The organism is Sporosarcina aquimarina (genome assembly GCF_033253705.1).
Taxonomy (GTDB): domain Bacteria; phylum Bacillota; class Bacilli; order Bacillales_A; family Planococcaceae; genus Sporosarcina; species Sporosarcina aquimarina.
Window position 1 is genome coordinate 1 of sequence record NZ_JAUBDH010000014.1, and the last position, 57671, is coordinate 57671.

The 57671-nt window shown below is 43.6% G+C and carries 59 protein-coding genes and 1 other annotated feature (1 of these 60 running past the window's edge); of the genes, 14 read left to right on the forward strand and 45 right to left on the reverse strand.

What is annotated here, in order from left to right:
- Nucleotides 1-142: 142 nt before the first annotated feature.
- The 7 genes from QT716_RS15510 to QT716_RS15540 form a co-directional block, all read right to left on the reverse strand.
- On the reverse strand, nucleotides 143-454 hold the full coding sequence (locus QT716_RS15510; protein WP_317937063.1) for a hypothetical protein: 312 nt from the start codon (nucleotides 452-454) through the stop codon (nucleotides 143-145).
- Between the two features lie 69 nt (nucleotides 455-523).
- Nucleotides 524-778, reverse strand: coding sequence for a stage VI sporulation protein F (locus QT716_RS15515; protein WP_317937064.1), 255 nt, complete (start codon nucleotides 776-778; stop codon nucleotides 524-526).
- A 21-nt stretch (nucleotides 779-799) separates the two neighbouring features.
- Nucleotides 800-940 carry a YjcZ family sporulation protein gene (locus QT716_RS15520; protein ID WP_317937065.1) on the reverse strand — a complete coding sequence of 47 codons (141 nt, stop codon included), beginning with the start codon at nucleotides 938-940 and terminating at the stop codon, nucleotides 800-802.
- 86 nt (nucleotides 941-1026) lie between these two features.
- On the reverse strand, nucleotides 1027-1389 hold the full coding sequence (spoVAE, locus tag QT716_RS15525) for a stage V sporulation protein AE (RefSeq protein WP_317937066.1): 363 nt from the start codon (nucleotides 1387-1389) through the stop codon (nucleotides 1027-1029).
- A gap of 10 nt (nucleotides 1390-1399) precedes the next feature.
- Nucleotides 1400-2407, reverse strand: a complete 1008-nt coding sequence (locus QT716_RS15530) for a stage V sporulation protein AD (protein ID WP_317937067.1) — start codon at nucleotides 2405-2407, stop codon at nucleotides 1400-1402.
- Nucleotides 2401-2856 carry a stage V sporulation protein AC gene (gene spoVAC / locus QT716_RS15535; protein WP_317937068.1) on the reverse strand — a complete coding sequence of 152 codons (456 nt, stop codon included), beginning with the start codon at nucleotides 2854-2856 and terminating at the stop codon, nucleotides 2401-2403. Before spoVAC ends, QT716_RS15530 begins: the two co-directional genes overlap by 7 nt.
- On the reverse strand, nucleotides 2856-3224 hold the full coding sequence (locus QT716_RS15540; RefSeq protein WP_317937069.1) for a hypothetical protein: 369 nt from the start codon (nucleotides 3222-3224) through the stop codon (nucleotides 2856-2858). Before QT716_RS15540 ends, spoVAC begins: the two co-directional genes overlap by 1 nt.
- 158 nt (nucleotides 3225-3382) lie before the next feature.
- Here QT716_RS15540 and QT716_RS15545 point away from each other — a divergent pair, with 158 nt between their 5' ends.
- Nucleotides 3383-3922 (forward strand): CotY/CotZ family spore coat protein, encoded by a 540-nt coding sequence (locus QT716_RS15545; protein ID WP_317937070.1) that lies wholly within the window; start codon nucleotides 3383-3385, stop codon nucleotides 3920-3922.
- 109 nt (nucleotides 3923-4031) lie between these two features.
- On the opposite strand, the gene QT716_RS15550 is transcribed toward QT716_RS15545, so the two are convergent.
- A complete protein-coding gene (locus QT716_RS15550; protein ID WP_317937071.1) occupies nucleotides 4032-4493 on the reverse strand; it encodes a hypothetical protein in 462 nt (153 codons plus the stop codon).
- A gap of 48 nt (nucleotides 4494-4541) precedes the next feature.
- Nucleotides 4542-5915 carry a magnesium transporter gene (mgtE, locus tag QT716_RS15555; RefSeq protein WP_398293830.1) on the reverse strand — a complete coding sequence of 458 codons (1374 nt, stop codon included), beginning with the start codon at nucleotides 5913-5915 and terminating at the stop codon, nucleotides 4542-4544.
- Nucleotides 5916-6010: 95 nt separating this feature from the next.
- On the opposite strand from mgtE, the gene prpE reads away from it, so the two are divergent.
- Nucleotides 6011-6754, forward strand: coding sequence for a bis(5'-nucleosyl)-tetraphosphatase PrpE (prpE, locus tag QT716_RS15560; RefSeq protein WP_317937073.1), 744 nt, complete (start codon nucleotides 6011-6013; stop codon nucleotides 6752-6754).
- Here prpE and QT716_RS15565 read toward each other — a convergent pair.
- The 4 genes from QT716_RS15565 to QT716_RS15580 are packed head-to-tail and all read right to left on the reverse strand — an operon-like array spanning nucleotide 6718 to nucleotide 9557.
- Entirely contained in the window at nucleotides 6718-7671 is a 954-nt protein-coding gene (locus tag QT716_RS15565; protein WP_317937074.1) for an RluA family pseudouridine synthase, read from the reverse strand. The genes prpE and QT716_RS15565 overlap by 37 nt on opposite strands.
- Nucleotides 7658-8467: an NAD kinase gene (locus tag QT716_RS15570; protein ID WP_317937075.1), complete on the reverse strand. Its 810-nt coding sequence runs from the start codon at nucleotides 8465-8467 to the stop codon at nucleotides 7658-7660. The genes QT716_RS15565 and QT716_RS15570 overlap by 14 nt, the downstream gene beginning before the upstream one ends.
- Nucleotides 8464-9138: a GTP pyrophosphokinase gene (locus QT716_RS15575; protein WP_317937076.1), complete on the reverse strand. Its 675-nt coding sequence runs from the start codon at nucleotides 9136-9138 to the stop codon at nucleotides 8464-8466. The genes QT716_RS15570 and QT716_RS15575 overlap by 4 nt, the downstream gene beginning before the upstream one ends.
- A 29-nt stretch (nucleotides 9139-9167) precedes the next feature.
- Nucleotides 9168-9557 (reverse strand): UPF0738 family protein, encoded by a 390-nt coding sequence (locus tag QT716_RS15580; RefSeq protein WP_317937077.1) that lies wholly within the window; start codon nucleotides 9555-9557, stop codon nucleotides 9168-9170.
- A 155-nt stretch (nucleotides 9558-9712) separates the two neighbouring features.
- On the opposite strand from QT716_RS15580, the gene QT716_RS15585 reads away from it, so the two are divergent.
- From QT716_RS15585 to QT716_RS15595, 3 genes are all read left to right on the forward strand, one after another.
- Nucleotides 9713-10420 (forward strand): lytic transglycosylase domain-containing protein, encoded by a 708-nt coding sequence (locus tag QT716_RS15585; RefSeq protein ID WP_317937078.1) that lies wholly within the window; start codon nucleotides 9713-9715, stop codon nucleotides 10418-10420.
- 267 nt (nucleotides 10421-10687) lie between these two features.
- Nucleotides 10688-11080 (forward strand): globin domain-containing protein, encoded by a 393-nt coding sequence (locus tag QT716_RS15590; RefSeq protein ID WP_317937079.1) that lies wholly within the window; start codon nucleotides 10688-10690, stop codon nucleotides 11078-11080.
- On the forward strand, nucleotides 11077-11883 hold the full coding sequence (locus QT716_RS15595; protein WP_317937080.1) for a DsbA family protein: 807 nt from the start codon (nucleotides 11077-11079) through the stop codon (nucleotides 11881-11883). The genes QT716_RS15590 and QT716_RS15595 overlap by 4 nt, the downstream gene beginning before the upstream one ends.
- Nucleotides 11884-12704: 821 nt before the next feature.
- Here QT716_RS15595 and pepF read toward each other — a convergent pair.
- The 4 genes from pepF to spxA form a co-directional block, all read right to left on the reverse strand.
- Nucleotides 12705-14513, reverse strand: coding sequence for an oligoendopeptidase F (gene pepF / locus QT716_RS15600; protein WP_317937081.1), 1809 nt, complete (start codon nucleotides 14511-14513; stop codon nucleotides 12705-12707).
- 53 nt (nucleotides 14514-14566) lie between these two features.
- Nucleotides 14567-15733, reverse strand: coding sequence for a competence protein CoiA (locus tag QT716_RS15605; RefSeq protein WP_317937082.1), 1167 nt, complete (start codon nucleotides 15731-15733; stop codon nucleotides 14567-14569).
- Nucleotides 15734-15814: 81 nt separating this feature from the next.
- A complete protein-coding gene (mecA, locus tag QT716_RS15610) occupies nucleotides 15815-16477 on the reverse strand; it encodes an adaptor protein MecA (RefSeq protein ID WP_317937083.1) in 663 nt (220 codons plus the stop codon).
- Nucleotides 16478-16754: 277 nt separating this feature from the next.
- The gene (spxA, locus tag QT716_RS15615) at nucleotides 16755-17153 is read right to left on the reverse strand and encodes a transcriptional regulator SpxA (RefSeq protein WP_025786060.1); all 399 of its coding nucleotides are present in this window, start codon (nucleotides 17151-17153) and stop codon (nucleotides 16755-16757) included.
- 440 nt (nucleotides 17154-17593) lie between these two features.
- Nucleotides 17594-17811, forward strand: a binding site (T-box leader).
- A gap of 54 nt (nucleotides 17812-17865) precedes the next feature.
- Between spxA and trpS the strand changes: the two genes are divergently transcribed.
- Nucleotides 17866-18852 (forward strand): tryptophan--tRNA ligase, encoded by a 987-nt coding sequence (trpS, locus tag QT716_RS15620; protein WP_317937084.1) that lies wholly within the window; start codon nucleotides 17866-17868, stop codon nucleotides 18850-18852.
- Here trpS and QT716_RS15625 read toward each other — a convergent pair.
- From QT716_RS15625 to QT716_RS15635, 3 genes are all read right to left on the reverse strand, one after another.
- A complete protein-coding gene (locus tag QT716_RS15625) occupies nucleotides 18809-19027 on the reverse strand; it encodes a hypothetical protein (protein WP_317937085.1) in 219 nt (72 codons plus the stop codon). The genes trpS and QT716_RS15625 overlap by 44 nt on opposite strands.
- A gap of 118 nt (nucleotides 19028-19145) precedes the next feature.
- A complete protein-coding gene (gene fabF, locus QT716_RS15630) occupies nucleotides 19146-20384 on the reverse strand; it encodes a beta-ketoacyl-ACP synthase II (RefSeq protein ID WP_317937086.1) in 1239 nt (412 codons plus the stop codon).
- A gap of 67 nt (nucleotides 20385-20451) precedes the next feature.
- Nucleotides 20452-21384 carry a beta-ketoacyl-ACP synthase III gene (locus tag QT716_RS15635; protein ID WP_317937087.1) on the reverse strand — a complete coding sequence of 311 codons (933 nt, stop codon included), beginning with the start codon at nucleotides 21382-21384 and terminating at the stop codon, nucleotides 20452-20454.
- Between the two features lie 188 nt (nucleotides 21385-21572).
- On the opposite strand from QT716_RS15635, the gene QT716_RS15640 reads away from it, so the two are divergent.
- Nucleotides 21573-21758: a DUF2929 family protein gene (locus tag QT716_RS15640; RefSeq protein ID WP_317937088.1), complete on the forward strand. Its 186-nt coding sequence runs from the start codon at nucleotides 21573-21575 to the stop codon at nucleotides 21756-21758.
- 166 nt (nucleotides 21759-21924) lie between these two features.
- Here QT716_RS15640 and QT716_RS15645 read toward each other — a convergent pair whose 3' ends face one another.
- Complete coding sequence (locus QT716_RS15645) at nucleotides 21925-22095, reverse strand: hypothetical protein (RefSeq protein ID WP_317937089.1); 171 nt, start codon at nucleotides 22093-22095, stop codon at nucleotides 21925-21927.
- Between the two features lie 42 nt (nucleotides 22096-22137).
- On the opposite strand from QT716_RS15645, the gene QT716_RS15650 reads away from it, so the two are divergent.
- Together QT716_RS15650 and QT716_RS15655 are read left to right on the forward strand one after the other, a co-directional pair.
- A complete protein-coding gene (locus QT716_RS15650) occupies nucleotides 22138-22305 on the forward strand; it encodes a hypothetical protein (RefSeq protein ID WP_317937090.1) in 168 nt (55 codons plus the stop codon).
- Between the two features lie 5 nt (nucleotides 22306-22310).
- Nucleotides 22311-22508, forward strand: a complete 198-nt coding sequence (locus QT716_RS15655) for a hypothetical protein (RefSeq protein ID WP_317937091.1) — start codon at nucleotides 22311-22313, stop codon at nucleotides 22506-22508.
- Between the two features lies 1 nt (nucleotide 22509).
- Here the strand turns inward: QT716_RS15655 and QT716_RS15660 are convergent, their stop codons facing one another.
- The 3 genes from QT716_RS15660 to QT716_RS15670 form a co-directional block, all read right to left on the reverse strand.
- Nucleotides 22510-24654 (reverse strand): ATP-dependent Clp protease ATP-binding subunit, encoded by a 2145-nt coding sequence (locus tag QT716_RS15660; protein WP_317937092.1) that lies wholly within the window; start codon nucleotides 24652-24654, stop codon nucleotides 22510-22512.
- Between the two features lie 204 nt (nucleotides 24655-24858).
- Nucleotides 24859-25167: a metal-sulfur cluster assembly factor gene (locus QT716_RS15665; RefSeq protein ID WP_317937093.1), complete on the reverse strand. Its 309-nt coding sequence runs from the start codon at nucleotides 25165-25167 to the stop codon at nucleotides 24859-24861.
- A gap of 52 nt (nucleotides 25168-25219) precedes the next feature.
- A complete protein-coding gene (locus QT716_RS15670) occupies nucleotides 25220-25990 on the reverse strand; it encodes a prolyl oligopeptidase family serine peptidase (protein WP_317937094.1) in 771 nt (256 codons plus the stop codon).
- Between the two features lie 137 nt (nucleotides 25991-26127).
- On the opposite strand from QT716_RS15670, the gene QT716_RS15675 reads away from it, so the two are divergent.
- Both QT716_RS15675 and QT716_RS15680 read left to right on the forward strand, forming a co-directional pair.
- Entirely contained in the window at nucleotides 26128-26943 is an 816-nt protein-coding gene (locus QT716_RS15675) for a Cof-type HAD-IIB family hydrolase (protein WP_317937096.1), read from the forward strand.
- Nucleotides 26944-26961: 18 nt separating this feature from the next.
- Entirely contained in the window at nucleotides 26962-27810 is an 849-nt protein-coding gene (locus QT716_RS15680) for a DegV family protein (protein ID WP_317937098.1), read from the forward strand.
- 30 nt (nucleotides 27811-27840) lie between these two features.
- On the opposite strand, the gene QT716_RS15685 is transcribed toward QT716_RS15680, so the two are convergent.
- The 7 genes from QT716_RS15685 to QT716_RS15715 form a co-directional block, all read right to left on the reverse strand.
- On the reverse strand, nucleotides 27841-29292 hold the full coding sequence (locus tag QT716_RS15685; RefSeq protein ID WP_317937099.1) for an alpha-amylase family glycosyl hydrolase: 1452 nt from the start codon (nucleotides 29290-29292) through the stop codon (nucleotides 27841-27843).
- A 657-nt stretch (nucleotides 29293-29949) separates the two neighbouring features.
- Nucleotides 29950-30324: a YisL family protein gene (locus tag QT716_RS15690; RefSeq protein WP_317937100.1), complete on the reverse strand. Its 375-nt coding sequence runs from the start codon at nucleotides 30322-30324 to the stop codon at nucleotides 29950-29952.
- Nucleotides 30325-30401: 77 nt separating this feature from the next.
- On the reverse strand, nucleotides 30402-31301 hold the full coding sequence (locus tag QT716_RS15695) for a fumarylacetoacetate hydrolase family protein (protein ID WP_317937101.1): 900 nt from the start codon (nucleotides 31299-31301) through the stop codon (nucleotides 30402-30404).
- Nucleotides 31302-31343: 42 nt separating this feature from the next.
- Complete coding sequence (locus QT716_RS15700) at nucleotides 31344-32540, reverse strand: DUF418 domain-containing protein (protein ID WP_317937102.1); 1197 nt, start codon at nucleotides 32538-32540, stop codon at nucleotides 31344-31346.
- Entirely contained in the window at nucleotides 32537-36244 is a 3708-nt protein-coding gene (gene addA, locus QT716_RS15705) for a helicase-exonuclease AddAB subunit AddA (RefSeq protein ID WP_317937104.1), read from the reverse strand. The genes QT716_RS15700 and addA overlap by 4 nt, the downstream gene beginning before the upstream one ends.
- Entirely contained in the window at nucleotides 36219-39719 is a 3501-nt protein-coding gene (addB, locus tag QT716_RS15710; RefSeq protein WP_317937106.1) for a helicase-exonuclease AddAB subunit AddB, read from the reverse strand. Before addB ends, addA begins: the two co-directional genes overlap by 26 nt.
- A gap of 481 nt (nucleotides 39720-40200) precedes the next feature.
- Nucleotides 40201-40830 (reverse strand): TVP38/TMEM64 family protein, encoded by a 630-nt coding sequence (locus QT716_RS15715; RefSeq protein WP_317937108.1) that lies wholly within the window; start codon nucleotides 40828-40830, stop codon nucleotides 40201-40203.
- A gap of 120 nt (nucleotides 40831-40950) precedes the next feature.
- Between QT716_RS15715 and QT716_RS15720 the strand changes: the two genes are divergently transcribed.
- Nucleotides 40951-41673 (forward strand): AzlC family ABC transporter permease, encoded by a 723-nt coding sequence (locus tag QT716_RS15720; RefSeq protein ID WP_317937110.1) that lies wholly within the window; start codon nucleotides 40951-40953, stop codon nucleotides 41671-41673.
- Nucleotides 41673-41981 carry an AzlD domain-containing protein gene (locus QT716_RS15725; RefSeq protein WP_317937112.1) on the forward strand — a complete coding sequence of 103 codons (309 nt, stop codon included), beginning with the start codon at nucleotides 41673-41675 and terminating at the stop codon, nucleotides 41979-41981. The genes QT716_RS15720 and QT716_RS15725 overlap by 1 nt, the downstream gene beginning before the upstream one ends.
- A 107-nt stretch (nucleotides 41982-42088) precedes the next feature.
- Here QT716_RS15725 and QT716_RS15730 read toward each other — a convergent pair whose 3' ends face one another.
- The 11 genes from QT716_RS15730 to secA all read right to left on the reverse strand — a co-directional run bounded on the left by QT716_RS15730 (nucleotide 42089) and on the right by secA (nucleotide 54309).
- Complete coding sequence (locus tag QT716_RS15730; RefSeq protein WP_317937114.1) at nucleotides 42089-42349, reverse strand: CsbA family protein; 261 nt, start codon at nucleotides 42347-42349, stop codon at nucleotides 42089-42091.
- A 24-nt stretch (nucleotides 42350-42373) separates the two neighbouring features.
- The gene (locus tag QT716_RS15735) at nucleotides 42374-43537 is read right to left on the reverse strand and encodes a PDZ domain-containing protein (RefSeq protein WP_317937115.1); all 1164 of its coding nucleotides are present in this window, start codon (nucleotides 43535-43537) and stop codon (nucleotides 42374-42376) included.
- Nucleotides 43538-43650: 113 nt separating this feature from the next.
- Nucleotides 43651-45099 (reverse strand): S41 family peptidase, encoded by a 1449-nt coding sequence (locus QT716_RS15740; RefSeq protein ID WP_317937116.1) that lies wholly within the window; start codon nucleotides 45097-45099, stop codon nucleotides 43651-43653.
- Nucleotides 45100-45393: 294 nt separating this feature from the next.
- Nucleotides 45394-45966: a TlpA family protein disulfide reductase gene (locus QT716_RS15745; protein ID WP_317937117.1), complete on the reverse strand. Its 573-nt coding sequence runs from the start codon at nucleotides 45964-45966 to the stop codon at nucleotides 45394-45396.
- Nucleotides 45963-46613, reverse strand: coding sequence for a hypothetical protein (locus tag QT716_RS15750; protein ID WP_317937118.1), 651 nt, complete (start codon nucleotides 46611-46613; stop codon nucleotides 45963-45965). Before QT716_RS15750 ends, QT716_RS15745 begins: the two co-directional genes overlap by 4 nt.
- A 185-nt stretch (nucleotides 46614-46798) precedes the next feature.
- Nucleotides 46799-48175 carry a murein hydrolase activator EnvC family protein gene (locus QT716_RS15755; RefSeq protein WP_317937119.1) on the reverse strand — a complete coding sequence of 459 codons (1377 nt, stop codon included), beginning with the start codon at nucleotides 48173-48175 and terminating at the stop codon, nucleotides 46799-46801.
- A gap of 35 nt (nucleotides 48176-48210) precedes the next feature.
- The gene (gene ftsX, locus QT716_RS15760; protein WP_317937120.1) at nucleotides 48211-49095 is read right to left on the reverse strand and encodes a permease-like cell division protein FtsX; all 885 of its coding nucleotides are present in this window, start codon (nucleotides 49093-49095) and stop codon (nucleotides 48211-48213) included.
- Nucleotides 49085-49771 (reverse strand): cell division ATP-binding protein FtsE, encoded by a 687-nt coding sequence (gene ftsE, locus QT716_RS15765; RefSeq protein ID WP_317937121.1) that lies wholly within the window; start codon nucleotides 49769-49771, stop codon nucleotides 49085-49087. Before ftsE ends, ftsX begins: the two co-directional genes overlap by 11 nt.
- Nucleotides 49772-50050: 279 nt before the next feature.
- Nucleotides 50051-50377, reverse strand: a complete 327-nt coding sequence (gene cccB, locus QT716_RS15770) for a cytochrome c551 (RefSeq protein WP_317937139.1) — start codon at nucleotides 50375-50377, stop codon at nucleotides 50051-50053.
- A 283-nt stretch (nucleotides 50378-50660) separates the two neighbouring features.
- A protein-coding gene (gene prfB, locus QT716_RS15775; RefSeq protein WP_317937140.1) for a peptide chain release factor 2 occupies nucleotides 50661-51762 on the reverse strand; the annotation gives its coding sequence in 2 pieces (ribosomal slippage) (nucleotides 50661-51689 and nucleotides 51691-51762; 1101 coding nt in all).
- Between the two features lie 39 nt (nucleotides 51763-51801).
- Entirely contained in the window at nucleotides 51802-54309 is a 2508-nt protein-coding gene (gene secA / locus QT716_RS15780) for a preprotein translocase subunit SecA (RefSeq protein ID WP_317937122.1), read from the reverse strand.
- Between the two features lie 134 nt (nucleotides 54310-54443).
- Between secA and QT716_RS15785 the strand changes: the two genes are divergently transcribed.
- A complete protein-coding gene (locus QT716_RS15785; RefSeq protein ID WP_317937123.1) occupies nucleotides 54444-54620 on the forward strand; it encodes a hypothetical protein in 177 nt (58 codons plus the stop codon).
- A gap of 382 nt (nucleotides 54621-55002) precedes the next feature.
- Here the strand turns inward: QT716_RS15785 and hpf are convergent, their stop codons facing one another.
- The 3 genes from hpf to QT716_RS15800 form a co-directional block, all read right to left on the reverse strand.
- Nucleotides 55003-55572: a ribosome hibernation-promoting factor, HPF/YfiA family gene (hpf, locus tag QT716_RS15790; protein ID WP_317937124.1), complete on the reverse strand. Its 570-nt coding sequence runs from the start codon at nucleotides 55570-55572 to the stop codon at nucleotides 55003-55005.
- 115 nt (nucleotides 55573-55687) lie between these two features.
- A complete protein-coding gene (locus tag QT716_RS15795; protein ID WP_317937125.1) occupies nucleotides 55688-56050 on the reverse strand; it encodes a PilZ domain-containing protein in 363 nt (120 codons plus the stop codon).
- A gap of 238 nt (nucleotides 56051-56288) precedes the next feature.
- On the reverse strand, nucleotides 56289-57671 hold the 3' portion of the coding sequence (locus QT716_RS15800; RefSeq protein WP_317937126.1) for a methyl-accepting chemotaxis protein. Its footprint extends 90 nt past the window's final position; the window shows 1383 of its 1473 coding nt (coding positions 91-1473); its start codon lies beyond the right edge, outside the window; it ends in the stop codon at nucleotides 56289-56291.

The window sequence follows — 57671 nt, forward strand, 5'->3', positions numbered from 1 at the left end:
AATACACGGCTATGAACAGTTAACCAGACTGAAAATAGGAATTCATGACAAGAAAAAGCGAATCCTCACTGAATTTCAAGTGAGGATTCGCTTTTTTACTTCATATGAGCTAGTTTTGTCCCAACCTCTTTTAAATTCTATTTTATACATATTCGTTAACGGCAATACCTTTTCCAACAACCACTGCGACTTCTTTTGAAAGATTTACAGGATTCGGTTGGATGAACCCGTTTTTAGCGGGTGATAAGGATTTACGTTTAGCAAATGGTTTACCAAATTCCCGTTCAGCATTCCGTTCACGCTCACGCCGGAGGAGTTTCTGCCATTGCTCATGTTCTAATTGAAGTTTCACAGGTTGTGTCCGGTCAATATACGTGAAGGATGGCGAAGCATTCTCCATGCGATTAGCATACATTTGTGATTGGATTGGCTGAATCGGCAGCTGATATCCCATTTCCTGCACCTGCTTTCTCGTTATCTCAGTAATCTACAATACCCGCTCTGTAAATTTTAAAACGTATTTTTACTGTCTTCCTATCATTTTTTGAATATCCGTGATATTCACAGGTTTTCCACTCGAAATAAGCGAGTTAACCAGTTCGTCTTCTAAATGCTGAGGTACTTGCTTGTTTGCTAGTGTCCCTACATTTTGGATAATTCGCCTGACTTGCCGCTCATTTTTAAAGTCTGCATGTTGTATCGCATTAGCTAACGCGAATACTTCTTCCATAGGCACACCCGTTTTTGATTCTATTTTCTTGAAGAAGGAGTCATTCATACTCCCGTTTCCCCCTCTCATTTAGCAGAACGTACTTCCGACAATAATAAGCAAGATGAACAAAACGACGAGCAATACGAAAGTAGAGCCGCCTCCTTGGTTGCACCCACGATCGTAGGCACCCTCATATTGTGGCCCTCCGTAGCAATAGTTACCAAACATAAGAAAATCCCCCCTCTCTTCTCTGTATCCTATGCAAAGACAGAGAGAAGCGGGCAGGACATTTGAAACTATTTTTAGGACTTTGTCTAAATCGTCCCTTTAGATTTAAAAATCAGTGATGCAATGAACCCAAATACAATGGCTGCACTAATGCCGGAGCTTGTCACTTCAAACATACCTGTAAGCACACCGACGACACCGTGTTTTTCAGCTTCTGCGAGTGCTCCATGGGTTAATGCATTACCGAATGATGTAATCGGAATGGTAGCCCCAGTTCCTGCAAAGTCAATCAGCGGTTCATAAAGACCGAATCCATCCAATATCGAACCGACCACAACTAGCGTACAAAGCGTATGCGCAGGTGTTAACTTTCCTACATCCATCATTAACTGACCCACGACGCAAATGAGTCCGCCTACAATAAAACTCGTTATATAAATAGATAGCAAAACAAACCACTCATTTCATCTGGATTTCAACAGCATGTGCAATACACGGAATCGTATCACCCTGTTGGTAAGAAAGTGGAGACATCAAAGAACCTGTCGCAATCAATAGCACTCGTTTCAATTGCCCCGCCAACATCTTGTCATACACTTCAGACAGGTAAGCCGATGCAGAACATCCTGATCCGCTTGCTCCTGCGAGAAATTCTGGATGTTTCCCATAAAATTCAGCACCCGCATCCCTTAGCGTGTTGCCAGTGTTGTATTCCCACTGGTCAAGAAGCGTCCTGAACAGTTCAAAACCTATTTTACCTAAATCACCAGTCATGACTAAATCATAATCCTCCAGTGTGGTTCCATGTCCTTCAAGATGCCGTTTAAATGTATCCGCAGCAGCTGGCGCCATTGCTGCTCCCATATTAAGCGGATCAGTCAATCCCATGTCTTGAACAATACCGATTGTGCCGCATGTGATGACTGGGGCTCCTTCTATATAAGGGATAACTGTCGCAACTCCTGCCGCACTTGCGGTCCATTGGGCCGTTGCAGCTTTTTGGCTCCCATATTGTAATGGATATCGAAATTGACGTTCAATCGCATTGTGCTGACTTGAAGACCCTGCAAGCGAAAGTTTGGACATTCCTGCCTCTGTCAAGAGGGCAGCTGTCAGTAATGATGAAATCGACGTTGCACATGCTGAAAATAATCCCACAAAAGGAATGCCAATGGTGGATGCACAAAAATTAGAAGGCGTCATTTCATTGACCAAATCCCCCATCAATACAAAATCTGCATCAGATGGCGTCTTATCTACTTTACTAAGTGCAATCATGCATGCATCTTCCATCATTTTTGCATGACCTTGTTCATTTGTTTTCAGTCCGCAACGTTCATCGTCATACCCTTTGTCAGCATACTTACCAAATGGACTCTTCTTCATTTCAAGAGGTCCCATCGTTACGCCAGTCGATGCAATGACGGGTTTAGAGTTAAATGTGAGCAATCCACGTTTTTCTACCATGAAACCACCCCTAATCCGACAAGAATTGCTTTAATGAGTGCGACAACAAACGCAGAGAATACTCCAAACAAAATAACAGATCCAGCTAATTTAAACATGTTTCCTCCTACACCCAACACATATCCTTCTGATTTGTGTTCAATTGCAGACGAGATAACTGCGTTTCCAAATCCAGTAATCGGCACTGCGCTCCCCGCTCCGCCAAATTGTGCAATCTTTTTATAGTACCCAAATCCAGTGAGCAGCATCGCCAAGAAAATCATCGTCGCTACTGTCGGATTACTTGCAGTTCGTTCTGTAAAGTCAAAAAAGGTAATGTAAAAGAGCGCAACAAACTGACCTACTAAACAAATTGCCCCCCCTGTAAGGAAAGCGGTAAGACAATTTTTAACGTATGGAGGCTTAGGAGTTATTTGCTGTTCTAGTTGTTGATACTTTTTTTCATTCATTAGGTCTCTTCCTTTACTAAAGCACTTAATTTCTTCATCTTTTTCGTGAAGTTCTTTTTGTTTTCTTGTTCAATCAGTTTATTTGTCTCGAGTAAAACTTTACTATCCGCAGAAACGGTAACTTTTAAATCGGGATACTGCTTTTCCAGCTCTTTTGCTACTTCTTTTGCGATTTTCCTTTTGTGGAACCGTTCAAACGTATTAACACGCAAGCCTGCTATCAGCCGATCTTCATGGATGAGGACTACAGCATTTTTAATACGAGAGTCTTCTTTAATCAGTGCTTCCACCTTTTCGCCTTTTGTATCCGACGTATCTAACGTTTTGTACCCAACCGAAGTTGAGCAGCCTGTTAATAGACCCGTCATCAAAATCAGGAGTATAAATTTACGAATGATCCTCTCCTCCTTTTTTTAACCAGTATGCCTTAAACAATTACTATTTATGCAATGTTGTACAGACGCCCTGTCAGATAGGTACACAACGCCATAAGGTATAGAGAACAAACGAGAGGAGGAAATGATCAATGAGTTGTGGATGTGGAAAGAATGAAAATACGGGGGATAAGGTGTCTCCAACACATGGACACTGTGTATGTGAGGCAGTCCGCTTCATCAAGCGCCTTCAAGATACTCACCAAGATGATGATTGTTTTGACTGCGATACAGACTGTTTCATGAGACCGTTAGGCAGTTTAGTAAGCCCCGCAAGTGAGCGTTTCAATACACGGGTGTTTTCTTTACTAACGGAGGATGGTGACTTCTTTAAGGCGATGTATCGTCCGAAGAGTCATACACATCATCATGGCATCAATTGTTTCTCTGTATTCTTCAGAGTACAAAACATCTTTGACAATTGCTGTGCAACCTTGATGGTACTCGAGCCACTAGATAAGGATGGCAAGCCGGTCGATATTATTGACTGCGGTAAAGTATGTTTAGATAAGCTTTGTAAAGTGGAACGCTTCCGAGCTACAAAGTCTTGTATCACAGTAGATTTAAACTGCTTCTGTGCAATCCAGTGCATCACAGACACGTTTGTCACACAGTGTAATACAACAACGTAAGCATCGATCCCGCGATTGCTATGTTAGAAAGACTGCCCTTTGCGGCAGTCTCTTTTTATTTCAAAGTAAAAAATGCTCCAGCTCGTTAAAGAGCTGAAGCATTTCCTTATTAAGTGAATGGAGACCCTTTCCAAAACACTTCTTCAATTTCCTGGAGGTCAAGCATTCGAACTTCGTTCATATCCTTACTTTCATTCGTCACTTCAATCGCCACTTGTGACCCTGACAACGACTCAATTCCACCTGTCAATAACTGTCCGTTCACTAAAAATTGCAATGGCCGGTACGCAGTTCGCGGAAACGGCTCCGCTAAGTAACGTAGTTTTTTGGTTACTGACGATTCCAACCTTGCATCTGGTAGTTGTTCGCTAAGTGGAACACTCGTTTCTTGGACATTCCAATTCCTGCTAACTTCCTCTTTAACTGGCTCTTCATCAGTTGCTTCCACTAACTCCGGATCGTTTCCGACCCAATAAATGGACGTGCTCTCTTCTTTAGAAACCTCAAAAATCGTTACCATTTCCGGACCATCGATGAATAGTAAAGGGGCTCGGAGTGAAATAGACGCCACATCCTTTTTACTGCATTATATGCAGCCCATGCCCAGGCGTGACACACTTCAAAGTAAATTAATGAATGTCGTTGCTAAACCTAAGTAAATCAAAATACTGATTAAGTCATTTAATGTTGTGATGAACGGTCCGGACGCAACTGCTGGGTCAATTTTCATCTTGTGCATGAACAATGGAATGAATGATCCCGAAATTGTTGCTGCGAAAATCGATACAAAAATCGCTGCCCCCACGAGCATTCCAATAATGAGTTCATGCTTCCAGAAAAAGATTAGACCAATAACAAAAACACCGCATATTAATCCTGTTATTAGACCAGTACCTGCTTCTCTTATTAATAACTTAAGCTTACTTTCCTCTTCTATATCCCGTGTAGCAATACCACGGACCGCAACGGCCAGTGCCTGCGTTCCACTATTACCTGCCGTTCCTGCGATAAGTGGAATAAATGCTGCAAGTAAGGCTACTTGTGAAATTGTATCTGTAAACATATCGATCAGATTTGCTGTGATCATCCCAAGAATCAGCAGGATGATCAACCAAGGCACCCGCTTTTTCGCCGCGGAGAAGGAGTTTTTATCAAACGTATCCATGTTGGATACACCAGCTAATTTAGAGTAGTCATCTGAAGCCTCTTCTTCTAGTACGTCGAGGACGTCATCGACTGTAACAATACCGAGTATGTGCTGTTGGAAATCGACAACAGGGACTGCCAGTAAATTATAATCCTGTGTTGTACGTGCTACATCTTCCTGATCGTCAGACACTAACACACTGACAACCCGTTCGTTCATAATCGATTCAATGAGGACATCCTCTTCAGAGGTGATCAAGTCACGTAAAGAAACAACACCTGTTAAAACATTGTCATCATCCACTACAAAGACGTAATAGATGGTTTCTGCACTAGGTGCTTGAATGCGTAAAATGTTCATGGCAGAACGAACTGTCGAATTTTGAGGAACTGTGACATACTCTGTTGTCATAATCGATCCGGCTGTATATTCTTCATAATGCAGAAGTTCTTTAATTTGCGCTGCCGCATCTTTGTCCATGAGTGTCAAATAGCTGACGCTTTGGGACTTATCGAGTTCTTTCAGGACATCGACCGCGTTATCCACAAACATGAAAGAAATCATCTCTGCGGCGTACGTCGCCTCCATCTCCTGAAGGAACTCTTCGTATTCTTCTTCTTCAATTTCACTTGTTTCAAAAATCTCAGCCATTTCTTTCGGAGATAAGAAATAGTACATCGTCCTTCTAAGTTCAGGACCCGCTTTTTCGTAAAAGATTGCTCTGTCATAAGGGTGAAGCAGTAAATACTCATCCCGGAACGCTTTTATATCTTGTCGTTCCAGATCTTCTCTCAGTTTTTCTTCGTCGAAATCGACTTCTTCTCTGCGCTCTTCTGTTGTATCCACAGCTACACCTTCCTTTCTTTTCGCCAACTACCATACCTCCTGTATACTGACTAAGTACTTTGCAAATACTAATTGCTAAAAGGAGTGTTTATTGTTTGTTTGATATTATTGGAGACATTCATGGCTGTTTCGATGAATTGCTTGAACTGCTAGACTCTCTTGGGTATTCCCTGAAGTCAGGAATTCCAACCCACCCATCCGGCAGACAGCTCGCATTCGTCGGAGATGGAATGGACCGAGGCCCTTCTTCACTTAAAGTAATGAACTTATTATTCGCCATGCAGGATAACAAGCAGCTTATTTATTCCCCGGGAAATCATTGTAACAAATTATACAGATATGCAAAGGGAAATAATGTCCAGGAAACGCATGGTTTAGAAACGACAATAGAAGAGCTCAATCAACTGACTAAACTAGAACGTTCATCATTACTTAAACGTTATATCCGCTTTTACGAAGCTTTGCCCTTATTTCACAAGCTGGATGACGGTAAGCTCATCATTGCACACGCAGGACTTCCTGAGAAATTTATTGAAGCGCCGCCATCCCGATCTGTCCGTACGTTTGTACTATACGGTGATATCACCGGGGGAACCATGCCGGACGGACGTCCCGTTCGCCGCGATTGGGCGAAGACGTACCTAGGAAATCCTTGGATTGTGTATGGGCATACACCCATCCATGAACCGCGATTTGTGAATCACACTGTGAATATTGATACGGGTTGTGTTTTTGGTGGCACGTTAACCGCTTTACGCTGGCCCGAATTGGAAGTGTTATCCGTACCTTCCCATCAGCCGCTTCAACCTGAAAAATTCACTGAATTCCCTGCTTCTTGAAGTCTTCGGCTTGCTGTCAATAACGCTTGTAAATCATCGGCAAGGTCGCTTTTAAAAGTGAGATGTTCGTGTGAAACAGGATGTTGAAATTCAATTGAAGTGCAATGGAGCGCCTGTCGTCTTATCAATTCACAGGGTCCGCCATATAAGTCGTCTCCGAGCAGCGGATGCCCGATATGTGCCATATGCACACGGATTTGATGGGTTCTGCCTGTATATAATTGTAGCTCCACAACTGTAAAATGTTTTCCATTTAATTCAACACGTTCGAGAACTGTAACATCTGTGCGTGCATATTGCCCGTCTGTACGAACAACACGTTCTATGATGCTGCCTTCTTTCCTGCCTATTGGCTGTTCAATCATTTGAGTTTCTACATGGATCCATCCACTCACAAATGCCACATACCGCCTTCCGACACCTGTTTGTTGCATCTGCTGACTTAACAGGTGATGGATATGGCGGTTTTTCGCAATGCAAACGATTCCTGAAGTGTCCGTATCTAATCGGGTCACAACATGTACAGTAGCCGGATGATTCTCGTTAGCAAATTTCCCAGCGATGAAATTAGCAAGCGTTCCATTTGGCTGGTTCCGTGAAGGAATAGTTCCTTGTCCCGCAGGCTTTTCTACGATTAAAAGAGAGTCGTCTTCTTCTATAATGGCAATCTTTCCATACTCCGGAGTTAGACCGTCCCCTAACACTTCCAATGGAAACTCAATCATGACGCTGTCGCCTGGCTCTAGCATCCAGCGAACTGTTCTCTCGACCTCATTGACTTTAATAGAACCGCCATCGTATTTAATCGTTGTTAGCGCACGTTTTGAAATCTCTTTCTTCTTTAAAAAGTCACGTAACATTAGTGGTTCATCCACCGTGAATTTCAACTGTAACGGACTTGGATTACTTTTCTTCATCACTTGCTACAAAGGATTCGGATACGCGTTTCCAGAATGGGAAGGGACGGAAACGTGCAAACGAAATACGTTCTTTCGATACTTTATATTCAATAGACTTCACATCTTTTTGCAGTAATTGTAAATGATCCACTGTAACCATGAAATCCGGACCTTTCACCGGCTTTAATAAACATGAATGGTGTGAAGGCAGAACAAGCGGAGATCCAACCGTACGGAACACTCTATTATTAATAGATGCCATCTCCGTCAATTGCATGCATGCTAATGACGGATGCAAGATCGCTCCATTTAATGATTTACTGTAGGCTGTTGAGCCTGAAGGCGTTGACATACATAATCCATCTCCGCGGAATCGTTCAAAATGCGCTCCGTTTAATTCAACGTCCATGACTAAGGTAACTTCAGGCGATTTTATCGTAGATTCATTCAGCGCAAGATATTTGGATGTTTCATCAGTATGTGTATAAGTGATTTCTACTTCGAGCAGTGGATATTGTACGACATGGTAGTCTTTACGAGCAATCATAATGACTAATTTCTCTATTTCTTCAGGTTTCCAATCTGCGTAAAACCCAAGATGTCCTGTGTGAATCCCGACAAAAGCAGTCTCATTAATGCGATGGACGTACTTGTGGAACCCGTGCAGCAATGTTCCATCTCCACCAATAGAAAGCACGATGTCCGGCTCGACCTCATCGTATGTTAAACCGAATTCGATTAAATACTCTTTTGCTTCTGCCATTAATTTGTTTGATAAATCATCATTGCGTGATTGAATCGCGAACTTTGTCATTCTGGCTCCCCCTTCCAAGTAGTGTCTTGAATGTCTCGTTTTTCCGTTTCTTTAAATGAACTGAAATAAGATTGTGCTTCATGTATTTCATCTCGTATAGTTGACATTTCTTCATCAAGCCGAAAAGCAGCTTCAGCAGCGCCTTCCAGTCTTTGTCGAATGACATCAGGTAACTCTCCTTGATATTTATAATTTAAGGAATGCTCGATGGATGCCCAGAAATTCATTGCTAATGTCCGAATTTGAATTTCAGCAAGAATTGTCTTTTCACCATGAATCGTTTGAACAGGATATTCGATAATAATATGGTAAGAGCGATATCCGCTTTGCTTTTTGTTCGATATGTAGTCCCGCTCTTCGACAATTTTTAAATCATTGCGCATGCGGAGCATACTGACGACACTCCCGATATCATCGACAAACTGACACATAATACGAAGGCCCGCAATATCAGGTACTTCAGCTGCAAGTTCTGGAGATGGTTCAAATGGAATCCCTTTTTCAAGGGTTTTGTCGTAAATACTCGCGAGTGGTTTTACACGGCCTGTTACAAATTCCACCGGCGCATGCAGATCTTCTAATTTGTATTGATGGCGTAATCCTTTCAACTTCACTTTGAGCTCCACTACAGCTTGTTTATAGGGAGCAAGAAAATCATTCCACATTCTCATCTAGCATCCGCCTCCCTTTTTCGTTCTAGTCAGCTGGTTTGTTTTAATGTTTTTTCAAATGCTTGCTCTACAGCTAGCATAAATGTTTCACCGTAGTTTCCATTACCTTCGATATTAAAAATCAGCATAGTGAGCTCTTCTGTAAAGCCAGTCAGTTCAATAGTACAATCCGTACATTCGAGAATTGGATCCTCTTCTGCTTCAACAAGTTGCTGCATTAGCGGCCAAACTTCCTTTGTAAAATGTATGTATCGATAATCTTCCCCATCTTCAAATAAGTACACAAAACAACATGCATCCGAATCTGTAATCATCTTGCCAGAAGGTTTTTCCCCCAACGTCTTACTTTCCCCTTCATAGAAAAAACAAACTGCTCCCTCTTTCAATTGTCCTTGAGTAATTTGATGTTCAATACGCACTTTTTCCACTCCTATTCCCTTATGTACAGTAAGGTTAGTTTACCATATTGTTAGCGCGGTTGCAGTCAGGATTGTGCTTTCAACACAGAAATTGATATACTGAAAGGAGAACTAGAAGTGCCACGGACTATTCAGTATTGAAGGGATTGATCAGTATGGACACAAGAATGATGCGTACACTTTTCGAATTGAATTCATTGCAGACGTTAGGGGCTGTTCAATCCGCCGCTGAACCAGCCAGTGGGAGCTCGGATTTTTTCCAATCGCTTGTAAACGAAATGACAAGCGGTCAATCCATATCCGATTCCCTCTCAAGTTATTCAGCGACAACACTTGGAAGCATTAAATCCCCTCTCGAAGTGAATCCATTCGCGTTTGTCACAGCACCTGCTGTCCAATCATCGAGTGATGTTACTTTCATAGATAGCGTGAGTGCAAGCCGCCCACCAATTTCTACTAGCAATGCTGGAGAGTTGCCAACAGCATATGCTCCTTTAATCGACAGAGCTGCACAACGCTATAATGTTCCGCCTGCATTGATTGCTGGGGTTATTAAACAAGAATCGAATTTCAATAACGATGTAGTAAGTTACGCAGGCGCAAAAGGACTGATGCAGCTCATGCCAGGAACTGCGAAGTTTTTAGGTGTACAGGACTCTTTTGATCCGGAACAAAATATTATGGGCGGTGCAAAATACTTACGTCAAATGCTCGATCAGTTTGATGGAGATGTAAAATTATCGCTAGCTGCATATAACGCTGGACCTGGAAATGTCCGCAAATACGGTGGGATTCCTCCATTTCGCGAAACACAAAACTATGTCACAAAAGTATTGAATAACGTTGATACGTTTAAGGCTTGAACGAATACTAAATTGTCACTAGTAGAGTTCGACATTCAGGATAGATTATTTTCCGATACAGGGTTACCATAATCGCTTTAAAACCTTTAGAAACGCTGGTTTTATCGACAAAATTTGTACTCTAACTTACTTTTATAAAAGTGATTATCCATTCTTAAGACTTGTTTTTCGCAATTATGGGCAACTGTCGAAAGCTATTTATTTGTGAAAGAATTGTGTGGTTGCTAAAATAGGAATACAGAGTAACAACAAAGGAGAATGACATTCATGACACGAAAGCCTTTGATACCCTTTGAGGAGATCGGTGAAGCACGATTGTCGGAACTAATCGACCGGTTTTACGCGAAAGTGGCAGTTCATCCGGACCTTATTCCCATTTTTCCAAGTGATCTTAGTGAAACAGCACGCAAGCAGAAACAATTCCAAACCCAATACTTGGGCGGACCGAATTTATATACTGAAGAGCACGGACATCCTATGATGAAAGCAAGACATATGCCATTCGCAATTACGCCTACTCGCGCAAAAGCTTGGCTCGCCTGTATGGCTGAGGCAATGGACGAAGTCGGGCTAGAAGGACCCCTTCGTGAAATCTATTACCAGCGTCTTGTCTTGACGGCCAATCATATGGTGAATAGGAGCGAGGAGGGAGAACAGTGAACCGAAGAACTTTCGCAGAAGTTGAACAACAGGCAATCGCTCACCCTCGACCGATTGAGTTGTATGTCTTTTTAGACCCTTTATGTAAAGATTGCTGGTCATTGCAGCCCATTTTAAGAAGGCTGCAAGTTGAGTACGAACGGTATTTCACATTACGTATTGGATTGTTGACATCTTTGCCAAAGATGAATTACAAAGCGCTTCCGCCCTGCGAAGAAGAAGGAAAAAGTGCGTTTGAAAAAGAACACCCTGCCTTTCCTAGCATTGCGATTAAAGCTGCTGAGTTTCAAGGTAAACGGGCTGGGTTTCGTTTCCTTACAAAACTGTTTGAGTACTCCTTTTTAAAGTCACGTAATGTAAAATCATTTTCGGTACTTGTGGAAATTGCTGAAAAGTTGAATCTCGACAAACAAGAATTCATCAGTGATTTCTTTTCAAGGAATGTATTGCAATCGTTACAAGTCGATTTGCATATGGCAAAAGAGATGGAAGTTATACAATCTCCTACTTTTGTTTTCTTTAACGAAAACATTGAAGACGAAGGACTTATGGTAGATGGTTCTTATAGTTATGAAATTTATGAGCAAATTCTAGAAGAATTGACAGGCTCTCCAATCATTAGAGATCGCGCTCCTTCACTTGAAGAACTATTCAAACGCTTTGAAATGCTCGCAACGTCCGAAATCGCATCAATTTATGGCGTACCTGAAAAAGAGAGTGAACGTGAGTTGAAAAAACTTTTGCTTAAACAAGAAGTTGAGCGGGTTTTGATAAATGATAATGTGTTGTGGCGGAAACGCTAAGTTTTTATAAGAGGTTATTTTCATATTAGCAGCAGGTGAAGAGTTATCTCTTCATCTGCTTTTTTATTTGGTGATTTTTGGGGTTGAATGGATGGGTTAGTTGGTGATTTAGGAGCGGAATCTTTGCGGTTATGAGCACTTTCTTTCGTTTATGAGCGCATTCTTGTATTTATGATCACTTTCCCTTGTTTATGAGCGCATTTCCTGTTTTATGATCACTTTCCCTCGTTTATGAGCGCATTCCTGTGTTTATGATCACTTTCTCTTGTTTATGAGCGCATTTCCTGTTTTATGAGCACTTTCCCTTGTTTATGAGCACATTTCCTGTTTTATGAGCACTTTCCCATGTTTATGAGCGGATTTCCTGTTTTATGAGCACTTTCCCACGTTTATGAGCACTTTCCCATGTTTATGAGCGGATTTCCTGTTTTATGAGCACTTTCCCACGTTTATGAGCACTTTCCCTTGTTTATGAGCGCTTTCCCACGTTTATGAGCGGAACAGTCCTTCACACTCCCTCCGAAACTAACGCAAATAAAATGAGCATCGCTCCTGGGGGGAAGCGATGCTCGTATAAAGGGAATGGGAAAAATGTTCACGTTCAAACAAAAGGGGTGTATGTTTGGTTTGTGAGTTTCATTCACAAGTTAAATTTATCATAAAATAATTGTTACATCAACTTTTCACAAAGAATTTCATTGATTTGTCACATGTACTTTATTGAAAACGCTTACTTATAAACACTTTTATCAGTAAAAAAACGAGCCTTCGGGGATTCTTTCCCACGAAGGCTCGTCTATTCATTATTTTAATATATTGTTTTATTGCTTAGCTAACAATTCCTCTAGCTCATTCAGACGTTCTTCAAACACACGGCAAGCCTCTTCAATCGGTGCAGTCGTCGTCATGTCCACTCCTGCTTTTTTCAATACTTCGATTGGATAATCAGAAGATCCCGCTTTCAAGAAGTTTGTAATATAGCGTTCTACAGCAGGCTCCCCTTCGTTCAGGATTTGATGGCTTAATGCTACAGCTGCACTGTATCCAGTTGAATATTGGTAGACATAATAATTCATGTAGAAGTGAGGAATTCTTGACCACTCCAAACCAATTTCTTCGTCTACATTCATCGCGCCGCCGAAGTATTTCTGGTTAAGCTCATAATATACTTCTGTCAGCTTCTCTGCAGTCAATGCTTCTCCTTCTTGGTCGAGCTGATGGATCTTATGCTCGAACTCAGCAAACATTGTTTGACGGAATACAGTACCGCGGAATCCGTCTAGCCAGTGATTGAGTAAGTAGATTCGCTTTTGTTCATCATCCGTTGTTTTCAGCAAATAGTCATTAAGTAATGCTTCATTCACAGTAGAAGCAACTTCCGCGACGAAGATTGAATAGCCACTGTAAATGTATGGCTGGTTCTCGCGTGAATAGTAACTGTGTGCACTGTGACCAAACTCGTGAGCCAGTGTAAACATGTTATTCACATTGTCTTGCCAGTTCATGAGGATATATGGATTTGTTCCATATGAGCCTGATGAATACGCACCAGAACGCTTTCCTTTGTTCTCCCGTACGTCAACCCAGCGGCTATCGAGTCCTTTTTTAATGATGGAGCGATACTCTTCTCCCATTGGTTCAAAGCTTTCCAGCATAGTCTTCGCTGCTTCTTCGTAAGTAACTTTCATGTCTAGATCTTTCACAAGTGGTGCATATAGATCCCACATGTGAAGATCGTCCAATTCAAATACTTTTTTACGAAGTTCGATGTAGCGATGCAACAAGCCGACATTGTCTGAAATTGTATTGATTAGGTTATCGTATACTTGCTCCGGAATGTGATTATTCGCTAATGCTGCTTCTCGAGCTGAACCGTAATTACGAATCGCCGCATTTACATTATGTGCCTTAATATTACCTGATAATGTTGAGGCAAATGTGTTTTTAAAAGAACCGTACGTTGCGTACATTGCTTTGAACGCTTCTTCGCGCACACTGCGATCAGGACTTTCTAAGAAATTAATGAAACGGCCCTGTGATAATTCAATTTCTTCCCCATTCTCATTCTTAACTGTCGGGAATGTAAGGTCAGCATTGTTCAACATGCTGAATGTTTTAGACGAACTACCCGAAACTTCAGACATTTGAGCAAGCAATGCTTCCTGTTCTGCCGGAAGTACATGAGGACGCATGCTGTTCAATTCCTCAACTTCTTGCTTATAAAGAGACAGTCCTTCGTTTTCTCCAACCATTTTGTTAAGCTTCGCTTCGTCGATTGATAATAGCTCAGGCAGGAAAAAAGAAAGCTTTGTAGAGACTTTAACAGCAAGCGTTTTTGCACGGCTGTCCATCGCTTGATATGTTCCATTTGTTGTATCCTGATCTGTTTTCAAGTGAGAATATGTGTACAGCTTACCGAGCCGCTGTGAGATTTCATCACGATACGAAAGGGCTTTCAAAAGTGCTTCAGGACCATCATTCAGTTTTCCCTGAAAGGATTCAGCTTGAGATGAAAGATTCTCAATCTCTTTGTACTCTTCGTTCCATGCTTCATCGCTTGTAAAAATGTTTTCTAAGTTCCAAGTTTCTTCTACTTTTACTTCATCACGGGTTAACAATTTCTCTGCCAATTGAATTCCTCCTTGATCCCGATGATTCGGGATTCGAATCTTTTATCATTTTCTCAATTTTCCATCTGTAATGCAAGGAATCTATCTGACAGAAGGTTGAGTATCACTAACTCTATTCGTTCATTTGATAAAAAGTCCTTCTTTTTCCAATTAATTCTCTGGAGAAATTGTAAGTATTCCATACAAGCAAGGAGCTGGTCTTCTTTATATCCCGGATAGGAATGTATAAATCGACGCAGCCGCTGTATGGGAACTCTGGATGGCGGGAAGCCGAAGCGCTTTAACATGTAAATGAGTTCTAACTGCCATTCACAATCAGGAACTGTGAAAGTCCCATTGTATTTTACAGGAACCCCGATCCAGGTCGGAAGTTCAGCTGGTCTCATTTTCAATTCATAACAAGCTTTCAAGAAAGAGTTTTGAACACCTTTCCTATTTAAAAATAGTACACGTTCCAAATGGGTCGTCCTATGGATTTTATAAAACTTGAAGTAGCTGTGAATGAGTTGTTCGTCAGGAAGTTTAGGTCTTGCAAAAGGAAATGTTTGAAGAGATATCGATAGTCTTCGATGAATTCCGATGAATCGATTTCCTTCAATGGGAAGAAGATGGCTAAAATAATGGAATTGTTTTGTCTCTGGGGATAAAGTGAGCAGTGTACATTCTGGAGTTAAATCTTTTGAAAAAAAGAGTTGCTGAAAAGCTGTAAAACTGTAGACACCCAATCCTTCAGGAAGATCGCGATACTTGTTAGGGGTGTGCAGAATCCAAACGGGCTCCATCCCGATTGACTGGTATCCTATTGTTCGTCCTGCTTTTACTTCTTCAGGCAAACGACTGCACTGAAATTCGATTGGAACGGCCTGCCCATCATGCTCAATAAGTAAGTCAGGTCGTTGAGCGAGTTCAGGAATGAAGGGCTCCAATACAGGCAATTTGTTTAAACGCTGAAACATGGAGTACAGCACTTGCTTTCCTTGGAGATGCGGCTGAGATTCTCCTTCTGAGAAGTTTGCAGAGCAGGTTGAATCTCTGACATGTGAAAAATGGGGAATACGGACGGATCCAACCTTCAACAAAACGCGTTCTCCACATTGAGGACAAGCGAATTGTTCCGTAAGACGCCAAGCTCTTAAGCGTTCGCGCTGAAGCGTTTCATTTAAAACGATAGGTGTTCCATCTGGTAAAGTTGCTGTTAATATTTCAATCACTCCTTTCACTGAATAGTCTACAAATTATATAAAGGAAAAGCAAATTTTAAGGAAAACAAAAACCACCCTGAGAGGTGGTTTTAGATTGATTTAGAAATACGACTCGATTGTATGGAATACATCGGTGGCAATAACTTCCTTGCCATACTCTTGCAGACGATGAATCGTTACATTAGTAGGCGTCCCATATTCAAGTACAATACTTTCTATATCAATTTTATCGGATAGTTCTTTTTCCGAAGAACTATAATCAATATACAAGTAATAGTGGTCTTCGAAGGCATACAACGAAGTTGCTTCATCAAAATTAGATAGTTGAGAAGCCAAAGGGATTAAATCATCAAACTCTTTGAACACGAACATTTCTCGTGCAGGCGCCTTTCGACTGTCCGCAACATGGTCTTCCGGAGATTCATCCGAATTCATCGCTGCTTCAAGTTCAGGCTGAAAGAGTTTACGAGGATCATCAATACCATATGGGTATTCCGTCGATTCTCCGTCTTCAGGCAACTGAGCACGGGTTACGAGCACTTCTATTCCGCCGCTCATTGCGTGTACTTGAATCCAAAGAGGTCCTTCAATTTCAAATTCAATATCGGACTCAGAATCGATTTCTTCCATCATATCCCAAAACAATTCCTCACTCTTATCGCGGTTATACCACACTTCTTCTCGAGTAAAGCCTCGCTCTTCGATATCCCCGTAGGACAAGTAAAACTTGACGGTGTTCTCGTTAATTCTCTCGATTTCCATGATTAGTCTCTCTCCTTTCCCCCGAAGTAGACGTTTTGTCCTACCTCATTTTTTTGTTCCCGCGATGCTTCTTCTACTATATGTTCAATTCGTCAGTAACGAAAGGGTTTTGCCTCGCAATTTGCAGACAAAATTTTTTAATGTGAAAAAACTACTGTTTGCTGCTAGTTAGTAGAATAATTCATTGCATACGACACGGAAACTAGGAGAATGGAAAAAGCTGATAGGTTTACGGCATTCACCATGTCATCCCCTATCAGCTTATTTATAAGTGTTCTTAGTTTACCATGCGTCTTGCTTCTAGTAACTGATAGGCTCTTACCTTTCTTGGTAAGAAGCGGCGTATTTCATCTTCATTATAACCTACTTGAAGACGTTTTTCATCTAAGATGATTGGTCTTCTTAATAACCCAGGGTGCTCTTGGATTAATTCATATAGGCGTTGGAGTGGTAAACTTTCTACATCCACGTTTAGTTTTTGGAAAATCTTAGAACGAGTTGAGATGATCTCATCAGTACCATCTTCCGTCATTCGTAATATTTGTTTGATTTCATCAATATTTAGAGGCTCGGAGAAAATATTGCGTTCCTCATATGGAATTTCGTGTTCCTCCAACCATGCTTTCGCTTTTCGACATGATGTACAGCTTGGTGATGTAAATAAAGTAACGCCCATTTGCTGACACTCCCTTTCAATCGGCTTCATATAGTTGTGATTTCATTGTTTACATTAGAATTATTTTAATTAATCTTCATAACATCTATTATACACACATTTGTTCTCAATGAATACAGTTTTTGAAAAATAATTAAGGTACTCATTCAGAATGTAACAATTCCGCAATAATTGCCGTGTTTTCAGTACATAACTTAGTTAATCTTTACTGTTATACCCTTATTGAAAAAGAGCTAAACCATCATTTTTCTGAAAACGTATTATCAATTAAAGCTTCCTAATGAAAATATGTTGTTAACTATTAGTACGTTTAAAAGTCAAAAAGGTTCCAAACAAAGTAAAGTTTTGCTAATTATTTTAAGTATTCCCCGTGCCTCTTTTTTTAAACAGAATAATTCTTGCATTTACAGAATAAGTTGTTTATAATTACTCCAATTACTAGAACGGCTTAGACGGAACAAGTACTTTTAATGCAGCTTCTAAAGAGAGCCTGTGGATGGTGTGAACAGGTGAAGCGGTTGGAAGGAATGGGCTCCCGAGCTCGGTTGAATGCGCAGTAAACTCTGCCATCCACTGCGTAATCCCGCGTTAAGGGTTTTGAGTGGCCTTCGGGCAATTCGGGTGGCACCGCGGTTCCTGCACATCGACCGTCCCTATTTATATAGGGATGTGTCGGTGTTTTTTTGTGTTTAAATTTAAGGAGGAAATGAGTATGACAACTATTTTTTCAGGCGTTCAGCCAACGGGAATCATTACGTTAGGGAATTACATTGGGGCTTTCAGACAATTTACTGAAGTACAGCATGAGGCAGACTGCATTTTTTGTATCGTAGACCAACACGCAATCACGGTTCAACAAGATCCAGATGATTTGAAGCAAGCGATCCGCTCACTTGCCGCAACATACATCGCAAGTGGTATTGATCCTGATAAGTCTATTTTATTCATACAATCAGAAGTTCCTGCGCATGCACAAGCTGGCTGGATTATGCAATGCACTGCTTCGATCGGCGAACTTGAACGGATGACTCAGTTTAAAGATAAGTCAGATGGTCAAGATGGTGTTTCTGCAGGTTTACTTACGTATCCTCCGCTAATGGCTGCTGATATTCTTTTGTACAATACAAACGTAGTCCCTGTCGGAGAAGATCAGAAGCAGCATTTGGAACTTACTCGTGATTTAGCTGAGCGCTTCAACCGCCGCTATGACAAAGTCTTAACGATTCCAGAAGTGCGCATACCAAAAGTCGGCGCACGCATTAAGTCGCTGCAGGATCCGACTAAAAAAATGAGTAAATCGGATCCAAATCAAAAAGCAACGATTTTCTTAATGGATACGCCGAAACAAATTGAGAAAAAAATTAAAAGTGCAGTGACGGACTCTGAAGGAGTTGTCCGTTTTGACGTTGAAAACAAGCCAGGAGTTTCGAATTTATTGATAATTGAATCGGCTTTAACGGGTGTTTCTGTGGAAGATCTCGTTGCAAAGTATGATGGTCAAGGCTATGGCGGCTTTAAAGCTGGCGTTGCAGAAAGCGTCATTAACCACTTGGCTCCGATCCAAGAAACTTATCGTGAATTAATGGAATCCGACAAATTAGACACCATTTTGGATGAAGGCGCAGCAAAAGCAAACGCTCTCGCCTCTCAAACGCTTACGAAAATGGAAGCCGCGATGGGACTCGGGCGTAAACGGTAATCAGCAGTAAAATGACAGCCGCAACGAACATGGTGAAGTCAGCGGATTGGACGATGAAAAGTCCAACAGTACGCATATCATACCCCATCGACGTGTAATTTAAATACGTGATCATTGTCGTACAGGTCGTAACGATCAAACCATAGCTCAGTAAGAAAAAGAACAGTCGTGTCATGACATCGGCCCTTTTATAGTTTTGTCCTACTATATGATGGTCGTCCACAGTTTAAAACAACAAAAGAGCTGCATCGGAAGAATTTTCCGGGCAGCTCTTTTGTGTTTACTATAAACGATTAGATTTTCTTAAAGATCAATGATGCATTATGACCGCCAAATCCAAGTGAGTTGCTCATTGCATACGAAACTTCGGCTTTACGTGGACCGTCTGTAATGTAGTCAAGATCACACTCAGGATCTGGATTCTCATAGTTCGTTGTCGGAGGCAAAATTCCTTCCTCTAACGCTTTTGCTGTGAAGATGGCTTCAAGCCCTCCAGCCGCGCCGAGCAAGTGGCCCGTCATTGACTTTGTAGAACTGATTGCCAGTTTGTACGCATGATCACTGAATACTGTTTTTGCAGCTATTGTTTCAAACAAGTCGTTGTAAGCGGTACTCGTTCCGTGGGCATTGATGTACCCGATGTCTTCAGGAGCAATTTCCGCTTGCTTGATCGCCTGCTGCATCGCCCGAACTGCACCTTCACCTTCAGGAGCTGGTGCTGTAATGTGGTGCGCGTCCCCTGTTGACCCGTACCCAATTACTTCCGCATAAATCTTAGCTCCGCGTTTCACTGCATGTTCGTATTCTTCCAAAATAATAATTCCTGCACCTTCACCAATTACAAATCCATCACGCTCTTTGTCGAATGGACGTGAAGCTGTGTTTGGATCCGGATTAAGTGATAGCGCCGTGTTGGCACAGAATCCTGCGACAGACATTGTTGTGATCGGAGCTTCTGCTCCCCCTGTGATCATGACATCTGCGTCGCCTCGGCGGATCACTTCGAATGAGTCACCGATGGAATTCGTACCTGATGCACAGGCTGTTACTGTACATGAATTGATTCCCTTTGCTCCAAAGTGGATAGATACTTGGCCTGACGCCATATCCGGAATCATCATAGGAACGAAGAAAGGACTTACGCGACGATAGCCTTTTTCCTGGAATGTCAGAAACTGTTTTTCATGTGTCTCCATTCCGCCAATTCCTGATCCGATCCAAACCCCTGTGCGGAGTCCAGTTTCTTCATCCAATTCTTCAAGGCCCGCATCTTTCATCGCCATTATGGACGCTGCCATCGCATAGTGCGTGAAACGGTCCATTTTACGAGCTTCTTTACGCGGCAAATACTCTTCTATGTCAAAGTCTTTTACTTCTGCTGCAACTTTAACTGGGAATAATTCTGAATCTAATCGTGTTAATGGACCAATCCCTGACTTGCGGTCAAGCACGGATTGCCAAGACTCTTCCGCAGAATTGCCTACCGGGGAAACGGCCCCGATTCCAGTAATAACTACGCGTCGCTTTTCCATTAATTGAACTCTCCTTCGTATCGCACATCATATTAGTAGTTTAGTTTAAAATAAAGTCTATTTCGGTTTACTTACCCCACCGCATACAAATTCCGCCCCAAGTGAGGCCGCCGCCGAATCCAACCAGGACGAGTACATCATCGTCTTTCACTCGGCCTTCTTCGACATCGTCATGAAGTGAAATGGGAATCGATGCCGCGGATGTATTTCCGTATTTGTGGACAGTTTTAGACATTTTTTCAGGTGGAAGTCCTAACCGTTCCCGGGAAGCTTCCATGATTCGGATATTCGCTTGGTGTGGAATTAGGAAGTCGATATCCTCTTTTTGAAGTCCGGCTTTTTCGATCACGTTGACAGCGGATTGGCCCATCTGACGAACTGCGAATTTAAACACTTCGCGGCCGTTCATCTTCAAGTAACGGTCTTGATAAAGATGCTCGCCGCCTGTGCCATCCGCACCGAGTTCGAATGATAAAATACCACGATCTCCGCTAACTTTTCCGACGATTCCAGCACCGGCTCCGTCTCCGAATAACACAGCTGTATTACGGTCTTTCCAATCCGTGATTTTCGATAGTTTTTCAACTCCGACCACAAGAACGTAATCGTGAGTTCCCGCTTCTACAAAGTGTTTTGCTGTAACGACGCCATACATGAACCCAGCGCATGCTGCTGAAATGTCCATCGCTGCTGCATTTTTTGCACCAAGACGATCTTGGAGCATTGTTGCAACTGATGGAAATGGCATGTCCGGCGTAACCGTAGCTACTAAAATCATTCCGATTTGTTCTGGTGTTATACCTGCTTTCTCAATCGCTTCTTGAGCTGCTGCAAAAGCCATATCTGATGTATCTGTACTATTATCTGCAATTCGGCGTTCTTCAATTCCCGTACGTGTACGAATCCATTCGTCTGATGTATCCATTCTTTTTTCAAGATCTGCGTTTGTCAGCACATGTTCTGGCACATACTTGCCGATACTGAGAAGTCCTACACCCATTGCCCATACCCCGTTCCTTATTATCTATTGTTAGTACCTGGTATTAATCATAAATGGTTTCTGTAGATTTTTCAACAATAGAGACACGAATCCGTCAAACTCTTTGTATCTCGATGGTAAATTGAGTTTCACAACGAGGGTCGCTATGATATGATGAAAGGTGAAAAAGTATTTTAGAGGTGATTGCGATGAAATTCATTATGACTTTTGTTTGGTCATTCCTATTGGTTTCTATGCTGAACTATGTAGCAGGCGCCATTGCGAACGTACCAACGTTTGAATTTACAACAGGAATCATTGTCTCAGTAGTTTTGTCTCTTATGATTTTCGCAATTTCAGCGGTTATCGGGGACGAGCCAGTCGCAGAGCATTGATCCTACATAACAGCTTAAGGGAATTTCCCTTGAGCTGTTTTTTATTGGAATGAAATAAGTGCTTCGCTGCGTCGTTGTCTTTTAGACAAGCGGAGCGTTAGCAATTCATTGGGTAATGTGTGCTCTAAAAAGCAGAGCGCTACCAATTCACTGCGTAGGGTGTTCTCTAAACAAGCGAAGCGCTACCAATTAATCCCTTAACGCTCTTGAATCGTCTACCTTTTCCGATTAACTTTTCCATCTTGCCGATTCTTCGCTCCAAAGTGCCGATTCCCAACTCGATAATGCCGATTCCGCTCTCCATCTTGCCGATATCCCCGATACTAGCCCAGCGCATCCTTCAACAAGCGCAGCGCTACCAATTAATCCCTTAACGCTCTTGAATTGTCCACTTTTCCCGATTAACTTTTCCATCTTGCCGATTCTTCGCTACAAAGTGCCGATTCAAAACTCGATAATGCCGATTCCGCTCTCCATATTGCCGATATCCCCGATACTAGCCCAACGCATCCTTCAACAAGCGGAGCGCTACCAATTAATCCCTTAACGCTCTTGAATTGTCCACCTTTTCCGATTAACTCTCCTATCCTGGCGATTCTTCACTACAAATTGCCGATTCAAAATTTCAAAGTGCCGATTCCGCTCTCCATATTGCCAATTTCAGCTGCGAAAGTGCCGATTCCCTATCAAACTCATCCAAAATTCAAAAAGCCACTTTCCGCATTACACGAAAAGTGGCATACCCAATAGATTATTTGATTTTATCCACAACTAACGAACCGTCTTCCATCCGAAGATGCAAGCGTTCGCCTTCTGCGAGATCGCCTTTGATGACTTCTTTTGCAACTGCAGTTTCCACATATCGCTGTATGAAGCGTTTCAATGGACGCGCTCCGAAGTCTGCGTCTGTTCCTTCAGCAACAACCCAATCGAGCACAGAGTCTTCATACGTCAACCGGATATCCTGCCCTGCTAATCTCCGTACGAGATCTTCCAGCATTTTGCGAGAAATTTGTACAAATGCATTGCCTGATAGTGAATGGAAAATAATGATATCGTCCATGCGGTTCAACAACTCTGGCTTAAAGTGATTGCGAAGTTCCGCCATTACTAAATCTTCTGTCGCGTGTTCTTCAGATTCAAATTGCCCGCTCATTAAATATTGAGAACCAATATTCGATGTCATGATCACCACCGTATTCGTGAAACTCACAAGACGGCCTTGACTATCTGTAATGCGGCCATCATCTAAGATTTGCAGCAAGATATTGGAGACGTCAGGATGTGCTTTTTCGATTTCATCCAGTAAAACGACTGAATACGGATTACGGCGTACGGCTTCTGTTAATTGCCCGCCTTCTTCATATCCAATATATCCTGGGGGCGCTCCGACTAGACGGGAAACGCTATGTTTCTCCATATATTCGGACATGTCGATTCGGATGAAGTGGTCTTCTGAGTCGAATAACGTTCCTGCGAGTGTTTTCGCGAGTTCCGTTTTACCGACACCCGTAGGACCTAAAAACAGGAATGATCCAATCGGCTTTTCCGGATCTTTAATACCTGAACGCGCACGCCATACAGCTTCAGTTACGAGCTGTACCGCATTGTCCTGGCCAATCACACGCTCTTTCAATGTCTCGTCCAGACGCAGCAATTTCTCCCGCTCGCCTTCCATCAGTTTCGTCACAGGAATTCCAGTCCAACGTGCGACAATCATCGCAATTTCGTCTTCCGTCACTTCTTCACGGATCAATCGATTCTCTTGTCCGCCTGTAAATGAATCTTCCAACTCATGCAGCTTGTGCTCAAGAGCCGGAATTTTACCATGGCGAAGTTCTGCTGCTTTGTTCAAATCGAATTTGTTTTCCGCGTCTTCCAATTCCCGTCGATCACGGTCCAACTCTTCGCGAACATCCTGCACTTCTTGCAGCTTCCGTTTCTCTTCGTTCCATTGTTCACGCATACCGGATGAAGAATCTTTCAGTTCCTGAAGTTCTTCACGCAAGGCTTCCAAACGATTTTGACTGATTGTGTCTGTCTCTTTCGTCAGTGCCTGCTCTTCAATTTCAAGCTGTAAAATACGACGCGTCACTTGGTCCAGTTCTTGCGGCATGGAGTCGATTTCAGTACGAATCATCGCACTCGCTTCGTCCATTAAGTCGATCGCTTTGTCCGGCATGAAACGCTCTGTTAAATATCGGTCCGATAACGTTGCGGATGCAACAAGCGCCCGGTCATGAATGCGCACACCGTGGTGCAATTCAAATCGTTCTTTCAGTCCGCGTAAAATGGAAATTGTATCTTCAACAGAAGGTTCGCGCACCATCACTTGCTGGAAACGGCGCTCTAGTGCAGGGTCTTTCTCGATGTACATCCGATACTCATCCAGTGTCGTCGCACCGATGCAGTACAGTTCGCCACGTGCAAGCATCGGTTTCAACATATTGCCTGCGTCCATTGCGCCTTCCGTCTTACCTGCTCCGACAATCGTATGAATTTCATCGATGAATAAAATAATTTCACCATTACTGTCCTTCACTTGTTTCAATACGCCTTTTAGCCGTTCTTCAAATTCCCCGCGGTATTTCGCACCCGCAATAAGGGAACTCATATCAAGTTCGTGGATTTGACGGTCTTTCAACCCTTCCGGTACATCCCCTTTTACGATACGCTGAGCGAGACCTTCAACAATTGCTGTTTTACCAACACCAGGTTCTCCAATGAGTACTGGGTTATTTTTTGTTTTTCTCGATAAAATCCGAATCACATTGCGAATTTCTTCATCCCGTCCAATGACAGGGTCCATTTTACCGTTTTTTACTTCTTCAACTAGGTTCCGTCCAAACTGTTCTAATGGGGAACGCTGATCTTCTTGTACGCCGTCCATTCTCATGAACCATCACCTCATTAATAGTATATTTTTTAGTTTATTTGACTTTGACTATCTTTGACTAATACTAGTATACCTCGTTTTTTATAGTGTGTAAAGTGACAAGCTCCGCCCATTCACTACCCAATTTCCCCATTCTGCTTATCATAAACGAAACAAAAAACCCGATCTGTGCCTAAGCGCACAAACCGGATTTTATAGAGTGTATTATCGAACGCCAAGCGCCATTTTTGCATATCTTGACATGTTGTCACGTGACCATGGCGGGTTCCAAACGATGTCGACTTCGACGTCTTTAATTTCAGGAAGCTCCATCAGTTCTTGTTTAACGTTGGCAACAATTTGCGGCCCCATTGGACAGCCAATAGAAGTCAGAGTCATTGTAACTTTACCGATACCATCTTCAAGCAGTTCAGCGTCATAGACGAGACCTAAGTTGACAATATCGACACCAAGCTCAGGATCAATAACGTTTTCGAGTGCGCCCATCATGCTTTCTTTCATTTCATCAGCCATTGGAATTCCCCTTTCGATTTCAATTAGTTTTATCTATCATAACAAACCGGCATCATTCGTTCAAATGGTCTGCTAAAAACTCGACTGCACGCAGCATCCCAGGTCTTGAAACTGCATGGCCTGCATGCTCGTCCACCATGAATTCAAAGTCTTCCTGATGCTCATTGTATGCTTCTTTCACGGAATTAAAGAAGTTACGCGTAGGTTCGAACGGTACCATCGTATCGTTCATGCCGTGCCAGAAAAATACAGGACGGTCATTCAACCGTTTTGGATGCTGCGTTAAGTCAAAATTAGCGAGCGTTTCGAGTAAATTGTGGATATCTTCGTCTTTCATCGGAAGTTTAAATCCTTTGTTTTCGAATTGCTTCATTTGCCCTTTTGCAAGTTTTACATAACCTGGAGTTCCCATCATGACCGCTGCAGTGGTGATCCAAGGATAGGCAGCAAGACAGCCAAGCGTCGTAATGCCTCCCATTGATGTACCCGAAAATGCGATTTTGTCAGAGTCCAGTAATCCTCGTTGTTTCAGTTCTGTATGAAGGTAGCCGGCTTCTTCGATTGACGTCAGTACGATTTCCCAGAATCGTACGCTGAGCTGGACTTCATCCAAAGATTCAGAACGTACACCGTGCAAATGCGCTTCTGGCAATAAAACCCGGATTCCTTTTTTAGCCAGGTTGTATGCGTAATGTAAATTATGTTCTTTTGCACTGGTAAAACCGTGGAAAAACAAAACGACCGGCATCTCAGATGATTCTTGCTGTTCATCGACAATATGCAACAAAGGGACTGTGCCCCATTGTTCTTCAGTAACCCTCATCCTTCGACACCTCTTTTTACAGTTTTGTTGAGCATACCAATATTTTTCTAAAAAAACAAAAGTTGCGCCCGCGGTAAACTTTTTTGACTTGCAACCTATCGAAAGGCTACACTTAAATAAGAAGGAGGCGTTTAACTATGAAACCTCATTTAATCGCATTAGATTTAGATGGAACACTCTTAACTGACAAAAAAGTAATCTCTGAGAAAACGCTGGCTACATTGAAACAGGCGGAATCCGAAGGACACCAAATTATGATTGCAACCGGTCGTCCCTATCGCTCCAGCGCACCTTTTTATAAACAACTTGGACTAAAAACGCCTATTGTAAACTTTAATGGAGCATTCGTGCATCATCCTATAGACCGCTCGTGGAAAACCGTCCATGAAACGATTGACTTATCCGTAGTCAAGGATGTAGTGGATGCGATGCAAGACTTTAACTTCAAAAATATTGTCGCGGAAGTAATGGATGATGTCTATTTACAGTACCACGACGAAAAGTTACTGGACATTTTCAGTTATGGAACGACCAAAATTCAAGAAGGTGATATTCGTAAATCACTTGAAGTGAATCCTACAAGTCTTCTTATTCAAGGAGGAGATGGGATGGCCGATCCAATCCGTAAGCATCTTGAAGAAGTCCATGCGGAAGTAATTGAGCATCGTCGCTGGGGCGCTCCATGGGAAGTGGTTGAAGTCATTCGTCACGGATTAAACAAAGCCGTTGGAATATCCAAAGTTTCGGAATGGATTGGTATACCACAAGAACGAATTATTGCATTTGGTGATGAAGACAATGATTTGGAAATGATCGATTACGCAGGCATCGGTGTGGCAATGGGTAACGGCATTGATCGACTTAAATCGATTGCCAATGAGGTAACTCTTACGAATAATGAAGACGGCATTGCCGTAATGTTACAAGAGCGACTTAATTTAAAAACAACTTAAAGCGAGCGGAGGATTTTCATGAAAATTTTCGTAGACAGTGGATGCGACTTGCCTAAATCGTACTTGGAGGAAAATGATGTAACGCTTCTTCCTCTGACCGTATTGCTAGACGGTAAGGAATATCAAGATATCGTGGAGATTGATTCAAAAGAAGTCTTCCAGGCCATCCGTGCTGGAAAGCAGCCGAAAACTTCACAAGTTTCTCCTGACCGTGTGCTTGCATTGTGGAAGGAATTTGCCGAAACAGGAGAAGATGGTATTTACATTGCCTTTTCTTCTGAATTATCGGGTACATATCAGACATCTGTCATGATGCGAGATCAGGTAAAAGAAGGTAATCCTAACATGAATCTAATCGTTGTGGATACGCGCTGTGCATCTCTTGGCTGTGGATTAGTAGTCGAAGAAGCAGTTCGCTTACGGGATGCTGGCGAGGATGTCCGCTCAATTGAACGCAAAGTCCGTAAAATGGCTGGTAATATGGAGCACTTGTTCACTGTTGAAGATTTGGACTATCTGGCAAAAGGCGGAAGGGTTTCTAAAGCGAGTGCGTTCTTTGGCGGCTTACTTAACATCAAACCACTGCTGCATGTAGAGAGCGGCCGTTTGGTGCCGATTGAAAAGCATCGCGGCCGTAAGAAGGTATTCCGACGGATGCTTGAATTGATGGAAGAGCGCGGAGACCACGTGGGTGACCAAATCATCGCAATCAGTCATGGTGATGACGAAGCAGGAGCAAACGAACTTCGTGACTTGATAGAAGAAAAGTTTCATCCGAAAGAAATTCAAATTCACATGATTGGTTCCGTTATTGGATCACACGCTGGCCCTGGAACACTTGCGGTATTTTTCCTAAATAAACAATAAAAAGAGCGCAGCTCACTGCGCTCTTTTTTGTTACTTATTTTTCAATGCTTTACGCTCTTTGCGTGCTTTCCGTCCTTTTCTCCATACTGCCCATAGGAAGCTGAGGAATAATACGTACACCATAATTGAAGCGATTAGATAAGGTACGTTGAATCCTTTGTCCTCTTTCACTAAATACACTTCAGCCAATTCGCGGTCAACGACGACATGATACTGGTCATCTTCAGTTTCGACGATTTGGTCGCCATCTAAGACGCCGCGGAGTCGTTTCTTAGTGCCAATTTCTTTTGGATCGAGGGCATAACTTTGAGTTTCCCCTGTATTGTTAATGGCAATAATCCATGTTTCTTCATCATCAAATACTTTATATACCATATAGCCGTTTTCGTTGTGGAGCATTTTAAAGTTACCAGAGCGCAGTGTTTTGGACTGATTGCGTAATGTGTTCATATCCCCAATCAGTTCCTTCAGTTCCATGTCCGTTTTAAAGTTAAAGAGCGGATGGCTTTCTGGTGCTTCTTTCCCGTTCACTGCAATTTCAGTACCATACGGCACTACAGGAATTCCTGGCAATGTAAATAGTGCAGTGACTGCGACTTTCCAGCGAGTCGGCGGAAACATTCTTTCTTTTACAATGTCATATGTAAAACGGGGTCCAGTTAAGCTGTCAAATTGAATTAAGTCATTGGGATTGCTTTTTTCAAATTGGTTGATTGGTGATGAATCGGGATCGATTTTCACGAATGATTGACGCAATGCTTTCATGGACTCGTCACTCGGCTGTGCATCGACTGCTGCATCCGTTTCTTCTTCTGTCAGGACGTACAAATCTTTAGAAGCTTTTTTCAATGCATCTATAAACTGATTCAATACGTCAGTATCGTAACCACTTGTTTTAGTGAGTCGAATACCGTCAAGATCATACTTTTTCACGAAGTCGACCATTGTTTCTTGAAGCACACGCTGAACGTCTGCATTTTTCGGATCCCAATCGATTGTGTCCCCTTCACCAGGAGTCGACGGGAGTTTGTCCGCCCATTTATTATCCTTACTGACACCAGCTAATGGGAAGTCTGCGATCACTCGCACGTCTTTGTCATGCAGCTCGTCTATCATTGAATTGAAATCGTCTTCCGTTCCAAAATGAGGTTCCAGCTTGGAATAATCGAGCACTTCTGAACCATCATAGCTCGCCGTTTGAAAAACCGGTCCTAACGAGACAGTAGTGAAACCCATATCTAAAATGTGCTGCAAACGAAGGGATACTCCTACAAAATCCCCGCCGTTAAATGCCGATGGGTCTTGAGAATTTGAATCACCGTCATTTCGTCCGTCTCCGTTGTTAAAACGATCGACGAGTAAGTCGTATATACTTTCGTCATTCAAGCCCCGCTCTGCTTTAGCAGAAGCAACACCTGGAAGAACCGTTGCCAGCAGCAGTGGAATCATGATGATCATGCTGAAAAGTCGTTTGACGTTCACTAAAAAAGCCTCCTTCAAAAATGAATCCGTTGGGTGTGATCACAATAGGTTGCAGTTGATCATAAAGTTCGGATTTTGCTCATAAATCTCGTTTTTTGATCATAAAACTCTAGTTTCGCTCATAAATCCCGATTTCTGATCATAAAACTCAAGTTCCGCTCATTAATCACGATATTTGATCATAAAACTCTAATTTCGCTCATAAATCCCGGTATCTGATCATAAAACTTAAATTCCGCTCATAAATCGCGATATTTGATCATAAAACTTAAATTCCGCTCATAAACCACGGAATCTGATCTTAAAACTCTAATTCCGCTCATTAATCCCGATTTCTGACCATAATCCCCATTATGTGATCATTACTCATTTCTTAATACTACCAAACCGCACAATCCGTCGCCATGGTTTCTGAAGAAAACTAAAACCTGTACACAAAAATAAGGCAAACCTGTGAAAATGGCATAACAAAACCCACTGAAAAATTTTCAGCGGGTTTGTGTTTTCATTCGAACTCATCGTTGTCTTTCGACGCATGCATTCGTTTTGAAGTAATAACGACAGAGAGTGCGAATAGAAGCATGACACCAAAAACAGCTAATAATACCGTCCATCCGACCATTCAGCAGCCCTCCCTAGTTACACTTCAAATCTTCATTATGCGAAGAAGTCCAATCCGATCGGCAATTTGAAACCGAGGAACATTGTGATGAGAAGGGAAACAATGAACAAAATCCAGAACATCTGGGTTGATTTCCCTTTTTCCTGTTTTGCGAATACCATTTCCATCATACCGATTGTCAAAATTCCGAATAGGAATTTCACGCCATACAGTGCTGAGTTCAAGTCCATATAACGGATGAACAATGCCAATCCAGTAATAATGATTAAAATGTAAAATACGCGTAACACCATTTTTACAATTTTACGCTCTTTTGTTCCTGGCGACATGCCCGACGCGACTATGAACAAAATAATTCCTACGACCCATGTAAGAATATGCAAATGTGTTGAGTTTGATAAAAAGTCCAAATTAGTCACCTCATTCAAATTTCAATTCCATTCCTTATCTTACCATACATCGGCAGCAAGACAAACTAGATGGACCTTTATTTAAAGTAGTTTACAAGGGTTCCGATTCCTTCAACAGAAATCTTTACAGTGTCTCCGGATTTTAAAAATGTCGGCGGTGTCATGCCTTTTCCAACACCTGCCGGAGTTCCTGTTAAAATGACATCCCCTGGCTCAAGCGTCACATATTTTGAAAGTTCTTCAATGATTTCATCGATAGGAACCGTCATAGACCCCGTATTTCCATTTTGACGAACGTCATCATTCACTTTTGTCACGATGGACAAGTTGTGAGGATTTGGAATTTCATCTTTTGTTACGATATACGGACCGAGCGGGCAGCTGCCGTCCAGAGTCTTACCTAGGAAGAACTGTTTGCGCTCGGCCTGCAGGTCGCGAGCCGTTAAATCATTTCCGATTGTATATCCGAAAATCGTATCGTATGCGAGCTGTTTTGGAATGTTGCGACCGCCTTTTCCAATAACGACGGCAAGTTCTCCTTCATAATCATACTCACTCGTTAAAGATGAATGGACTGAAACGGTTTGCTCGTCGCCAGTAATTGCTGTTGGAGATTTCGTGAAGATCATGAGTTTTTCCGGAGTGCCTTCTCCGCCCATTTCAGATGCATGGTCCGCATAGTTTTTCCCGACGCATAACACATTTTTCGGTGTGCGTGGAATTGGAGATAACCATTCGATTGCATCAAATGAGTATTTGAAGCTGTCCATCCCTTCATGTTCGCGTGCTTGTTCACACAAGTTGCGAATTTGTTCTACGAAATCCATCCCGCTCGCAACGCCTTCAGCGATTGATGCCGGGAAGCCTTCTTCTCCAACTGCTTCTGCAATTTTCTGGACATCCCATACCGCTTCTTCTTTCTTCACTTTTGGTCCGAATAATGTTTTTCCATCATACTTAAACGAGAGTAGTTTCATTGCTAAAATCATCCCTTCCTCATTGGTTTGTCTTACGTACTGTTACGACAAGTCGTGTCGTTTCTCCTTTTTATTCGACAAAATTGTGCCATACGTTCCAATTCGCCATACCCATTCAATCGGCCCCATTTTAAAACGATTCAGCCAAAGGTCAGAAAGCAATGCCTGCACGACAAAAATTCCGACTGCCGTAAGCGTTCCTGTCATCAGATCCACTTTGCCATACATCCCGAATCCATAATGATAAAAAATGAGCGTCGCTATGACGGATTGACCGATATAGGTAGTTAATGACATACGTCCCGCTTTTGCTATCGGACGGAAAACTCTTGTAACCCATGGAACTGTGCACAGTAACAAGACGAGCGCTACATATCCTGCCGCCACAAGCGGTCCGCCGAAAAACGTCTGAACAAGCTGCAGCGAATAATCAGGACCTATTAAAAACGGTGTTGCTTTTAACACATAGCCGATTACTAACGTGCTGATGCCGATGACGAGCAATCGGCCTTTCAGCTCTTTCGCGCGCTCGATTACTTTCCATTTAGCGAGTGCTGCACCTACCATCATTAAAGGCAGAATCATGAAGGGTGTCATGAAAAGATTTAATCCGCTGATCAGAACCCATTCTTTTGCACGGAATAGAAATGCAGTCCAGTAGCCGCCATGTCCATAAACTTCAACCGATTGTGTAATTTGCTGTATGTCTGCAAACTCAGCAAGTGACGCCCCGCCCATCAGTCGCTCACCTAAATACGTAACACCGGTCAATAAACCGAGCGGCAAGATGTACAGTGCCAGAGCACCAAAAAACAGCCATTTAGGAGGTACTCGAACGAGAGCGATCATTAGAAAGCCCATTACCGCATAAGTGAATAACACATCGCCTGACCAGATGAAAAACGCGTGAATCAGGCCAAAAACGAGCAATATGACCATTCTGCGAACTGCGATTGGGCCAAATGATGATTTTTGCAGCAATGACTTTTCATACTGCATACTTAATCCATACCCGAAAAGCATCGCAAATATCGGATAAAAACTAGCTTCCACTAAAATATCGATCCACATGAACGGAATTCCTTCTCCGTTACTCTCAAACCAAGTATATGGATCCATGTAAAGATATGGTGAATGAAACACGAGCATATTCGCGATGAATATACCTATTAATGAAAAACCTCGAAGCATATCTAGTGCTTCAATCCGTCCGGCTTCACCGGTTGGTTGTGATATCAAATCTGGACCTCCTGAACTGTAAGTGCGCGACCTTCTTCAAAGATATACAACAGCATTTCTTTAATTGGCACGTGCGTAATTTTTTCAATCGCATTTTTATACAAACTTAGTTGAATTGAATAGCGCGAACGCATTTCTGCATCCATGGCTTCTGCAGTATCAAACCGGCCTTTCAACCGATCCGTTTTGTAATCCAGCAGCACCCAGCTATCCGATTCTTCGAACAAGCAGTCCGCGATTCCTTGCAAGATTTGGGAATCGCCGTCTTCGCCATCATAAGCGTACGTAAACGGCAGTTCCTTCAACACGCGCTTTGCGTTTTTCATTCTTTCCGCAACAGGAGACTGCGTAAACTGTACAATCGCGTTTCGATCCAGCGCTTTCACTTCTTCTTTCGTCAGCAATTGACGTGACAGCAACTCTTCAAGTAAAGCCTCTACACTTGCTAAATCATGTGATACTGTCAGATGAATATGCTGCATGACCGTGTGCATCGCTGTCCCGACTTCTGCTGCATTGATTGCGCGCGCTTGCAGGAATGCAGGTCGTGCGTGCAAGTAGGCCTGACTCTGCTTCGCGTCATGGGTTAATGGATCATTATAATCGGACTCTGCTTCAAGTTGTGCAACCCGCTTCAGTTCTGTCACGGACACTTTTGAACGTTTTTTCACGGATGCCGCATGCGGATACTGATAGTCAAAACGATGTGTCACGTCAGCCAGAATGGTTTCATCCACAGGTACCGCTTCAAGTTCTACCGGTTCCAGTACGTCTTCTTCAACATCAGATTGTTGCAATGTCTGACTGAAGTAGGAAACGGGCAATGTGTTAACGTTCCACTTAGATGGATGGTCTTTCACCATCGCCCCTTGTGTGGTCCCGAACTTCATGAAATCTGCGTGGCGGGCAACTGCAGGACCAATCCAATCTAAATAACCGTTGGCCCGGGAACGCATGTAATCCGGAAGCCTTTCGTCCGGATCTACAAGCTGTGCATCCTGCCATTTTGTTATAGACTTCTCAATATCTTTCACTGTTGCAACTAACTCCAGCTGCTCTTTGGCACGTGTCATCGCGACATACAATACCCGCATTTCTTCTGAACGCATCTCGAGCTCTTTTTGTTCCTTCATTGCTAAAAATGGCAGCGAAGTATACATAATCCGTTTGTCAGGATCAATTGCTTTGACGGCTAAACCGAAATGCTGGTCGAATAAATACGGTTCATTGAAATCCATTTTATTGAACTGCCGGCCAACACCCGCAACAAATACATGAGGAAACTCCAGACCTTTTGAAGAGTGGATTGTCATGATTCGTACGACATCTTCTTTCTCACTCAAATATCTTGCAGCACCGAGGTCGTCCCCTCTTCGCTGCATTCTGTCTACAAAACGCAAGAATCGGAACAAACCGCGGAACGATGTTTTTTCGTATTCAATCGCCCGGTCGTGAAGTGCGCGCAGGTTCGCCTGGCGCTGCTTGCCATTCGGCATACTTCCGACCATTTCATAGTAGTTCGTATCGCTGTAAACTTGCCAGATGAGTTCAGAAAGCGAGCCGCGTCTTGCAAGATTCCGCCATTGCTCGAATGCTAATAAGAACCGCTGAAGCTTTTTCTGGGTCCCAGGCTCCATGCCAGATCCTTGTGTGGCAATGAATGTCTTCATCGCTTCATAAAACGGTGCGTTTTTATCTGCAAGACGAACTTGGGCCAACTCATTTTCCGTCATGCCGACAAATGGCGAACGAAGTACGGAAGCGAGCGGAATGTCCTGATACGGATTGTCGATTACCCGCAATGTATTCAGCATAATCGTCACTTCAAGGGCGTCAAAGTACCCGTGGGATAGTTCAACATAAACAGGGATTTCCGCTCTCTTGAATTCTTCAGAGATTTCAGCGGACCAAGTCATCGAACGCATCAGTACGACGATATCGCTGTATCGAATCGGCCGTTTCTCACCGCTGAATGCATCGCTCACTTCGTGTCCTTCATTCATCCACTGCTTGATTTTCTTGACCATGTATCGGGCTTCGGCTTGAGAGTTTCTGAGATTCTCCAAGTCTTCACCCGTGGCATCTTCAAACTCTTCCTCTTCAGAATAAAGGACAGTCAAGTGTGCAGTCGTATCGGGTTCCGGATAGCGTGCGCCATATTTCAATTCAGCCGCTTCATCGTATTCGATTTCGCCAACCCGTTCACCCATTATTTGCGAAAAGATGAAGTTCGTCGCATCTAACACTTCTTTACGGCTTCTGAAATTCGCGTTTAAATCGATTTTCAAACCTTGTTCTGCGGCAGCTTCCGTAAAACGTCCATACTTACCTAAGAACAGTCCGGGTTCTGCCAGACGGAATCGGTAAATGGACTGTTTCACATCCCCCACCATGAACAAATTCCCATCGGATTCACTGCCGCTTTTCACAAATTGGATAATCGCTTCTTGCAGCAAGTTGGTATCTTGATATTCATCCACTAGGACTTCTTTGAATTTTGACCGATAATCTACTGCAATATCTGATGCAACCAGCACATCCCCTTCCCGCTTCGTTAAAATATCAAGTGCGTAATGCTCAAGATCCGAGAAGTCGACGATGCCTTTTTCAGTTTTAACGGTGCGATAGCGATGGCCAAATTCTATGACTAATTTTATAAGTGTATGCATCATCGGTGCCATCAGTCGGATTTCAGTGAGCAGCCTAGCCGGTGTCCGGACGAAATAGGCTTCTTTCACACCCGTCACAAGTTTTTTCACAGCATCCCGTAATGCTTTCGCACGCTTCGCGAGGTCTTCATCACACGAATCTTTTTTCACAGCACCCGCTTTGACAAAAACAAGCTGCTGGAAAAATGCATGGGTCTGTTCCCAAGTACCTTGCGAGATTGTCCGGATCGCTTCGTTGATCCATACTAAATCCGCTTGTGCAGTTGGGACGAGTGGCGCTGGGCCATCCGGAAGTTCTGCGATTCGCTGCATATCCTGTGAAAGTGCAGCCGCTTCTTCCAGCTTTTGCTGAATGGCTGACTTTAATGGTGCGATGAATGCCAGCTCGTCAATCGTCACTTCTTCTGCAATTTCATATTGCTGAGGAATTTGCAGCAGCCACTCTTCAGGCTCAGGATGGACGCGTGAGTAGTCATACAGTCTATCGATCAGCAGTTCCAGCGACTGGTCATTCCGATCGGATGTGAAGCTGTCTGCAAGCCTGTACACTTCTTCAGGATCTTCGGCACTATAGGCATCCTCCAGCACATCGGCAATCGTATCGTCACGCATTAACGCAGCCTCAGTCGGATCCGCAATTCGGAATCCAGGGTCAATATCGAGTAAATAAGCGTATTGACGCACAACATTCAAACAAAACGAATGGAGTGAAGAAATCTGTGCTTTATTCAACAGGCTGAGCTGTTTACGTAAATGAGAAGATTCCGGACGCAGTGCAATGGCTTCTTCAAGTGCTGCTCCCATGCGGTGTCTCATTTCAGCTGCCGCCGCGTTCGTGAATGTCACAACAAGCAATTCATCCACGTTAATGGGATTTGTATCATCCAGCACTTTCTCAATAAGCCGGGTAATCAGTACTTTCGTTTTACCGGATCCTGCTGCTGCGGAAACTAGAATGTCCCGGCCAGACGCATAAATCGCTTTCCACTGCGCGTCGGTAAACGTGACGTCACTCGGTTTCGGTGGTATGTGCATGGGATTGTGCCTCCTTCCTCATTTTCTCTAACGATGCCTGTGCGGATAATTCTTCATAGTTCCGGTAGAATGCATTCGGATCCGTCGTATCGAACTGGCACACGCTCTTATATGGACAGAAGGTGCATGGCATCCGCTCTTTCAACTTATAAGGATAGACTCGTGTATCCCCAGCAAGCATTGCGTCGCCCGCTTGACGGTGTCGAGATCGGACAACGCCGCGCAGCATCTGCATATCGTCAGGCGCCAGCACTTTGGATGTCGCGTAAAACGAACCGTCTTTTTTCACTCGCGCCGGTATAATTTTAGAAGATTTTTCAATGTCGCTGTCCATTTCTTTTACGACGGATAAATCCTCAAGCACGTATCCTTTCATCGAATACGATTTCAGCATTTCTTCTTCGACCGCTTCTTCCGACAACTCTTGGATACTGCGAATCATCGGATTATGGACATGGACATACAACATCCCTGCAGGATCTGCGTGTAATTGCAGCCAATCGTCAGCATGCTCCAAAGCGACATCCAAATACGTCAGCATTTGCAGCGATAATCCGTAATACACTTCCGTCAGATCGAGTGCTTTGGCAGACGATTTGTAATCCACTATCCGGATATAGGTTTTATCCTGAACGGTAGATGCATCCACCCGGTCAATACGGCCGCGCAAATTCATCGAGCCGCCGCGTTTTAGTGGAATAGATAATGGCGGCATCTGCTCACCTGGTCCAAATCCGACTTCAACAGCAATCGGCTCGAAGCTTGAAGCTGTCGCTTGGCTGCGCAGTGCAAATAGTGTTCGTTGGATAATCCGGGTCAGCTTGCGCTTAATGTATACATGGCGGCTCGTTGATAACAAGATCCGGTGGAAGAAGAACGGTGCGATCCCTTCTACAGCATCATGAGCTAAACGGTAACAATCTTCTTTCGTAAGTCCGCTCCACGTTGCGCCTGTCCTCATAATTTCATCGGACACCCATTTCAATGCCGCGTGGAACAAATCCCCAATTGCAGGGGCTTCCAATGTGAATTCAGTCCGTTCCCGAAGGCCTAACCCGTACGTCGCGAAATGTTGGAATGGACAGCTGTAATACGATTCCACGCGGGAGACACTCGATGTCATCGTTTCTCCATACAGCCCGTGCGTCAAATCAGGCGTCAATCGCTCTGTATCGGTTCCTTGCTTTCGTTTTCCTTGAATACTTGTTAAAATCGACGCCCACAATGGATCATCTTCGTAATAGGTAACGACTGCCTGCCAAAGTGGCGAGAGCGGCTGTCCTAATTCCACGTTTCGGATTTGTGCGGATGCATATGGCAATGCAGGTCTTGGATGTGAAATATACGGCAGATCATCGCTTTCAGACGGCAAATCGAGTGGGTCAGTCACAACGATATCTGTCGTTAATCCTTCAAACAACTGGTGCAATCTAGGAATATATAACGATGGTATTAAAGCCTTACCGGTTTCATCTGCGATTGGATACGTAATCGTTAGTCCTTCTGAAGCCGCCGTAAATGCACGATATGCTTTATACGTCTCGTCCATTAGCCTGGATTTAGCAGAAGGAGCAAGTTCAAATCCAACTGTTTCAAACCACTGCCTGTCGGAATCCGATATTAGTCCTTCATTGTCGATTCGCTGCGGTAATACACCGTCATTTGTGCCAATTACAAATACTTCATCAATGCTGAGGAATGTCGCAAGGTCGATCGTCATCACGGTCACTTGGTCAAGTGATGGCGGAATACGTGCGAATTCGAGCGTGTCAAATCCTTCATCCAGCACCCGAACGGCGTCTTTTGCAGACATTTTTGCATCACCAAACATGAGCACGAACTGATCGAGTACATTAATCCAGCCGGTCCATGCTTGTTCATGCTCAGAAGCCCCTAGCAGCCTTCCAGCAAGTTCCTCTTCTCTGCGGAGATCGATGATTTTATCATACACATGGAGTTCTTCCATAAAAACAAACAGCGCTTCTGCCGCTTGGCGACCGTCTTTTGCGGCTTTCAGCTTCTTTCCGAAACTATCCAAAGGTCCGCGTATCAAGTCTCGGACACTATGCAATTCCGCTTGCATCGCAAGCTCTTCATCCGTTTGGACTTCCGTATGCAATTCAAGTCCTCGGTATTTCTTCACACGCCAGCGAACGTCGTCAAACCAGCGATGACCATGAATTCCATGGGCAAGGACGTAATTCTCCAGTCTGTCCGCACGTTCCCGCCAAATTTGACGGTCTTCGCCCTGAGGGAAAAACAAATCTGTTTTCACTGCGCGGAATATTGATTCATACGACCAATTTCCTGTCACTGCTTCTAAAACAGATCTTGTAAACTCAATGAGCGGATGATGCAGCATCGGCTTTTTCTGACTGATGAACACTGGAATATCATATTGAGGAAAAATCGTTTCAATCAATTCGTCATACACTTCAGGCTGCCGATACAAAATCGCGATATCCCTGTATCGTTTACCCGTCATCACAAGGTTTCGGATTGATCTGGCAACAGCATGCAATTCAGCGCGACGGTCGGTCGCTTCGATTACACGCACATCCCCATTGCTCGGCTGCGACCTCGGCGGATACTTATCAAATTGGGCTTCCACGTGAAGGACATCTGGATTTTTGAAACGTCTTGGCGTCATCAAGCACAATTCCGACTCGATTTCGACGGCTTCTTCACGAGCGATTTCGCTGATCATTTGTTTCGTACGCACCGGACTGAAAAACAGCTCGTGATCTTCTGTCGCTTGCTGTGCTTCATCTGTCGGAAGCGCGACCGTTACCCGTTTCGCAGTTTTCAACAGTTCCCTCAAAATTTCATGCTCTCGATTCGTCAATAATTCAAAGCCATCTATGTAAATATCAGCTTCTTGGATGTAGGAGGAGAATTTCACTTGGCTTGAGAGCATCGCTAAGTGCCCTTCACTATCGACGTAAGAGGTTCCTAACCGTTCTTCGACTTTTTCGAGCAGCAGGGATAAGTCCCCCGCTTTGTCGACGAGAGAACGGGGTGCAGATGCGTCTGCCAATTGCGTATGCAGCTCGGCAAGAGTTCCGTGATCGAGACAATACCGGCTGAATTCTTTCAGCACTCCTTCGACTTGTTCCGTAAACCCCCGCTTATCCGCTGCTTGGCGGAACAATTTGAAGTCCTCACGGTTTTCTTCCAAAACGCTTCGAATGAGCATGCGATAGCCAAAGCCATCCACCTCTTTTCGGGTAATGCCCCCTGTTTCTTGCAGCACTCGCCAGGCCAATCGTTTGAACGTCAGTACTTGCGCGCGCACCATGCCCTTGAGGCCGAACTCAGCAGCTAAACTATGTTCCATCGAATACGACATTTGGTCCGGCACTATCAATATAATCGGAGGACCAAGCGGATCTTGCTGCAGCGCTTGGACAATTTCCTGTTCAATTGTATAGGTCTTCCCGGTTCCTGAGCGTCCTGTTATAAATCGCAGCGTCATGAGATAGCCCCTTTCAATCATACTAGTCCTTTTATTGTACTGGTTTTCGCTGGAAGAATCAAAGTCTGAGAGATGCTTTTGCGAATAAATGTTCGCATTCGATTTGGGAAGGCATTTTGGGGTCTTTGGAGGGTATTTCGAGAGAGTTGATGGGATGGTGGATGTGATTAGAATGGTTATGAGCGAAATGTGAAATTTATGAGCGCATTTAAAGTTTTATGATCACTTTTCCAGGTTTATGAGCACTTTTATAGGTTTATGAGCACATTTCCTGATTTATGAGCGTTTTTATAGATTTATGAGCACTTTCCACTATTTATGAGCGCCAGCAATAAATTATAAGGTTTCCTCATAATTTATGGGCGCCTTCACAACTTCATTAGCACTTATCAATAGGTTTTATCCAAACAAAAAAACGCTTCGCAAGGCGAAGCGCACATAATATATTCTTTCATCCAAATTAAACTAACCCCATAAAAGCTTATTTGTCTTCCCAATGTTTCGTGCCATCCCACTCCCGGGCATGGCGTTCGACTTTCTTATTCAGCCGTTTCTCGAAATACTTCCCTACTAACCACAGGATTAGAATTACCGCACCAACAATGGCGGAACGGATGGGTTGAGTGAGCAGTGCTTTTAAATCGTAGCCGACGAAACTGATCATAAAGATCATGACAAACTTCCCTGCCATCAAGATTGCTAAATAATAGGTTTTCCTCATGTTGGAAAGACCTGCTACAAGGTTTACGAGTGCGGAAGGCGTAAATGGAAAACAAATGAATAAGAAAAGCGGTCCAAATCCATTGCTCTCCACCCACAAGATGAGTTTCTTTACTCGCTTATGACGTGTAATGAAATTCAAGAGACGGCTTTGTCCGTACTTCCGGATAATTAAAAACACAACATAAGAGCCGACTACCGTTCCGATCCACGATAGAATGAAACCCAGCCATAAACCGTATGCAGCCGAATTGGCAAATACGAATACGAAAAGTGGTAAGAACGGCAGAAACGACTCGATAAACGGCAGTAGAATACCGATGAACGGACCAAACGCTTTATATTGTTCTGCAAGTTCGATAATTTTATCCACACTTAACCAATCTTGCATCTCTCGTCACCCCAACCTTATTCTCTCTTTTTATAACCATTTAAAAATTCAGTCTTGTTGTCTTTAGCAGATGTAGTATAATCACTAGTATTGGAAATTTAGATGAAAGCCGGGATGTCCATGAAACAAAGTGAATTCAACAAAGGCCTACGCGCAGGTCTCAGCATCGGGATCGGCTACTTTCCCGTTGCGCTCACATTCGGCTTACTCGCCAAGACGACAGGGCTTTCCCTCGTCGAAACGACTGCCATGAGCATCTTCGTATTCGCTGGAGCTGCCCAATACATATCTCTCAGCCTGATTACGGCTGGTGTCGATCCATTTTTAATCGTCCTCAATACATTCATCGTCAACATCCGTCACTTTCTTATGACGGCTTCGCTGAATGAAAAGATGCAGCCTTCATCCAAGCCAGTAAAAGCAGCTGTTGCATTTGGTGTTACAGATGAAACCTTCTCAGTTATCGCAACGAGTAAGGAAGACAAAGTCTCCAGTGCTCAGGCGTTCGGTGTCATCGCAGTCGCCTATGGCAGCTGGGTAGTATTCACAGCAATCGGTCACGTTATCGGAGACAATTTACCCGTATTCCTACAAGCTGCAATGTCGATTGCACTTTATGCGCTATTCATCGCACTGCTAGTCCCTTCGATGAAAGGGAATCGGAAAGTTGTGCTGCTTGCAAGTGTATCTGCGATTCTAAGTTGCGTTTTTTATTACACAGAACTGTTATCCACAGGTTGGGCTATTCTCGTTTCGACATTAGTTTCATCAGTCCTGATTGAGCTGCTGTATGCAAAGGTTGTCCGTGTTCCAATACCCGCAGTTGAAAAGGAGGAGAGCTAATGGGTACAGCTTATTGGTGGATGCTGCTCGGAATGGCACTTGTCACGTACATTCCTCGCATGATCCCGCTTACCGTACTCGATGGCAAAAAGCTGCCGCCGCTCATCACAGGAATCTTAAGCAATATTCCGTTTGCTGTCCTCGGCGCACTTATTTTTCCAGCAGTCTTTTATGTACAAGAAGGCAACATTCTGTTTGGTATCATTGGCGCAGGCACTGCCTTTCTAATTGCGATTTTAGGCTTTGGACTGATGCCTGTTGTCCTTGGTACAATTGGCGTGCTCGCTGTCTACAGCTTATTCAACTAGTTGCTTTTGATACTATCATACCCCAAAAACCGGTTTCTTATACTAGTAGAATTAAAGAAATAAGAAAAGCCTCACACAATGTGCGAGGCTTTTCTCGTTGTCTTCTATTAATCTTGCAGTTCATCGTTCGAACGGCGATGTGCATTTGCAACCATTCGATTTGCATACCAAAATCCAACCGTCAAAGACAGCGCATCCGCAACATACAAAATCCAATTATGCGTGTATCCGGCATAAACGGAGGCGGCGATGAGCGCGATAGTTAAAAACAAGCCAACCAGCTGGTGAAATGTCACCCTTGTGAAAAAGACTACGAGAATACCTGGGATGAACAGCGCCATCACAAACTTTGTTGCTAAACTTTCCACTCAACTCCGCCTCCTTTTCAGTCATTATCGAACGAGCAAAAGTCCCAGCTGATAATGATCATGTCGATACAATACTTGCTGCATAAGCCGGACTTCTCCGTTACGATCTGCGACTTGCAATCGGCAATGTGCCGCATTCACTTGAATCGCATCATACAATTCTTTTTCGTTCGCTACTTGAATGCCATTCACTGCATGAATCACTTCGCCCGGCAGTAAATTCAATTTTTCAGCAGGCGATCCTGGGAGTACTCCTGCAACCACAACACCGGAAGAACTTGGCGGTGCCGCATAGCCTCCGCTGCGTTCTTTCAGTGCGACGGAAATCGTCAATACAGTACGTACGACTACACCTACGAGCAATGCAGCCCAGCCGATGTACGGCTCATAAAGTCCACCAAGCCCAATGACGAGAACGACAATCCCTGTCCGGATTACGGACAACCCAAGTTTCGGAAGGATTTCATCCGGAAAGTGTTTACGAGCAATTTGACTGAAGCCGATCACTACGGGCACCGGTACAAAACTGAACGATTCTGCACCAAGCGTAAACTGCGGCCAATACGGAACATGCGCTGCAATCATATCTCCAGGAACGAGCATTAGGACTGGTAACAGCCAGATTCGTTTCACTTTAAATCTTGCTGCACGAAGTCCGCGACTCGTTTTCTCCAGCTGTGGAGATGTGTAGTTAATGGTAGATTTCTGTATCAGCAAGCCTTCCGCTACTAACAAAAGTCCTGCAATGACTGGAATGACCACTGCTAATTGCCCCAACAAGTCGGCATCTTGCAAAGACCAACCTTGATAAGAAAACGTTCCTTCTACTCGCTGCCACAAAACCAGTCCAAAGAATGAGAGCGCTATTGTATAGATCGGAGACCCCCATTGATAGTAAAAACTGAGCAGAACTACGATCATTACTGCTGAAAACAGTACGATCCATCCTGCATCGACTACTAATCCGATTCCACTGAACAGAACCGACAATAGTAGAGCGTACAGCCATGAATCTGCAAAGAGTCTTTTAAACTCGGTAAGTCCCGGTAACTTACGAATGTTAAAATCCTTTCGCTCACTCTTCACACGCATGTAACCGAGCGCTACAGCGACCAGCAGTATGAGCCAAAATAACGGATTAAGGAAAAAGACGACAATCGCTTGCAGGACATTCATCCACCAATTCACAGACACGTTCGTTCACACTCCAATCCAATCCCGATGTTTTGTTCTATTGTAACAAAGATTGGAACGGATTGGATAGTCGTGACAGATGGCTCTACTATTTTAGTTCAAATCGATCACTTACCTGATAGTTTGTGGTGCAAGTATCCAACTGACATGGACAGCTGCTCATCGTTCTTTGTATCATTGCGATAGGCTTCAGCGCTTGCTTTCAACGTTTGGAAGAACGCGCTATCCATTTCCCCTACGGACACTTGGTCTTCATCGCTCATGAATTCAACGACGGCTGCCTTCGTTTCTATATCGAAAAAGCCATCTTCCCTCGCCGTTTTATAACCCAGGGACGTCAACAAACGTTGTGCGTATGCAATATCATCGTTGAATTGGTCTTCTTTATACACTTCGGCAATGACTCTAAGGTGTTCAGAGAACAATCGGTTTTGCTTCACTTCAAGATCCGATGCGACTCCTTCGGTATGAATCCAGCGTTCTTTCGGAGTCAGCCACTTGTGTGTAGATAATTTCACTTCGCCGCCATTGGAAAGTTTCATCGTTTCTTGCACTGTGCCCTTTCCGAAACTCGTCGTCCCGACAATGAACCCACGACCTAGATCTTGCAATGCACCACTCAACACTTCACTCGCGGATGCACTGCCTTTGTCTTGAATCAATACAATAGGAAGAGACTGCAGTTTCGGATTAAAATTCAACTCTTTTGGTTTCTCTGTTACAAGAGGTGTCAGCTGGCCTTTGACGTCTTCCATGTACGCAAATACTGTATCTTCAGGCAGCAGACTTCCCGCAATATTGCCAACCGCATGTAAGTAGCCACCCGGATTTCCTCGTACATCGACGATCAAAGCTTCCGCACCTTCATCCAATAAAAGATCTGTCGCTGCTTGCCACTCTTTCGCACTGTCTTCACCAAACATAGTGAGTCCTATGTAGCCAATTTTCTTTCCACGCTCTTCGATCATATTTGTAGTGACGGTGTGTACTGGAATTACGTCCCGCTCAATATCTAATTCTACATGCTTACCGGACTCTGGACGATAGACAACGAGTTTAACGGTCGTCCCTTGTTCTCCCCGGATTTTTTGTACGACTTCTTTCAGCGTTTCGCCTTCTAACCGATCCCCGTCAATTTGAACGAGTTCGTCGTACGGAAGCAATCCTGCTTTTTCTGACGGTGATCCTTTGACTGGTGATACGATTACGAATTTCCCATTGGTGCGCGTAATTTCCGCGCCAATTCCTACGCGTTCGCCTGCAAGTGATTCTTTGTGCGATGCTGCCTCTTCTTTCGTTAAGTACGTGGAATATGGATCTCCGATGACGTCTGCCATCCCACGTAATGCGCCTTCGACCAGGTCGTTGTCTTTGAGGTTATACACAGCGTTATTCGTGATGACTTCATAGGCTTCGTCAATGACGTCGAACTTATCCCCTGATTTGTGGCTGGTCTTCTCTGTTTTTCCACACCCATCCAATACGAGTACTAAACAAACCGCGAGTGCGGCTAAAATTCCTAACGCAAAAAAACGGCTCTTGCGCATCGTCATCATCCCCTCCTCTTTCCACTATATGAAAGAAGGTGGGTGCTTACGACAAGCAAGAACCGGTAATTGTGATTAAGTGTAAACGTTACGAATAACAGTGTTGATTTACGCTACAGACGGACGCGGGCCTACAGGATGTAGGTCATGCAACCGTTGCGGCAGGACGCCGCGTACTTAGGTTGTTTCCATCAGTATCCCTTAGGAGTCGCCGTCTTTCGCTTCAATCAACGGGTCGCATTCAAATTAGTAATTTCATTGAATAAATGATTAAAAGATAAAATCAGAGTTCAAAATCTTTTATTATTCAACATCCGCAACTAGCTGTTCCATCATTTGTTCGTCCATGGGACCGACGATTTGGTTGTCGATCGTGCCGTCGGTTTTGAGGATGTAAGTAGTTGGAATCGAAAATACTTTGTAATCGCTCATGCCTCGGTCTTCTGTATCGAGCAGGATCGGGAAAGTCAGTTTGTATGCTTCTACGAATTCTTCTACTGCTTTTTCACCGCGGTTTTCTGCAGTTGTTAAGTTGACAGAAACGAGCTCGACGTTGTCTTCATCGGTTAACTTCTTATAGTAGTTTTCCATGTGAGGCATTTCAGCTTTACACGGAGGGCACCATGTTGCCCAGAAGTTCAGAATGACTTTTTTCCCTTTAAGGTCAGATAGCTTTACAGTATCTCCATCCAACGTTTTCATTTCAAAGTCAGGGGGTGTTTCCCCTTGCCCCAAACCTTGCACTGCTTCAGATGTAGCCTTTGTGCTTGCTGTGTCAATCACTTCTGGTTTATCTAAATTCGATTTCACCATAAGTACGACCATTGTTCCGATTACGAGAATTGCAATCGTATATCCAATCCATTTTTTATTCATACGACCCCTCCATCTAGTTCTGTACGCTTTTCTATCCTATTTTTTATGATGAGCACTAAAACACTTGCTATAACGGTTGCGAGGAATGGAATCCCTTTAAATCCTACAGGCTGAATTGCTGCAATGAACGCATGAGCCGCAATGAACATGCCAATCGAATATGATAGGGGCAGTTCTTCGTGTGCAGAATATCGGTAAACCAGTATAGCTAACAGCGCAAAAAAGATAATAGTGATTGCTTTCGATGCCAAGGAGGCATCATTCAGAAAGGCCATTGAGACCTGGTAACCCGCCTGAGCGAAGACAATCCCTGTAAACACACCTTGCGTGAGTAAATTCGGCATAGGCTTTCGAGAGAAAAAGAGGACCAATGCAGCCGCTGCAATCCCTCCAATGAAGCCGATTATTCCCCCGTTGAAATATAAAATAGCCATAGGGGCTCGGCGTACCGTTTTAAAGTCCGTCACAATTACGGACAGCTTCCAAACAATAATAATCGTAAAGATTGCGTCTCCCCAACTATCAGCAACCAGTTTACCGAATTTCTTCCGGACCGCGAGCCAGGCGAAGAAGAACCCGATAAGTGCTGAGATCCAAGTCGAAGGGAGCGTAACTTTCCATAGTAGAAAATAGTCAGTGACAGGCATCTTATTCTCCTTTAGTACAGTATACCTCTCATGGTATCTTAAAACGTTTCTTAACTCCATGAAACCTGCTTGAAAGCTAAAGAAAAAGACCCGCTAAGAAGCGAGCCTTTGACTTTTACGGAGCTCCCTTTTCCAGATGTTTGTTTCAGGGAAAAACCGGCAATACTTATAGTATGATGTTTTACTTAAAATGATACGTAACGCAGTGGGTTAACCGCGCTTGGTCCAGTTGCAGAGAAGTTGCCTACGTGAATTTCAAAGTGCAAGTGCGGCCCTGTTGAATTCCCTGTATTACCTGACTTCCCAATAAATTGACCTTTGCCTACGTGCTGTCCAACACTTACACCTATATTTGATAAGTGTGCATAGACAGAAGTGAAGATTTTACCGTCAATCGAATGTGTCACCATAATCAGGTTACCGAAACCGCCCATCGGTCCTGCGTGAGAGACGACTCCGTCAGCAGCTGAAACGACCGTTGTGCCAACTGGAATCCCAATATCTTGTCCACGGTGTTGTTTCTGTGTATGGAAAATCGGGTGTACTCTCCAGCCGAATGATGATGTTAATGGACCGCGCGCTGGGCTTGTCCATGCTCCACTTGAAACAGCAGGTGCAGGTGTTTCAGTTGGCGTGCTTACGTTGCTACTTGAAGAACTTGATGAGCTAGCAGCTGATTTACGGGCTGCTGCACGATCCGCTTTACGTTGTGCCGCTGCAGCTGCTGCGCGTGCTTCAGCTTCTTTTTTACGCTTGATTTCTGCTTGACGTGCTACTTCAGCTAATCGTTCCTGTTCTGCACTGATTTGTTTTTCCAAGTCTGCTGAAATTTCGTGTGTTTCATGTGCTTCTTCTTCCAAACCAGCTTTCTCTTTGGATAATTTAGCTTCTTCAGCTTCTAATTGGTCAACTAGTTTGTTCTTTTCCATTTTTTGACCTTCTAATTTGTTCTTTAAGTCTGTCAGCTTTTCTTTCCGCTGTTCTTGCTCCGCAAGTTTCTTCTCAACCAATTGTTTCTCTTTCTCTAACTGATTAATATCGTCTTCTTGTTGCGTCATGATTTTACGGTCAGCATCCATCAGTGTAGATACAGCCGAGAAACGGTCGATGAAATCAGCAAAACTGTTCGCGCCAAGGAGCACGTCCAAGTAACTGACGTCTCCGCCTTTTACCTGCATCGTACGCATGCGTTCACGAAGAACTTCGTCACGCTCTTTAATCCGCTTTTCTAGCGCTTTAATAGAAGCATGAAGTTCTGTAATTTCGTCTGTAGTTTCAGCAATTTTTTCTTTCACGTCACGAATCTTGTCATTATTCTCTGTGATTTCGCCATTCAACTTTGAGATTTGTGCGATTAGACTTTGTTTTTTAGTTTGTTTTTCATTAATTTGCTTGGATTTACTTTGAATACCTTTATTCAATTCTTGTTGTTTTTGCTGAAGTACTTTTTGTTCGTTTTCCATATCTTTCAATGAACTTGCTGAAGCTACTGTTCCAGACAATGTGGTAGATAACATCAGTACCCCCATTGTTGATAACAGCAATCCCTTATTCTTCTTCACAGTCCCAGTTCCCCTTTCAAAACAAGTTGGCTAGTTTAGACTTTCAAGAATTTGCGTACGGACATCAAACTACCCCACACGCCTATAAATACTCCCATGAACAACAGCAGACCATCCACTTGAATTATGAACGGTATTGGATCTAACAGTTGGAACATCTCATTTACTAGTTTCGGCTGCCAGTAGGCATGAATTTGTTGATACGCCACGGCGATTGCAGTCATCGGAATAATAGAACCTATAATTCCCAGCCACGCGCCTTCTAGAATGAAAGGAATGCGTACAAAATTATTTGTCGCTCCTACTAATTTCATAATCTCTATTTCTCGACCGCGCGCAATAATCGTCAAACGAATTGTATTGGAGATGAGGAACATTGCCGTAAACAGTAACGCCAGTATCAAAATCAACCCGACATTCCGACTGATTTTCACAACGTTGAACAGCTTCTCGACTTTTCCTGCTCCGTAGACAACTTCAGCTGTGTACTCGTATGTATCGATCTCTTTTGCTATTGCAGCGGTATTGTGTGGATCTGCAGCTTTAACATACAGCGCATCTCCTAATGGATTACTTTGTTTGTAGAGTGAGAGCTCTTTACCATAAGATTTAATGACCTTATCCAGTTCTTCTTCTCTCGAAGCGAAATCGACACTTGCGATTCCGTCTATTTTCTCTACTTTACTTTGCAACTTTTCTACGGCCTCGTCACTAGCTGCAGGGTCCGCAACCACTTTAATTTCTACGTCATTTTCGATATTATCCGCCATCTTGTTCAAGTTCATCATGACTACTATGAAACTGCCGACAAGTAATAGCGTAACCGCAACGGCGCTTATGGAGGCGAACGTCATCCAGCCATTACGCCCGAGGCTTTTAAAGCTTTCCCGGAAGTGTCGGCCAATCGTTCTACCCTTCATAACTGTATTCCCCTTCGTATTCGTCTCGTGTTATCATTCCGCCCTCTACCAGCAATACGCGATGGCGGATACTGTTCACGATGTCTTTGTTGTGAGTCGCCATAATAATGGTTGTCCCACGGTTGTTAATCTTTTCGAAGATGTTCATGATGCCTAACGACGTATCCGGATCCAGATTTCCTGTTGGTTCGTCTGCAATTACTAATTTCGGTTCATTGACGATCGAACGTGCGATTGATACGCGTTGCTGTTCGCCGCCGGATAACTCGTTAGGAAACATTCTTGCTTTTTGGGATAACCCGACTAGCGCTAAAACATCTGTTACTTTCTTTCTTATCTCAGAAGGCGCTGCCTCAATTACTTCTAATGCAAATGCCACATTCTCATAAACATTCAATTTAGGAAGTAATTTAAAGTCTTGGAACACCACGCCGACTTGTCTACGTAAATAAGGTATTTGCTTGTTTTTTAATGATGAAAGATCGGTTCCATCTATGAAAATCTGACCGCTTGTTGGCAGTTCTTCACGATACATCATTTTAATGAATGTCGATTTACCTGCACCACTTGGGCCAACTACGTAAACAAACTCACCACGGTCGATGTCGATATTTATCCCATTAGCTGCAACGACGCCGTTGGAGTACTTTTTGTACACGTTTTTCATTTTTATCATTTCGTAACCACCTGATTTAAATACTTTTCCGGTTCTGTTTCGCCAGCTTTTTCATTATAACAGATATAAACCTACACAGTATTACAGGAATATTTCATTTCACGCCGATCGTTCACAGCGTTTCAACAATCCTGTAATGTTATAACCATTTTATGGAAAATCGATATGAGATGTTGTCGTATTTTGGTCACGTTGCGAATTTTGCCATAAAAAAACAGGGCTCGCATAAAAGCTCGCCCTGTTTTCATGTAAAAATTAGTTCATGATTCCTTGACTCAATTATTTCTTTTCAGAAAGCCATTTTGCAACAGCGTCAAGCTCGTCACCTTTGATAAGTCCGCCAGGCATACCACCGGATTTACCGTTTTCGATGATATCGTGGATTTCGTCTTCAGAAAGCTCTCCACCGATGTTAGCAAGTGCAGGACCGTTCGCACCTTCCAAGTTACCACCGTGACAAGTTGCACAGTTCGCTTGGAATACTTTGTCCGCGTCTACGTCGCCAGCAGCAGAATCTTTGTCTCCTGCTTTGTCGTCTCCGCCTCCGCCACATGCACCTAGTACAAGTGCTGCACCGAAGATCGTTGCTAAGAATTTGTTTTTCATTTTCATGGAAGTTCCTCCTTCGGTTAAATAATTACGTGCTTTCCCAGTATAACAAAAAAAACGTAAGTTCGCTTTCGTCGTGTGTCAAATTTTTGACGTTTTTCGAGAAAAGCAGACCTCTTCTACTTACTATTCTCTATTTCCCGGAAATCAAACCTGATTTATTAAATTTTATTCTAAACTTATTTCTTCGTAGCTAATTTCCACAACTTAGAAAGATGCATTTTCTGGAATATTCCGTTATAAAAACAAGCACATGCCAAGTTAGCATGTGCTTGAATAATTACGATATACGTGAACGCAAGAAAGCGTTGATGAACGGATCCAGTTCGCCGTCCATAACTGCGCCTACATTGCCTGTTTCTTCGTTTGTGCGATGATCTTTAACCATTGAATACGGGTGGAATACGTATGAACGTATTTGACTTCCCCATCCGATTTCTTTTTGGTCTCCGCGGATTTCGAGAAGACGCGCTTCTTCTTCCTCCACTCGGATTTGATAAATCTTCGCTTTCAACAAGTTAATTGCGCGTTCGCGGTTCTTAATTTGTGAACGCTCAGTTTGACACGTAACGATCGCACCTGTTGGAAGGTGAGTCATACGGACAGCAGAGTCCGTGGTGTTAACGTGCTGCCCACCTGCACCGCTAGAACGGTACGTATCGATTTTAACGTCTTCCATCTTCAAATCGATGTCGACGTCACCCGAGAACTCAGGCATCACTTCAACAGAAGAGAACGATGTATGACGACGTCCTGATGAGTCAAATGGTGAAATTCGGACAAGACGGTGTACGCCTTTTTCAGCTTTCAAATAGCCATACGCATTATGACCTTTAATGGAAAGTGTAACAGATTTCACTCCAGCTTCGTCGCCCGCTTGATAGTCGAGTGTTTCCACTTTGTATCCGCGCTGCTCAGCCCAACGTGTGTACATCCGTAAAATCATCGAAGCCCAGTCTTGAGACTCTGTACCGCCTGCGCCCGAGTGAATTTCAAGAACAGCATTGCTGCTGTCGTATTCTTCACTTAGCAGCATCTGCAAGTCGAAGTCTTCCATGCGCTTCAAGAACGTTTTCAGCTCATCGCCGAGTTCTTCCTGAAGTTCAACGTCTGGTTCTTCTTTTAACAGTTCCACCGTCATTTCAAGGTTTTCCTGTTCATCTGTCATCTCGTGAAATTCACCGACAACATCTTTTAACGCATTCGATTCTGAAATAACTTTTTGAGCCGCGTCCTGGTCATCCCAAAACGATGGGTCCAACATCATTTCATCAAGTTCTTGCATACGAGCCTCTTTGTTTTCTAAGTCAAAGAGACCCCCTGAAGTCCACTAATTTCTTAGCTGTTTTGTCGAGCTCGTTGCGTACATCTGATAATTCCATCATAATTTGTTCCTCCAAAAAGTCAGGTTCACGACCAAGTTAATCTTGACCGTGGCAGTTCTTATATTTTTTACCGCTGCCACAAGGACACGGATCGTTACGGCCGATATTCACCTTACGCACCATCGGTTTTTTCACTTGCTTTTCGCCATCTTCTTTCGGATTAACCGCTTGGCCTTTCGCCACTTCTTCACGCTCAAGGTTGTTGCGGATTTCCGCTTTCATGACGTACTTCGCAGCGTCTGTTTCAATGGCATTGACCATCTCTTCAAACATACCGAAGCCTTCTGCTTGATACTCACGAAGTGGATCGTTCTGTCCGTATGCACGTAAGTGGATACCATGACGGAGCTGGTCCATAGCATCGATATGGTCCATCCATTTCGTATCAATCGCACGGAGCAAGACGACTTTCTCAAACTCGCGCATTTTCTCTTCGAACATTTCCGCTTCTTTTTCATCATACCGTTTAAATACTTGTTGTTTGATGAAATCAGTCAGTTCTTCCTGTGATTTACCTTGTAATTCAGCAACAGTCAACTGATCTTCCGGTAAGAAGTTAGCACCGATATAATCGACTAACCCTTTGTAGCTCCAGTCTTCTTGCTTTTCTTCAGTCGTATGAATAGCAACTGCATTTTCAATTACACGTTCGATCATTGCAGTGAGCACTGGACGTACGTTGTCGGACTCCAATACATCATTACGTTCTTTATAAATGATTTCGCGCTGTTGGCGCAATACATCATCATATTGTAGCAATCGTTTACGTGAGTCAAAGTTGTTCCCCTCAACACGTTTTTGAGCAGACTCCACAGAACGCGAGACCATCTTCGATTGGATTGGTGTTTCATCATCCATACCGAGTTTCGTCATCATGCCCTTCATTTGCTCGGAACCAAAACGACGCATCAGTTCATCTTCTAAAGACAAATAGAATTGTGTAACTCCGGCGTCACCTTGACGTCCAGAACGTCCTCGCAGCTGGTTATCAATACGGCGTGATTCATGACGCTCTGTACCGACAACCGCAAGTCCGCCAACTTCTTGAACACCTTCACCAAGTTTGATGTCTGTACCGCGTCCGGCCATGTTTGTCGCAATCGTAACCGCTCCAGGCTGGCCTGCTTGTTCGATGATTTCAGCTTCACGCCCGTGGTTTTTCGCGTTCAACACATTGTGTGGCACTCCGTACTTTTTCAAGAAGTTCGAAATGATTTCAGACGTTTCAATCGCTACTGTACCCACTAGGACAGGCTGACCTTTTTTGTGACGTTCCGTAATGTCATCTGCTACGGCTTTGTACTTTCCTTCTGTTGAAGAGAAGATCAGATCCGGACGGTCATCACGAGCAATCGGACGGTTCGTTGGAATCGCAACAACGTTCATGTTGTAGATGTTGCGGAATTCCTCTTCCTCCGTCTTCGCTGTACCCGTCATACCAGACAGTTTGTCATACATACGGAAATAGTTCTGGAATGTAATCGTCGCAAGTGTCATCGATTCGTTTTGAACTTCCAAGCCTTCTTTTGCTTCGATTGCTTGGTGAAGTCCATCACTATAACGACGGCCTTTCATAAGACGTCCCGTAAACGAGTCAACGATAACAACTTCGCCTTCCTGCACAACGTAGTCTACGTCAATATGCATACTTACATGCGCTTTTAACGACTGGTTGATGGTGTGGTTCAGTGTAACGTGCTGCAAATCAAATAAGTTTTGAATCCCGAAGGCTTGCTCCGCTTTCTCAATACCTGATTCCGTCATCGTTACGCCTTTAGTCGTTTCATCATATGCGTAGTCTTCTTCTTTTTTCAGCGTCGTTACGAAACGGTTTGCTAAACGGTACAATTCTGCCGATTTTGCAGCTTGCCCCGAAATGATGAGCGGTGTCCGAGCTTCGTCAATTAAAATCGAGTCAACTTCGTCAATGACTGCATAGTGAAGCGGACGCTGTACTTTGTGTTCGCTGTACAGCACCATGTTGTCACGCAAGTAGTCAAAGCCAAGTTCATTATTCGTCGTATACGTAACGTCCGCAAGATACGCTTCCCGCTTTTCATCTTTGCCTAAACTGTTCATGTTGAGACCTACGGTAAGTCCAAGGAACTCATACAGCTTTCCCATTTCTTCCGCATCACGCGCAGCCAAGTATTCGTTGACCGTAACGACGTGTACACCTTTACCTTCAAGTGCATTCAAATAAACAGCAAGCGTTGACGTCAACGTCTTACCTTCACCGGTTTTCATCTCCGCAATGTTACCTTCGTGAAGTGCAGCAGCACCCACGATTTGCACGCGGAACGGATACAATCCGAGCACACGGCGCGCCGCTTCACGAACCACCGCGAACGCTTCAGGCTGAATGTCATCCACTGTTTCGCCGTTCTTCACACGCTCCTGGAATTCTGCAGTTTTCGCAGTCAAATCAGCATCCGAGAGTCGTTCCATTTCTGTTGCGAGTGCTTCGGTCTGATCAGCAATTTTATCTAGTCGTTTTAAATCACGTTTATTCGGATCAAACATTTTATTCAATACGCTTAGCATAATTTGGTCACATCCTCACAAAGTTCACCCCTCATTTTAACATTGTGAATGAGCGGGCGCAAATGCAATGCAAGGAAATTTCCGACTTTTGGTATAAGTTGTTGGGCTGAGTGTGTGCAATTGGGAGATTTGTGTTGGTTGGATGTAGGTTCTATGCTGGAGTGGGCGGGTTGTTGCTGGAATCGGGCGGGTTCTTTGCCGGTGCGGGCGGGTTGAGGCTTGAATCGGGCGGGTTCTTTGCCGGTGCGGGCGGGTTCTCTGCCGGTGCGGGCGGGTTGACGCTTGGAACGGGCGAGTTGAGTGGGATTTAATCACTTCAAAGTCTCACTTGAGCGGATTGCGTGATGGCGTGATGGCTTGATCACTTTTAACCCTTACTTGAGCGTATTCCGCTTTGCTTGATCACTCTCTCACCACGCTTGAGCGAATTTTGATTTGCTTGATCACTTTTGCACGCCGCTTGAGCGGAAACACCTATAGCTTGATCATTTTACATCACCTAACAAATGCAGTATGTGCAATTGCGCGGTTAACAAACGGAATGGATCGCTTCGTCGGCCGAATCGAGCGGTTATCAAATTAATGGAGCGCTTAGCCTCCTCAATCGAGCGCTCAGTCACTCCGCACGACCCACCAATCGCATCTCACACAAAAAAACCGCCCAGCAAAACGGGCGGTTTCCGTACATTTAATTTAGTTAGTTTCAGTTTCAATCAAGCCGTACTTGCCGTCGCGGCGTTTGTAGACGATGTTTGTTGAATCTGACTCGCCATCAGTGAAGATGAAGAAGTTGTGACCCAGCATGTTCATTTGAAGAATGGCTTCTTCCTGATCCATCGGCTTCAAGTCGAACTGCTTTGTACGCACGACGTTGAATTCGTTTTCGTCATCAGTTTCGTCTTTATCGCGGGATTCGCTTTCCATTGTAGCTTGCAAGAAAGCACCTACACCTTCGCGATCGCGGAATTTGCGATTTACGCGTGTTTTATATTTACGGATTTGACGCTCAAGCTTATCGACGATTAAATCGATCGCTGCGTATAAATCGTTATGACGTTCTTCTGCTCGGAGTGTCAAATTCTTCATTGGAATTGTAGTTTCAACTTTAGTTTGCTTATCGCTGTATACTTTCAAGTTCACGTGGGCTGTTGCTTTCACACCCTCAGTGAAGTACCTTTCCAGTTTACTCACTTTCTTTTCGACGTACTCTCGAATTGCTGGAGTAACCTCGACGTTTTCGCCACGAATGTTGAAGTCTAACATATAAACTCCTCCTTTAATTTGACCCTAACTATAACTTCTTCATCGACCTGACAAAACCCTTCTTTTCCTTGTGAAATAAAAAAAGAATTTTGTCGAATGTTGCAGGTGCGCCGGATTACCGCTCGGACTGTCTGCGAAGTTTTAGATCTTGGATAATACGTTTTGCGACCGCTTCACTTTCGTCAAAGTCAATCCCATACATCCACTCTGTATCCTTCGCTTCCTTCCAAACAATAATGCCCTCTGTTTCAATTGTTTCCTGAAACAAGTTAAAACGCAATCGGATTGCAACACCTTCTCGTTTTACCGGAATATCAAAAGCCGCGAGCATACGAGTGCCCCCCGGGCTTACATCCAGTAACTTGGAGTCACCTGTACCCGTTCCGGGACGATCACTGTTTTTAAGATAAATACTGAATTCAGCAGGAAGAGGTTCATCAAAAGGAAATCTAAAAGGTTCTTCACGCTTATAATGCATGTTCTCCACGCTCCATCCAATTCTCTAGTGCATTCAGTATATCAAACTTCATCTTATTCAGCGTCGTGATTCTTAACATTCCACAGGTTTTAACGAGTGCGCTCCGTCTAATACTATTACCATCTGGGAGGCAACCCAAACATCCTTTTTAAACGGAAGGACTTCGTTAAGATATGTTTGAAAACATCGGAGCATGTATTAAAAAATGCTCGTCCAGCATTCGCTGAACGAGCTTCCCTTAACCGCGCAGGCTTACGGCTTCGTTATGAGTTTCCTGTAAATACGCATCGTTTTCGCTTTGTTCCTCCACAAGGTGCGTCAATGTGGCTTCCAATTCTTGAATTGCCGCTGTACTCTGCTCGATCACAGAAGCAAATTCCACAGTACGTTCGCGCACTTGGTCGCTATTTACTGAAATCGCTTTGAACGATTCAATGAAGTTCTGCATCTCATGCTGGAGATCATTCATCACTTCATGCAACGCAGTAAACGTCGTATTGGACGAATCGGCCACTTCCGTCTGCTCAGAAACTTGTTGTTTTCCAGCAGATAACTTCGTTACCGCCAGCTCATTAAATGTATTCACTTCGGATAAATTGGCGTCAATTTTGAATAAAGTCATCGCAGTTAATCCCGCAAGTTTCCGGATTTCATCCGCCACGACAGCAAAGCCCTTCCCATGCTCACCCGCCCGCGCTGCTTCAATCGATGCATTCAACGCAAGCAAATTGGTCTGGTCGGTAATTTCTTTAATGGATCCTGCAAACACATTCGTTTCATTAATTTTCTCAGACAACACACTGAATGTGCCGGTCAACTCTTCGAAGAAATCCGCAAATGCATCAATCCAACTTTTCAACGTCTCAATCCTCGCACTGCCTTCTCCCGCCCGAATACCCGCATCTGTCGCTTTTTGAACGAGCATCGAAAGTCCATCAGAAATCGTTTCAACTGAATCAGCTGTCTGTTCCGAACTCTTCGCAATGTCCGAAATGTGATCCGCTTGCTCCAGACTTGTGCCACTTACTTCATGGATCGCGGTTAGCATTTCACGCTGGGATACTAATGAAATCTCAGAGGAATCGCGTAACTTGCTCAAATTTGCTGTAATCTTTTCCACTGTTTCATCAAGTCTTGCCGCGAGCTGCTCTTCTTCTTTCATGCGCGTTTCTGTCAATAGTGTAAAGCGTTCGATTTCCGAAAAGTTTTTTGAGTTTTGTCGCACGACGAGCATCAAAATCAGTCCGCTCAAAAAGTGAAGCAAAATTAAATTCGCCCCGCTATCTGAAACGAGATCAGGTGAAACGAACTGCCAGCTATTCAACAATAATGCGATTAGACTGAGCACATACGCGGTTCCCATGATGAAAAGTCTGCCATGAATTCCACCGAGGACAAGCAGAAAAAAGATAATGCCGATGGATCCTAAGTTAGCTGCCGATAAAAAAATAACACCAAGCGAAACGGCGAATGTGGATAGGAGCACTATGTATGGCATGCTTTGCGACAGCCAGTTTATCTTTGTAATACGGAAAGCGATATAAAATGCTGAACCCACAACGAATGGGACTGCTACTGACAAAATCGTCATCGAATTCGATTGTAAAATAAGTTGCGCAAG

Excerpts from the sequence above, each read along its gene's own strand:
- addA (WP_317937104.1), bottom strand. The coding sequence starts at position 36,244 with ATGCACATACCACCGAAACCGAGTGACGTCACGTTTACCGACGCGCAG.
- QT716_RS15515 (WP_317937064.1), bottom strand. The coding sequence starts at position 778 with ATGAATGACTCCTTCTTCAAGAAAATAGAATCAAAAACGGGTGTGCCT.
- QT716_RS15675 (WP_317937096.1), top strand. The coding sequence starts at position 26,128 with ATGAAACCTCATTTAATCGCATTAGATTTAGATGGAACACTCTTAACT.
- QT716_RS15510 (WP_317937063.1), bottom strand. The coding sequence starts at position 454 with ATGGGATATCAGCTGCCGATTCAGCCAATCCAATCACAAATGTATGCT.
- trpS (WP_317937084.1), top strand. The coding sequence starts at position 17,866 with ATGACAACTATTTTTTCAGGCGTTCAGCCAACGGGAATCATTACGTTA.
- QT716_RS15575 (WP_317937076.1), bottom strand. The coding sequence starts at position 9,138 with ATGAGAATGTGGAATGATTTTCTTGCTCCCTATAAACAAGCTGTAGTG.
- QT716_RS15625 (WP_317937085.1), bottom strand. The coding sequence starts at position 19,027 with ATGACACGACTGTTCTTTTTCTTACTGAGCTATGGTTTGATCGTTACG.
- QT716_RS15520 (WP_317937065.1), bottom strand. The coding sequence starts at position 940 with ATGTTTGGTAACTATTGCTACGGAGGGCCACAATATGAGGGTGCCTAC.
- QT716_RS15740 (WP_317937116.1), bottom strand. The coding sequence starts at position 45,099 with ATGATGACGATGCGCAAGAGCCGTTTTTTTGCGTTAGGAATTTTAGCC.
- fabF (WP_317937086.1), bottom strand. The coding sequence starts at position 20,384 with ATGGAAAAGCGACGCGTAGTTATTACTGGAATCGGGGCCGTTTCCCCG.
- ftsX (WP_317937120.1), bottom strand. The coding sequence starts at position 49,095 with ATGAAGGGTAGAACGATTGGCCGACACTTCCGGGAAAGCTTTAAAAGC.
- QT716_RS15715 (WP_317937108.1), bottom strand. The coding sequence starts at position 40,830 with ATGCAAGATTGGTTAAGTGTGGATAAAATTATCGAACTTGCAGAACAA.
- QT716_RS15565 (WP_317937074.1), bottom strand. The coding sequence starts at position 7,671 with ATGAAGAAAAGTAATCCAAGTCCGTTACAGTTGAAATTCACGGTGGAT.
- QT716_RS15750 (WP_317937118.1), bottom strand. The coding sequence starts at position 46,613 with ATGCCTGTCACTGACTATTTTCTACTATGGAAAGTTACGCTCCCTTCG.
- QT716_RS15670 (WP_317937094.1), bottom strand. The coding sequence starts at position 25,990 with ATGAGGGTTACTGAAGAACAATGGGGCACAGTCCCTTTGTTGCATATT.
- hpf (WP_317937124.1), bottom strand. The coding sequence starts at position 55,572 with ATGTTAGACTTCAACATTCGTGGCGAAAACGTCGAGGTTACTCCAGCA.
- QT716_RS15570 (WP_317937075.1), bottom strand. The coding sequence starts at position 8,467 with ATGACAAAGTTCGCGATTCAATCACGCAATGATGATTTATCAAACAAA.
- addB (WP_317937106.1), bottom strand. The coding sequence starts at position 39,719 with ATGACGCTGCGATTTATAACAGGACGCTCAGGAACCGGGAAGACCTAT.
- QT716_RS15545 (WP_317937070.1), top strand. The coding sequence starts at position 3,383 with ATGAGTTGTGGATGTGGAAAGAATGAAAATACGGGGGATAAGGTGTCT.
- QT716_RS15585 (WP_317937078.1), top strand. The coding sequence starts at position 9,713 with ATGGACACAAGAATGATGCGTACACTTTTCGAATTGAATTCATTGCAG.
- QT716_RS15530 (WP_317937067.1), bottom strand. The coding sequence starts at position 2,407 with ATGGTAGAAAAACGTGGATTGCTCACATTTAACTCTAAACCCGTCATT.
- QT716_RS15540 (WP_317937069.1), bottom strand. The coding sequence starts at position 3,224 with ATGACGGGTCTATTAACAGGCTGCTCAACTTCGGTTGGGTACAAAACG.
- spxA (WP_025786060.1), bottom strand. The coding sequence starts at position 17,153 with ATGGGCGTTACTTTATTTACATCACCAAGCTGTACATCATGTCGAAAA.
- QT716_RS15795 (WP_317937125.1), bottom strand. The coding sequence starts at position 56,050 with ATGCATTATAAGCGTGAAGAACCTTTTAGATTTCCTTTTGATGAACCT.
- QT716_RS15665 (WP_317937093.1), bottom strand. The coding sequence starts at position 25,167 with ATGGCTGATGAAATGAAAGAAAGCATGATGGGCGCACTCGAAAACGTT.
- QT716_RS15725 (WP_317937112.1), top strand. The coding sequence starts at position 41,673 with ATGGGTACAGCTTATTGGTGGATGCTGCTCGGAATGGCACTTGTCACG.
- QT716_RS15680 (WP_317937098.1), top strand. The coding sequence starts at position 26,962 with ATGAAAATTTTCGTAGACAGTGGATGCGACTTGCCTAAATCGTACTTG.
- QT716_RS15590 (WP_317937079.1), top strand. The coding sequence starts at position 10,688 with ATGACACGAAAGCCTTTGATACCCTTTGAGGAGATCGGTGAAGCACGA.
- mecA (WP_317937083.1), bottom strand. The coding sequence starts at position 16,477 with ATGGAAATCGAGAGAATTAACGAGAACACCGTCAAGTTTTACTTGTCC.
- QT716_RS15635 (WP_317937087.1), bottom strand. The coding sequence starts at position 21,384 with ATGGGTGTAGGACTTCTCAGTATCGGCAAGTATGTGCCAGAACATGTG.
- spoVAC (WP_317937068.1), bottom strand. The coding sequence starts at position 2,856 with ATGAATGAAAAAAAGTATCAACAACTAGAACAGCAAATAACTCCTAAG.
- QT716_RS15645 (WP_317937089.1), bottom strand. The coding sequence starts at position 22,095 with ATGCGCTGGGCTAGTATCGGGGATATCGGCAAGATGGAGAGCGGAATC.
- QT716_RS15660 (WP_317937092.1), bottom strand. The coding sequence starts at position 24,654 with ATGAGAATGGACGGCGTACAAGAAGATCAGCGTTCCCCATTAGAACAG.
- ftsE (WP_317937121.1), bottom strand. The coding sequence starts at position 49,771 with ATGATAAAAATGAAAAACGTGTACAAAAAGTACTCCAACGGCGTCGTT.
- QT716_RS15695 (WP_317937101.1), bottom strand. The coding sequence starts at position 31,301 with ATGAAACTACTCTCGTTTAAGTATGATGGAAAAACATTATTCGGACCA.
- QT716_RS15640 (WP_317937088.1), top strand. The coding sequence starts at position 21,573 with ATGAAATTCATTATGACTTTTGTTTGGTCATTCCTATTGGTTTCTATG.
- QT716_RS15745 (WP_317937117.1), bottom strand. The coding sequence starts at position 45,966 with ATGAATAAAAAATGGATTGGATATACGATTGCAATTCTCGTAATCGGA.
- secA (WP_317937122.1), bottom strand. The coding sequence starts at position 54,309 with ATGCTAAGCGTATTGAATAAAATGTTTGATCCGAATAAACGTGATTTA.
- cccB (WP_317937139.1), bottom strand. The coding sequence starts at position 50,377 with ATGAAAAACAAATTCTTAGCAACGATCTTCGGTGCAGCACTTGTACTA.
- QT716_RS15720 (WP_317937110.1), top strand. The coding sequence starts at position 40,951 with ATGAAACAAAGTGAATTCAACAAAGGCCTACGCGCAGGTCTCAGCATC.